At 38.8% G+C, this 57671-nt stretch carries 48 protein-coding genes and 1 pseudogene; 29 read left to right on the forward strand and 20 right to left on the reverse strand.

The genetic code is table 11. The features are described 5' to 3' along the window. Positions 1–263: 263 nt before the first annotated feature. Both H7O61_RS02795 and H7O61_RS02800 read right to left on the reverse strand, forming a co-directional pair. On the reverse strand, positions 264–1142 hold the full coding sequence (locus tag H7O61_RS02795) for a YihY/virulence factor BrkB family protein (RefSeq protein WP_187875077.1): 879 nt from the start codon (positions 1140–1142) through the stop codon (positions 264–266). Continuing rightward, positions 1142–1990, reverse strand: coding sequence for a biotin synthase (locus tag H7O61_RS02800; RefSeq protein WP_187875078.1), 849 nt, complete (start codon positions 1988–1990; stop codon positions 1142–1144). Before H7O61_RS02800 ends, H7O61_RS02795 begins: the two co-directional genes overlap by 1 nt. A 216-nt stretch (positions 1991–2206) precedes the next feature. Here H7O61_RS02800 and H7O61_RS02805 point away from each other — a divergent pair, with 216 nt between their 5' ends. From H7O61_RS02805 to H7O61_RS02815, 3 genes are all read left to right on the forward strand, one after another. After that, positions 2207–4738 carry a DEAD/DEAH box helicase family protein gene (locus H7O61_RS02805; protein ID WP_187875117.1) on the forward strand — a complete coding sequence of 844 codons (2532 nt, stop codon included), beginning with the start codon at positions 2207–2209 and terminating at the stop codon, positions 4736–4738. Next, positions 4732–6546: a site-specific DNA-methyltransferase gene (locus tag H7O61_RS02810; protein ID WP_187875079.1), complete on the forward strand. Its 1815-nt coding sequence runs from the start codon at positions 4732–4734 to the stop codon at positions 6544–6546. Before H7O61_RS02805 ends, H7O61_RS02810 begins: the two co-directional genes overlap by 7 nt. Before the next feature lie 124 nt (positions 6547–6670). Then, positions 6671–7519, forward strand: a complete 849-nt coding sequence (locus H7O61_RS02815) for a DNA/RNA non-specific endonuclease (protein WP_187875080.1) — start codon at positions 6671–6673, stop codon at positions 7517–7519. Positions 7520–7527: 8 nt separating this feature from the next. Here the strand turns inward: H7O61_RS02815 and H7O61_RS02820 are convergent, their stop codons facing one another. The 4 genes from H7O61_RS02820 to H7O61_RS02835 form a co-directional block, all read right to left on the reverse strand. Continuing rightward, positions 7528–7752: a hypothetical protein gene (locus H7O61_RS02820; protein WP_187875118.1), complete on the reverse strand. Its 225-nt coding sequence runs from the start codon at positions 7750–7752 to the stop codon at positions 7528–7530. 188 nt (positions 7753–7940) lie between these two features. Continuing rightward, positions 7941–8768: a prephenate dehydrogenase gene (locus tag H7O61_RS02825; protein ID WP_187875081.1), complete on the reverse strand. Its 828-nt coding sequence runs from the start codon at positions 8766–8768 to the stop codon at positions 7941–7943. A gap of 8 nt (positions 8769–8776) precedes the next feature. Next, entirely contained in the window at positions 8777–11260 is a 2484-nt protein-coding gene (lon, locus tag H7O61_RS02830; RefSeq protein ID WP_187875082.1) for an endopeptidase La, read from the reverse strand. A gap of 42 nt (positions 11261–11302) precedes the next feature. Continuing rightward, positions 11303–11965 (reverse strand): outer membrane protein assembly factor BamD, encoded by a 663-nt coding sequence (locus H7O61_RS02835; RefSeq protein ID WP_001237300.1) that lies wholly within the window; start codon positions 11963–11965, stop codon positions 11303–11305. A gap of 407 nt (positions 11966–12372) precedes the next feature. On the opposite strand from H7O61_RS02835, the gene fliW reads away from it, so the two are divergent. Continuing rightward, on the forward strand, positions 12373–12762 hold the full coding sequence (gene fliW / locus H7O61_RS02840) for a flagellar assembly protein FliW (protein ID WP_001861714.1): 390 nt from the start codon (positions 12373–12375) through the stop codon (positions 12760–12762). Here fliW and H7O61_RS08045 read toward each other — a convergent pair. After that, positions 12720–12917 (reverse strand): annotated as a pseudogene (locus tag H7O61_RS08045) (flavoprotein oxidoreductase). The gene fliW and the pseudogene H7O61_RS08045 sit on opposite strands and share 43 nt — an antisense overlap. Positions 12918–12934: 17 nt before the next feature. On the opposite strand from H7O61_RS08045, the gene fabZ reads away from it, so the two are divergent. From fabZ to mreC, 5 genes are read left to right on the forward strand one after another with little or no spacing between them, the layout of a single operon-like run. After that, a complete protein-coding gene (gene fabZ, locus H7O61_RS02845) occupies positions 12935–13414 on the forward strand; it encodes a 3-hydroxyacyl-ACP dehydratase FabZ (protein ID WP_187875083.1) in 480 nt (159 codons plus the stop codon). Between the two features lie 3 nt (positions 13415–13417). Next, positions 13418–14230 carry an acyl-ACP--UDP-N-acetylglucosamine O-acyltransferase gene (gene lpxA, locus H7O61_RS02850; protein ID WP_187875084.1) on the forward strand — a complete coding sequence of 271 codons (813 nt, stop codon included), beginning with the start codon at positions 13418–13420 and terminating at the stop codon, positions 14228–14230. A gap of 1 nt (position 14231) precedes the next feature. Next, on the forward strand, positions 14232–15578 hold the full coding sequence (gene clpX / locus H7O61_RS02855; protein WP_187875085.1) for an ATP-dependent protease ATP-binding subunit ClpX: 1347 nt from the start codon (positions 14232–14234) through the stop codon (positions 15576–15578). 52 nt (positions 15579–15630) lie between these two features. Continuing rightward, on the forward strand, positions 15631–16674 hold the full coding sequence (locus H7O61_RS02860) for a rod shape-determining protein (protein WP_000577756.1): 1044 nt from the start codon (positions 15631–15633) through the stop codon (positions 16672–16674). Between the two features lie 3 nt (positions 16675–16677). After that, positions 16678–17424, forward strand: coding sequence for a rod shape-determining protein MreC (gene mreC, locus H7O61_RS02865; protein ID WP_187875086.1), 747 nt, complete (start codon positions 16678–16680; stop codon positions 17422–17424). A gap of 54 nt (positions 17425–17478) precedes the next feature. Here the strand turns inward: mreC and H7O61_RS02870 are convergent, their stop codons facing one another. Beyond that, positions 17479–20394 carry a DEAD/DEAH box helicase family protein gene (locus tag H7O61_RS02870; protein ID WP_187875087.1) on the reverse strand — a complete coding sequence of 972 codons (2916 nt, stop codon included), beginning with the start codon at positions 20392–20394 and terminating at the stop codon, positions 17479–17481. Positions 20395–20403: 9 nt separating this feature from the next. Beyond that, positions 20404–22863: a site-specific DNA-methyltransferase gene (locus H7O61_RS02875; RefSeq protein ID WP_187875088.1), complete on the reverse strand. Its 2460-nt coding sequence runs from the start codon at positions 22861–22863 to the stop codon at positions 20404–20406. Between the two features lie 247 nt (positions 22864–23110). Between H7O61_RS02875 and H7O61_RS02880 the strand changes: the two genes are divergently transcribed. After that, a complete protein-coding gene (locus tag H7O61_RS02880) occupies positions 23111–24388 on the forward strand; it encodes a DNA methyltransferase (RefSeq protein WP_187875089.1) in 1278 nt (425 codons plus the stop codon). 525 nt (positions 24389–24913) lie between these two features. On the opposite strand, the gene tsf is transcribed toward H7O61_RS02880, so the two are convergent. Further along, positions 24914–25981, reverse strand: coding sequence for a translation elongation factor Ts (gene tsf, locus H7O61_RS02890; RefSeq protein WP_165558509.1), 1068 nt, complete (start codon positions 25979–25981; stop codon positions 24914–24916). After that, the gene (gene rpsB / locus H7O61_RS02895) at positions 25981–26775 is read right to left on the reverse strand and encodes a 30S ribosomal protein S2 (RefSeq protein WP_000258276.1); all 795 of its coding nucleotides are present in this window, start codon (positions 26773–26775) and stop codon (positions 25981–25983) included. The genes tsf and rpsB overlap by 1 nt, the downstream gene beginning before the upstream one ends. A 251-nt stretch (positions 26776–27026) precedes the next feature. Here rpsB and H7O61_RS02900 point away from each other — a divergent pair, with 251 nt between their 5' ends. The 16 genes from H7O61_RS02900 (at position 27027) to H7O61_RS02975 (ending at position 46526) form a co-directional block, all read left to right on the forward strand. After that, on the forward strand, positions 27027–29867 hold the full coding sequence (locus tag H7O61_RS02900) for a RecB-like helicase (RefSeq protein WP_187875090.1): 2841 nt from the start codon (positions 27027–27029) through the stop codon (positions 29865–29867). A gap of 23 nt (positions 29868–29890) precedes the next feature. Beyond that, a complete protein-coding gene (nhaA, locus tag H7O61_RS02905) occupies positions 29891–31207 on the forward strand; it encodes a sodium/proton antiporter NhaA (protein WP_187875091.1) in 1317 nt (438 codons plus the stop codon). 47 nt (positions 31208–31254) lie between these two features. Next, positions 31255–31572 (forward strand): preprotein translocase subunit YajC, encoded by a 318-nt coding sequence (gene yajC, locus H7O61_RS02910; protein ID WP_187875092.1) that lies wholly within the window; start codon positions 31255–31257, stop codon positions 31570–31572. Beyond that, positions 31569–33146, forward strand: coding sequence for a protein translocase subunit SecD (secD, locus tag H7O61_RS02915; RefSeq protein ID WP_187875093.1), 1578 nt, complete (start codon positions 31569–31571; stop codon positions 33144–33146). The genes yajC and secD overlap by 4 nt, the downstream gene beginning before the upstream one ends. Before the next feature lie 8 nt (positions 33147–33154). Beyond that, entirely contained in the window at positions 33155–34126 is a 972-nt protein-coding gene (secF, locus tag H7O61_RS02920) for a protein translocase subunit SecF (RefSeq protein WP_187875094.1), read from the forward strand. Between the two features lie 9 nt (positions 34127–34135). After that, positions 34136–34474 carry a DUF6394 family protein gene (locus tag H7O61_RS02925; RefSeq protein ID WP_000383761.1) on the forward strand — a complete coding sequence of 113 codons (339 nt, stop codon included), beginning with the start codon at positions 34136–34138 and terminating at the stop codon, positions 34472–34474. 9 nt (positions 34475–34483) lie between these two features. Further along, a complete protein-coding gene (leuS, locus tag H7O61_RS02930) occupies positions 34484–36904 on the forward strand; it encodes a leucine--tRNA ligase (RefSeq protein WP_187875119.1) in 2421 nt (806 codons plus the stop codon). Next, on the forward strand, positions 36901–37413 hold the full coding sequence (gene lptE, locus H7O61_RS02935; protein ID WP_187875095.1) for an LPS assembly lipoprotein LptE: 513 nt from the start codon (positions 36901–36903) through the stop codon (positions 37411–37413). The genes leuS and lptE overlap by 4 nt, the downstream gene beginning before the upstream one ends. Continuing rightward, entirely contained in the window at positions 37403–38581 is a 1179-nt protein-coding gene (locus tag H7O61_RS02940) for a bifunctional folylpolyglutamate synthase/dihydrofolate synthase (protein WP_187875096.1), read from the forward strand. The genes lptE and H7O61_RS02940 overlap by 11 nt, the downstream gene beginning before the upstream one ends. Beyond that, the gene (csd2, locus tag H7O61_RS02945) at positions 38581–39507 is read left to right on the forward strand and encodes a M23B family cell shape-determining DD-metalloendopeptidase Csd2 (RefSeq protein WP_079340283.1); all 927 of its coding nucleotides are present in this window, start codon (positions 38581–38583) and stop codon (positions 39505–39507) included. The genes H7O61_RS02940 and csd2 overlap by 1 nt, the downstream gene beginning before the upstream one ends. 9 nt (positions 39508–39516) lie before the next feature. Beyond that, positions 39517–40455 carry a peptidoglycan DD-metalloendopeptidase Csd1 gene (gene csd1 / locus H7O61_RS02950; protein WP_079340285.1) on the forward strand — a complete coding sequence of 313 codons (939 nt, stop codon included), beginning with the start codon at positions 39517–39519 and terminating at the stop codon, positions 40453–40455. Next, positions 40374–40784: a bactofilin family protein gene (locus H7O61_RS02955; RefSeq protein ID WP_000963936.1), complete on the forward strand. Its 411-nt coding sequence runs from the start codon at positions 40374–40376 to the stop codon at positions 40782–40784. The genes csd1 and H7O61_RS02955 overlap by 82 nt, the downstream gene beginning before the upstream one ends. A gap of 3 nt (positions 40785–40787) precedes the next feature. Next, positions 40788–43793, forward strand: coding sequence for a transcription-repair coupling factor (gene mfd / locus H7O61_RS02960; protein ID WP_187875097.1), 3006 nt, complete (start codon positions 40788–40790; stop codon positions 43791–43793). A 126-nt stretch (positions 43794–43919) separates the two neighbouring features. Beyond that, positions 43920–44423, forward strand: coding sequence for a ubiquinol-cytochrome c reductase iron-sulfur subunit (locus H7O61_RS02965; RefSeq protein WP_000763650.1), 504 nt, complete (start codon positions 43920–43922; stop codon positions 44421–44423). A 10-nt stretch (positions 44424–44433) separates the two neighbouring features. Next, positions 44434–45672, forward strand: coding sequence for a cytochrome b (locus H7O61_RS02970; RefSeq protein ID WP_000807887.1), 1239 nt, complete (start codon positions 44434–44436; stop codon positions 45670–45672). Further along, the gene (locus H7O61_RS02975) at positions 45669–46526 is read left to right on the forward strand and encodes a cytochrome c1 (RefSeq protein ID WP_120900279.1); all 858 of its coding nucleotides are present in this window, start codon (positions 45669–45671) and stop codon (positions 46524–46526) included. Before H7O61_RS02970 ends, H7O61_RS02975 begins: the two co-directional genes overlap by 4 nt. A gap of 170 nt (positions 46527–46696) precedes the next feature. On the opposite strand, the gene H7O61_RS02980 is transcribed toward H7O61_RS02975, so the two are convergent. The 7 genes from H7O61_RS02980 to flgB form a co-directional block, all read right to left on the reverse strand. Beyond that, entirely contained in the window at positions 46697–47380 is a 684-nt protein-coding gene (locus tag H7O61_RS02980) for a DUF3226 domain-containing protein (RefSeq protein ID WP_165558501.1), read from the reverse strand. Beyond that, positions 47380–48483, reverse strand: a complete 1104-nt coding sequence (locus H7O61_RS02985; protein WP_000597360.1) for an AAA family ATPase — start codon at positions 48481–48483, stop codon at positions 47380–47382. The genes H7O61_RS02980 and H7O61_RS02985 overlap by 1 nt, the downstream gene beginning before the upstream one ends. 328 nt (positions 48484–48811) lie before the next feature. Next, entirely contained in the window at positions 48812–50659 is a 1848-nt protein-coding gene (locus H7O61_RS02990) for a peptidoglycan D,D-transpeptidase FtsI family protein (RefSeq protein ID WP_187875098.1), read from the reverse strand. A gap of 6 nt (positions 50660–50665) precedes the next feature. Beyond that, positions 50666–50791, reverse strand: coding sequence for a hypothetical protein (locus H7O61_RS02995; RefSeq protein ID WP_001881465.1), 126 nt, complete (start codon positions 50789–50791; stop codon positions 50666–50668). Between the two features lie 23 nt (positions 50792–50814). Beyond that, entirely contained in the window at positions 50815–51144 is a 330-nt protein-coding gene (gene fliE, locus H7O61_RS03000) for a flagellar hook-basal body complex protein FliE (RefSeq protein WP_001147916.1), read from the reverse strand. Between the two features lie 127 nt (positions 51145–51271). Continuing rightward, positions 51272–51757: a flagellar basal body rod protein FlgC gene (gene flgC / locus H7O61_RS03005; protein WP_000480110.1), complete on the reverse strand. Its 486-nt coding sequence runs from the start codon at positions 51755–51757 to the stop codon at positions 51272–51274. 12 nt (positions 51758–51769) lie between these two features. Then, positions 51770–52192 carry a flagellar basal body rod protein FlgB gene (gene flgB / locus H7O61_RS03010; RefSeq protein ID WP_000347760.1) on the reverse strand — a complete coding sequence of 141 codons (423 nt, stop codon included), beginning with the start codon at positions 52190–52192 and terminating at the stop codon, positions 51770–51772. A gap of 205 nt (positions 52193–52397) precedes the next feature. Here flgB and H7O61_RS03015 point away from each other — a divergent pair, with 205 nt between their 5' ends. After that, positions 52398–53564, forward strand: a complete 1167-nt coding sequence (locus tag H7O61_RS03015) for an FtsW/RodA/SpoVE family cell cycle protein (protein WP_187875099.1) — start codon at positions 52398–52400, stop codon at positions 53562–53564. 19 nt (positions 53565–53583) lie between these two features. On the opposite strand, the gene H7O61_RS03020 is transcribed toward H7O61_RS03015, so the two are convergent. After that, entirely contained in the window at positions 53584–54591 is a 1008-nt protein-coding gene (locus tag H7O61_RS03020; protein WP_187875100.1) for an ABC transporter substrate-binding protein, read from the reverse strand. A 206-nt stretch (positions 54592–54797) separates the two neighbouring features. After that, complete coding sequence (locus H7O61_RS03025; RefSeq protein WP_187875101.1) at positions 54798–55799, reverse strand: ABC transporter substrate-binding protein; 1002 nt, start codon at positions 55797–55799, stop codon at positions 54798–54800. A gap of 240 nt (positions 55800–56039) precedes the next feature. On the opposite strand from H7O61_RS03025, the gene H7O61_RS03030 reads away from it, so the two are divergent. Next, complete coding sequence (locus H7O61_RS03030; protein WP_000961638.1) at positions 56040–56636, forward strand: peroxiredoxin; 597 nt, start codon at positions 56040–56042, stop codon at positions 56634–56636. Between the two features lie 146 nt (positions 56637–56782). Further along, on the forward strand, positions 56783–57598 hold the full coding sequence (locus H7O61_RS03035) for a MetQ/NlpA family ABC transporter substrate-binding protein (RefSeq protein WP_001020076.1): 816 nt from the start codon (positions 56783–56785) through the stop codon (positions 57596–57598). The last annotated feature ends 73 nt before the right edge of the window (positions 57599–57671 follow it).

Raw genomic sequence — 57671 nt, forward strand, 5'->3', positions numbered from 1 at the left:
AATCTTGTTTTTATCTGATTTCATTAATTGATCGCTTGTTTTTGTTTGTTTAAGGGGTTTATTCTTTTATTCTTTTATTCTTTATTCTTTTATTCTTTTATTCTTTTATTCTTTTATTCTTTTATTCTTTTATTCTTTTATTCCGCTGGTGTTGTTTTTTTTATTTCTTTTGTTTTTAACTTTTTTGGGTTGGGTTGTTTGGGGGGTTTTATGGTTTTTGTGTTTTAGATTTTTAGAACCGATCTAAAAGAAAACTTTTTTCATCAAGTTTCTTTTTTAAAAAAGCCTAAAAATTTCTTAAACACTCCTTTAGGATCGAACGTGTCGCACATTTTACACCCATACATGCCAATTAAAATCACAAGCCAGCTCACATACACCCAGCTCATCAAAAACCACAAAATAGAAACGCTCCCATAAAGCTCATGGTAAGTGCGATTATACAACACATAATAAGTGAAAGCCCATTTTAACACATGCCAAGAAACGCTCGTAAAAAACACCCATAAAAACACCCAAAAATAATGTTTAAACACCTTATTCGTGGGAATGGTAAAAAGGATCAAAAAAAACGCGTAAGTGCCTATCCATCTTAAAACATGCAACAAATTTGAATCTTTATCTTCAAAAAACACTTGGATCTTAATATCAAAAAACACCACCAAAGGCAGAGCGAATAAAAACACTAAAGTCGTGCCAAAACCCCAAAATAAAAAGATTTCTTTACCCTTAAAATGCGCATAATCTCTGGGCTTTGCTTGAAAAATTTTTGACGCGATGGAGCGGTAGTTTTCACAAAAAAGCACCAACGCCACCACAATAGACACCTCTTCAAGCGTGCCTAAAGTCATGTCTGTTTTTTTAAAATTTTCTAAAAAATCCTTAATCGCGCCAATGAGTTTAGGGGCGTTAGGGAAGATCAAGGCTTCCATTTCACCGCTGTGCGCTTGCAAATAATGAGACACAAAAAGACTAAACACAAACAACAAAATAGGCGATAAAGACAAAATCGTATAAAAACTCAAGCTAGAAGCGTAGTAAAACAATTCGCTCAAGCCCAAAAAGGCGTTTTTCAGACGCTCGGGGAAAATCATTCTAAGAAGGCGTAAAAACCCTCTAACGCTTTTAAAAAGTTCTCTCATTAATGACAGCTTGTCGCCATTGTCAAACCATAAGAGAGCAGTTTTTCTATATCTTTTTTAGGGGCTTTGCCTTTGGTGGTTAAATAATCCCCTAACACCACCGCATTGATGCCGTATTCAAAAAGCTTGGCTTCCTTTTTATCGTTATCTTTAAACACCACTTCACGCCCCCCAGCCACCATAAGCCTAGCGTTAGGCAAAAACTCTTTAGCCAAAAGCACGCATTCTAGGGCTTCATCCGCGCTTAAAGTCTCTGCATCAATGGGCAATACCGGGTTTTTAATGAAAAAATTAATCGGCGTGGTGTGTGGGGAGAGCGAAGCTAGCGCCCTAAGCATTTCAATCCGATCTTCCCAGCTCTCATTAAGCCCAAAAATCCCCCCACTGCACAAGCCTAACCCCGCCCTTAAAGCGTTTTCGCATGTGATAAACCTTTCTTCCCATGTGTGCGTGGAACAAATCTTAGGGAAGAAATTTTGCGAAGTCTCTAAATTATGGTTATAGCTGTGAATGCCCGCATCTCTTAAAAACTCTAGTTGCTCCAAATCCGCGCGCCCGCAGCATGCGATTAGATGCAAGCCCAATTCTTCTTTGTTGATGGCTTTAGCTAATTTAGCGATGTATTCGCATTTTTCATCGTTTAATTCGCGCCCTGAAGTAACCAGACAAAACCCTAAAGCCCCCAACTCCCTTAAAGCCCTAGCCTCTTGTAAAACCACTTTTTCATCTTTAAATTTATAGCGCTTGATCGCTCCTTGGTGGTGCGAGCTTTGCGTGCAATAAGCGCAATCTTCCTTGCAATCCCCACTGCGCACATTAGAAATAGAGCATAAAAAAATCTCTTGCATCGTAATCCTTTGTTTGGTTAAAAATATTGGTTTTTTTAGGTTGATTATAGCAAAGAAAAAGAAGCGCTTTTGATTTTAAGGGCTTTATTCCATTAAATATTAAAACTAAAACTTTATTTAATTTTAAATTCAAGTTATTGACCCTAAAAAACCAATCTCAAAACTTTACGCTATAATTCCCCTAACTTTTCACTTAAGGGATTTCATGCAAGATTCATTCGCATCTGTTACCCCCCCCCCCAATCAGCGATAAAAGATCGCACGCCTAATAGCACGCCAAATAATGAAGAAATAGATCTACCCACCCACATCACCAGTAATTTAAAAAAAGAGCTTAGAGATTACCAAAAACAAGCGATATATAGTTATTTAGAAAAACGCCAATCTAACCCAGATCAAAAGCATTTCATGTTTGAAATGGCGACCGGTAGCGGCAAAACCTTAGTGATGGCGGGTTTGATTTTAGAATGCTACAAGCAAGGCTATCAAAACTTCATCTTTTTTGTGAATAGCGCTAGCATTTTAGAAAAAACGAAATTGAATTTTACAGACAGCGCTTCATCAAAATACCTTTTTAGTGAAAATATCAATATCAATGACGAAAACACAGAAATTAAAAGCATCAATAATTTAAACGAGAGCCATAACAACGCTATCAACATTTATTTTAGCACCATTCAAGGCTTGTTTTCACTATTCACTAGAGCTAAAGAAAACGCTATCACCCTAGAGGATTTAAAAGATCAGAAATTAGTTTTTTTAGCGGATGAAGCGCACCATTTAAACACAGAGACTAAAAAGAAATTAAATGATAGTGAGGCTAGTGAAAAACGCAACTGGGAAAGCGTGGTGAAATTGGCCCTAAAACAAAATAAAGACAATTTATTGTTGGAATTTAGCGCCACTATCCCTAAAGAAAAAAGCGTTGAAGAAAAATATAAAAACTTAAAAGTGGTAACTTACACCTTAAAAGAATTTAGCGAAGATAAATTTTGCAAAAACATCTACTCCCTTTCTTATGAAAATAAAGAATTAGAAACGCGCTTTTTAGGGGCATGCGTTTCCAGTTTGTATAAAGAATTATTAGCCCAACACCATAATATTGAAAACTTTAAACCATGCATTTTGTTTAAAAGCGAAAGGATTGAAGAGAGTAAAAAAAATCAAGAGCGCTTCAATACCTTTTTAGAAAATTTAAGCCCTTTAGATTTGGAAAATTTTTTCCATTACAGCTGCAACGCTTTTTTTAAAGACGCTAAAAACTTTTTTGATGAGAAAAATTACACCCCCAACCTTGTGGCATTCTTGCAAACGAAATTCAAAAAAAGCACCCAGATTAACACCAACAACGAAAAAGAATTAGAAAAAGGCATGCTTTTATTGAACTCCCTAGAAGACAGAGACAACCCTAAAAGAGTGATTTTTAGCGTGGATAAGCTCAATGAAGGCTGGGATGTGTTAAATTTGTTTGACATTGTCAGGCTTAAAAATAAAGCGAGCCAAAAAGATACCATTAAAGACGCCCAGCTCATAGGGCGAGGAGCGAGATATTACCCCTTTAGCTATAACGATTTCAAGCCAAGCCGCATAGAATTTTACCAACGCAAGTTTGATTTTTCCAACCCCTTAAGCGCGCTAGAAAGGTTAGACTACCATGCCGTTTATGACAGCGAGTTTATCGCTAAATTAAACAACGAGTTACAAGATTTAGGATTAGGATTTGTAAATGAAAAACAGACTATCCCTTTAACGCCCACCAAGCGTTTCAAATGCTATTATGCGAGCAACACAAAAGACAAAAAGAAAAACTTATTTAATATGGACTATTCAGACCCTGTTGAAGCCACACTCAAAAGCTTGCATGTCCCTTTATTTGGCTTTATTGTGCGTGAAAAGAAAGTGGATTTTAAAGAAGAAAATAAAGGCGATAGAACTTATTATATACCCCACACCTTGGATAAAATCCCCCTAAACTATTTTTTAAAAGCCCTTAATTTAAAAAACCTGGATTTCAAAACGCTTAAAAAAGCTTTTAAAAAACATGCCTTTAACAATAAAGTGGAATTTATAGAGCGGTATGTTTCTTCATTAAAAACAAACTTCCATAAAAACCAAAAGTTTGATAACAACGAAATCCTTTTAAAACTCGCTGTTTATATCATTGAAAACTTAAAAGACACGCTTTTAAAAGAGCAAGATAAATACGAGGTGAGCGCGTTAGAACTAAAAGAATTTGAAACGCACAATAAAAGCCTTAGCGCTAGCGAATGGGAAAAAGACATTCCCTTTTACGAATGGCTGCTTTTTAAGGACATGAGAAAACTAGACAGCGATTTAGAAAGGGAGTTTTTAGGTTTTATCAACGACCATAAAGAGGTTTTAGACAAGAAATTCAAAGAATGGTGCGTTTTAAGAAATGATCATTTTGCTGAATTAAAAGTTTTTTGCGATATAGAAAACAGCCCCTTTTACGCGCAAGGTTTTGAGCCGGATTTTATCCTTTTTGCCCAAACGCATGAAGATGAATTTTTAGGCTTCACTTGCTATATGGAAGCTAAAGGCGAGCATTTAGAGCGTTCTAACGCTTGGAAAAAAGAATTTTTAGAAATGCTAGAAAACGCCACGCTTAAAAGCCATAACAAAAAACTCCATTTAAAAGGCCTGCCGTTTTTCACGCTCCATAATAGCGTAGTCAATGGCGATTTTAAAACCGCTTTCCATCAAACTTTTAAGGACAAAGAATGTTAAAAACCCCACTCAAAACCCTACTAGATATTTTAATCAATCATTTCACTAAAGAGCGCTTAGAAACTTTAATTATAGAGCATGATGAAAAGCTTTTAACTTTCATGCTTGAGCATGAAAACGCTAACGACTATAAAAACGCTTTTTTTAAAACGATCGCTAACTCGCTTGTATTCAATGAAAAAGCGTTATTGGAATGTTTAGAAATAAAAGAATTAGACCGCTCTTTCACGCGATTTAAAAATAAAATAGGCTTATTTTCACAAGGGGGTTTTATCAAATCCAGCGAGCTAGTCGTTTTGCATTTCCCTTTTAAAGACAATGTTTTACTCGGTAACGCTAAAGATAACAGCACCAAATCTGACGAGCTTTTTTACCATGAAATATTGCATAAAAACGAAATTGACACGCTTTTACACCCAAAAGCGTTGTGTAATTTTGAAATGCATGGACAAGGCGATCTAAAAAACGCTTTAAAAGATGGAAACACGAACTACCTTATCAAAGGCAATAACTTGATCGCTCTCCATTCTTTAAAAAAGAAATTCGCTAAAAAAGTGAAATGCATCTACATTGACCCTCCTTATAATACGGGTAATGACAGCTTTAATTACAACGATAATTTTAACCACAGCTCTTGGCTAGTGTTTATGAAAAACAGGCTTGAAGCGGCTAGGGAACTTTTAAGCGATGATGGCGTGATTTTTGTGCAATGCGACGATAACGAACAGGCTTATTTAAAGGTTTTAATGGATGAGATTTTTGGGAGAGAGAATTTTGTGAATTGTATAGTATGGAAACGAAAATTTGGAAATGCAAATGAAACAAAAAGGTTAGGGACGGCGTATGATAGTATTTTGCTTTATGCTAATACAGAGAATTATAAAATAAAAATTATTAAAGAAAAACAATCAAAACATACTCAAGAATATATTAAAAAGAGATTTACCAGAATAGATGAGATAGGCAAACATAAGGGAAAGTTATGGATGCCTTATCCATTAGCAAACCCCGGATTGCCAACCGCTAATTTAATATATGAATACAAAGGATACACAGCACCACCGAAAGGATGGAGAATGGTTAAAGAGAAATTAGCCGAACTTGATAATGATGAAAGGCTTTATTTTCCAAAAGATAAAAGTCAAAGAATACAAGAAAAGAAATTCTTAGATGAATATGAAGGACAGCCTATAGATGCATTATGGATAGATATTTTTGTTATAAACTCACAATCAAATGAAGCAGTAGATTTTGTAGGACAAAAACCTGAAGATTTAATCCAAAGGATTTTAGAGGTTTCTACCAACGAAAACGATCTCGTGTTAGACTTTTTTGCCGGGAGCGGGACGACTTGCGCGGTGGCGCACAAAATGAAACACCGCTACATTGGCATCGAGCAAATGGACTATATAGAAACGATCACTAAAGAAAGGTTAAAAAAAGTCATAGAGGGCGAGCAAGGGGGCATTTCTAAAAAATGCGATTTTAAAGGGGGCGGGAGTTTTGTCTATGCTGAATTGAAAGAAGTGAATTTAGAAGTTAAAAAACAAATCCTTAACGCTAAAAGCAAGAGCGAATGCCTAAAAATCTTTAACGATCTTAATGAGCGCTTTTTAAAACGCGCCGATTGTAAGATTGATGAAATCCATAGCGAAGAGTTCCAAAATTTAGATTTAAACGAGCAAAAAAGGATTTATTGCACACTTTTAGACTCTAACGAAGACTATTTAAACTTGGGCGATATTGACGAAGACGCATGGGGGATAGATAAGATCACTAAAAAATACAATGAAATTTTTTATTCTTAAGTTTGATCATTCAATGCGCGCCGTTTAACGCATCAAAACGCTAGGCGCTAGGCTATTTAGTGGGTAAAAACAAACGATTAAAAATATTGTTGTAGCATTCAAGCCAATCAAAAAGGAGCAAAACATGAAAATCTTTAAAAACCTGCTCTGTTTTAGCCTGATTGCTATGGGTTGGCTCCAAGCGGACATGCTGGATAATTTCACTAAGGCTATTAACAGCTACACCACTAAAAAGCTTAATGAAATCAAGGATCAAGTAAATAGCGCTAACCCCACTAAGACCTATATTAATGGCATTCTCACTAACATTGATTGTAAAGTCTTAAAAAATAACTTTTATTCGGTGTGTTATTCTAGCGAGTTAAAAAACCCTATTTATGGCGTGAGCGTGTTGTTTGGGGATTTAGTGGATAAAAATAATATTGAAAAACGCTATGAGTTTAAAACGGACACACGATTAGCCAAATACCAACAAGCCACGACACAAGATTACACAAGAAGCGGTTTTGATAGGGGGCATTTTGTGGCGAATGACGCTTCTTTTGATTTTGCGTCTAACCCTTTAAGAGAAACTTACAGAATGACTAATATCACCCCTGAAGCCAAAAACACCAACAGGCATTCTGTTTTATTAATAGAAAAAGAGGGCCGTAATTTGGCCAGGAAATACCATCAAGTTTTAGTAGAAGAACTCACCATCATCAAACAGGGTTATAGGACTTTTAGCTCTAAAAATATCGCTATCCCTAGCGGATTTTGGTACCACTATGATATAAGCCTAACCGATAGCTATGAAAACGCTAAAAGCGAATGTTTTTACATCCCTAATGACAACCAAAAATATCCCTTACAAAAAATGAGAAGAGAATGTAAAGAATATGAGCAAGTTGAAAAGCAAGTGGTTTTTAAGAACAATAAAAACGCTGAGTTGAATGAATTGCCTAAGTATTTTAACAACGCTAAGAAGTATTAAAACCGCTCTTAAAATGCCCGTAAAACACCGGTATTGTGGATAAAAGGTTTAAGAAAACAAATTTCTAAACGGCTTAAAACTGGTTTTTTATTAGAAGCGATAAAAGTTTTATGGGCGTTGGAGGAATGAGATGAAATTATTATTACAATTATGGCAAACACAACAATAGATCCGGGTTTAAGATAATCTCTTATGGTTGTTTGCTGGTTGCTGGGTAAATCCATGCTATCCATATGAAACAGCCTATAATTGAAACAGCCTATAATCCATAAAAACAATCCAAATACCCCATTTCGCTTCTCGCACCCCTAAAAACAACAATATGCAAAATTTTAAATTATTAATCCATAAAAACAATCCAAATACCCCATTTCGCTTCTCGCACCCCTAAAAACAACAATATGCAAAATTTTAAATTATTTTACATGAACTCCTGGAGTTTGTTCGCTTGCGCCATCCATTCTGCAAGGCTTTCATAATCGTTATTTTCTATCCAAGCCTTAGCTTTTGCGATTTCTTTTTCGCATTTTTCAATCGCTTCTAAGACATTGTCTCGGTTTTGTTTGAAAATATCTTTCCACATTAAAGGCGAGCTTTTAGACAAACGGCTCATATCCCTAAACCCCCCACCCGCTAAGGATAAAATCATCTCTGGGTCATTTTGCTTTAAAACGCTATTAGCTAGAGCGTAGCTCAAAACATGGGGTAAATGGCTGATATAAGCCACATGGGTGTCATGCTCATTGGATTTCATTTTAATCAAGCGCGCTTTAATGCCTAAAAAGATTTCTTTAGCGATCTCTACCTGCTCAGTCCCTGAATCTTCTAAATCGCACAATATCACAAGAGCGTTTTCATACAGCCCCTTAACGCTCGCTTTAGGGCCATAAAACTCTGTCCCGCACATGGGGTGCGCGGCGATGAAATTCTTACGAATGCTTTTAGGGATATTGTGAATGATTTGCACTTTAGCGCCCCCTAAATCAATAATCGCTGCGCTTTTTTTAACGGGAGTCATTTTTTTCAAACATGCAATGATGCCCTCAACCGGAATGGCCAAAAAAATCACATCGCATTCTAAAATCTTTTCAAATTCCACGCATTCATCTACAAGTCCTAAAGTCAAGGCTAATTTAGCATGCAAAGCGTTATGATCATAGCCTATAACGCTTTTAAAACGCCCCCATTCTTGCAAAGCCAACCCTAAACTCCCCCCCATAAGCCCTAAACCAATAATGCCTGCTTTCATGCCAAATTTTAAAGCAAAGTTTTTTCTAACACTTCAGCGATGTTTTTCACCGCAACGATGTTTAAATTCTCTCGCACTTCAGCAGGGATTTCATCTAAATCCCTTTCGTAATTTTTGACAGGAATGAGAGCGGTTTTAATGCCGGCTTTAAAAGCAGCGATCAATTTTTCCTTCAACCCCCCTATGGGTAAAACTTCCCCGCTCAAAGTCAATTCGCCCGTCATTGCCACTTCGCTTCTTGTAGCCCTATCGCACAAAATGCTCGCCATCACGCTCGCCATAGCGATCCCAGCGCTCGGGCCGTCTTTAGGCGTAGCCCCCTCAGGGACATGCAAATGCAAATCATAAGCGTTATAAACTTTCAGCGCTTTTTTCTTTTTCTTACCCTCTGCGTCTTTAGGGGTTTCGCTAGGGATTTTAGGCGCTTTTAAGGTTTCGTTATCCAATAAGGCTTTGACAACAGAAAAAGCGATAATGGCGGATTCTTTCATCACATCGCCTAAGCTTCCGGTGAGTTTCAATTCCCCCTTGCCTCTAATCTTAAGCGCTTCAATTTTAAGCACATCACCGCCTACTGGAGTCCATGCCAAACCATTGACGATACCGATTCTATTTTCTTCATCTATGGGGTCAATTTCAAACACCATGCGTTCTAAATACTCTTTAAGGTTGCTGGGCGTGACAGAAACGCAGAAATCTTTGTTTTCGCTTTTTTTATTTTTATCTTCTTTGTCTTCGCCTCTTTTGGTTCGCCCTTTTTTGTGCGGGCTATCTTCTAGGTATTTTAAAGCCACTTTACGCATAATCGTTGCGATCTGTCTTCGTAAATCCCTAACGCCCGCTTCTCTGGTGTATTTTTCAATAATGAGTTTCAAACACTCATGGCTAATTTCAACTTCGCTAGGCTTTAAGGCATGCTTTTCTAATTCTTGGGGGATGAGATAGTTTTTAGCAATTTCTTCTTTTTCATTAGGCGTATAGCTAGACACGCTGATAAATTCCATTCTATCCCTTAAAGGGGCTGGAATCCTGTCAATATTATTAGCGGTAGCGATAAAAATCACTTGCGACAAATCAATGCTAAAATTCGCATAATGATCCCTAAAAGCGATATTTTGCTCAGGGTCTAAGATCTCTAATAAAGCGCTCGCTGGATCACCCCTAACGCTCCTATCCACCTTATCAATTTCATCTAAAACCATGACCGGATTCATCTTTTTGGCTTCAATAAGCCCTTGGACAATGCGCCCGGGCATTGAGCCTATATAAGTGCGTCTGTGCCCTCTTAATTCATTCACATCTTCTAATCCCCCCAAAGCGATCCGAACTAAAGGGCGCTCTATCGCTTTAGCAATGGAATTAGCCAAACTCGTTTTACCCACGCCAGGAGGCCCATAAAAGCATAAAATCGTGCCTTTAGTTTTGTCTTTTTTTTCCGGTTTTTTCTTGTGGCGCATTTCTAAAAGCTGCATGGTGGCAAAGTATTCCACAATGCGCTCTTTAGGCCTTTTTAAGGAATAATGATCGTTATCCAATTGCTCTTTGACATGCTTAATGTCTAGCGCTTTTTTTTCATATTGCCCAAAAGGCACATCCAGCATGGTTTCAACATAATTTTGCAAAGTCGCGCTATCTGAGCTGTCCGCATGGGTTCGGCTCAGTCGGTCAATTTGCTTTTTGATTTCCTTAAACGCTTCTTCTTTTAAGAAAGGCTTGATGCTTTCTAGTTTTTGGTAGTATTGGTTTAAATCTTCATCTCGCTGTTTGTCTGTGCCAAGCTCTTTTTGGATTTGCTTGAGCTGCTCTTTTAAGAAATATTCCTTATTGGTTTGCTCCATTTTTTGATGGACTTTGGATTTGATTTCTTTTTGGAGTTTTTGGGTTTTAGTCTCTTCTATCACAATATCAATCAAATCCAACAAGCGCTGCTCGGTGTTGTTGTTGGCAAAAAGAAAATACGCTTGATCTTTTTTCAAATGCAAGGCCGCTGCGATTAAATCAGCGATGCGGTTAGGATCGTCATTGTCTTCTAAAGCCTTGATCAAATCTGGGGGGAAGAGCGAGCTGACATTCGCTAGAGTGATCACCTTTTCTTTTAACACTTCCACGATAGCCTGAATGTTTTCTTTATCGTATTCTAAATATTCAATAGGGCTTATTTGAGCTTCCAAAAAGCCTTGCTCGTTTTCTTTAGCAGGCTCTAAAATACGCCCCTTAGCGATGCCATTAAAGAGCAATTTCACGCGCCCATTAGGCATGTTGGCTTCACGCATGACAGAGCCTATCACCCCCACATCATAATAAGGGGCTTCATTGTCGTTCAATTTGTCTTTTTGGCATGCAATAAAGACTAACGATTTATTGTTTTTAGCGTAAGCTGCTGCCTTGATGCTCGCGTTATTTTGTAAGAAAATAGGGGCTATCATAAAGGGGTATAAAAAGGTGTCTTCTTCTACCAATAAAGGCAGAATTTTAGGAAAATCTTCAGTCATTTTTCATCTCTCTGTTATAAATTTGTATGGTTTTGAAATATCCTACCAATCAAAAATTAACACATACCAAGGCATGTGCGATGGTTTGGGTTTAGTCTCTTTTTCTAAAGTCTCATCTATCCTTTCTAAATAGCGTTTCACGCCCTCAGGCTTGTGGCGTTTTTTATAGACATTCGCAATCGCGCGATTGAGCTCGTTTTGCCCTAAAATGAATTTGATTTGCATGTATTCTACATAGGGGCGGTAACGGCTGTTAGGGTATTTTTCTATAAATTCGCCTAAACTCACAATAGAATTAGAGATAAATTCCTGGTCTTTAGAATGGTTTTTGAAAGCGTAATAATGCGATTGCAATTTTAAAAAAGTCAAATAATCCACATTGTCTTTCGTCCCAAAGCGCTTGATGTATTCATCAAAGTAAAAAGACGCTAAAACATACTCTTTCTTTTTCATGTGCGCTTGCCCTAAAGCTAGCATGGCTTCTGGGACAAGGGGGGAATTGATGTGTTCGCTTTGTAAGGAAGAATAGTAATTGTCCGCTGTTTCTAAATTAGCAAAAAGGATTTCTCTTAAAATCCCTTGATACCAAAAAATCGCCGGTTTGTTGTATTCATCTTTTTTCTTCTTTTTGTTCGCGCAACCGGTGCCTATCACAATGATTGCCATTGCGATAAAAAGGAAAGTTTTAAAATGTTTTAAACGCATGCCACCTGTCTTATAAAATTAAATTTTTGAATAACTCATGGTTATTTTTTCTTATCTTTCTTATTCCCACCGAATAATGTCAGCACCATTTCTCCAAATCAAGCCCAGCCGCACCAAAAAGGTGCCACCCATCGCTAAAATGAGATTTGCTGAGATTATTTTTCTTGATTTGTGGTTTTATTTTGCTCATCTCTCACTCCTTAGTTATATTTTATAATTATTCAGTTAAACTTCCATCGTTATTCAGTCATTGAATTATACCCAAAACTAGCAAAAATTGATTTTACCAAAATTGTTTGATATAATACAGATTTTTAGTTTAGAAATCATTGAGCGCTGGTTTTAAGGCGGTCTTTTATTCTTTAAGGAGAAGATTTTGTGCTTTTTTAAAGGGAATGCAATCGCCTATGATTTTTGATGTGAAAGCGCCTATATTAGGGTTTGAAACCATTCATAAAATGCACTTGCAAAAGGTTGATGAAATCTTTTTGCGTTTGAATAGCGCAGAAGACAATTCCGTGGTGTCTTTCACGCTGGTCAATCCCTTTGCTTTAAGAAAATACGAATTTGAAGTGCCTACCCCCTTAAAAATCCTTTTAGAATTAGAGGGAGCCAAGAGCGTTCTAGTCGCTAATATCATGGTCGTTCAAACCCCCATTGAGCTTTCTACGGTGAATTATTTAGCCCCTTTAATTTTCAATTTGGACAAACAGCTCATGGGGCAAGTGGTTTTGGATTCTAACAAATACCCGCACTACCATTTAAGAGAGAATATTCTAAGCCACACGCATGAATGACGCATGAGCGGTGTCTGTGTAAAGCGTTTCTTTAAGCTTATGGCGCAATGCGTTGGCGTTTTTTGCAAATACAAGCGAGCGGTTTTCTTATGGTATAATAGCGGTTATTTTTATAGGATAACCAACGCTAAAAATGGCGCTTTAATTGAATCCAAAACAAGGAGTTTATTTTATGGAACAAAACCATCAAAACTTACAATCTCAATTTTTTATAGAGCATATCTTACAGATTTTACCTCACCGTTATCCCATGCTCTTAGTGGATAGAATCATAGAATTACAAGCCAATCAAAAAATTGTCGCTTATAAGAATATCACTTTTAATGAAGACGTGTTTAACGGGCATTTCCCTGACAAACCCATTTTCCCGGGCGTTTTGATCGTAGAGGGCATGGCACAAACGGGAGGGTTTTTGGCTTTCACTAGCATGTGGGGGTTTGACCCTGAAATAGCCAAAACAAAAATCGTGTATTTCATGACGATTGACAAGGTTAAATTCCGCATTCCTGTAACCCCAGGCGACAGATTAGAATACCATTTAGAAGTCTTAAAGCATAAGGGCATGATCTGGCAAGTGGGCGGCACGGCTCAAGTGGATGGCAAAGTGGTCGCTGAAGCCGAATTGAAAGCCATGATCGCAGAGAGAGATTAAAAAATGAGTAAAATTGCAAAAACAGCTATTATTTCTCCTAAAGCAGAGATTGGCAAGGGTGTAGAGATTGGGGAATTTTGCGTTATTGGGGATCATATCAAGCTCAATGATGGCGTGAAACTCCATAACAATGTAACCTTACAAGGGCATACTTTCATTGGGAAAAACACCGAAATTTTTCCTTTTGCCGTGCTAGGCACACAGCCTCAAGATTTAAAATATAAGGGCGAATACAGCGAACTGATTATTGGAGAAGACAACCTTATTCGGGAATTTTGCATGATAAATCCCGGCACTGAAGGGGGGATTAAAAAAACCATTATTGGGGATAAAAACCTGCTCATGGCTTATGTGCATGTCGCCCATGATTGCGTGATTGGCAGTCATTGCATTTTTGCTAATGGCGTAACTTTAGCAGGGCATATTGAAATAGGCGATTATGTCAATATTGGCGGTCTTACAGCGATCCATCAGTTTGTGCGTATCGCTAAAGGGTGCATGATAGCCGGTAAGAGCGCTTTAGGCAAAGATGTGCCGCCTTATTGCACCGTAGAGGGCAATCGCGCTTTTATTAGGGGGTTAAACCGCCACAGGATGCGCCAATTACTAGAGAGTAAGGATATTGATTTCATCCATGCACTTTATAAGAGGTTGTTCCGCCCTATCCCCTCTTTAAGAGAGAGCGCTAAATTAGAGTTAGAAGAGCATGCCAATAACCCTTTTGTGAAAGAGATTTGCTCTTTTATTTTAGAGAGTTCTAGGGGCGTGGCGTATAAGTCAAGCGAATATTCTAGCGAAGAAAAACAAGAGGAATAACATGAACGAAACGCTTTATTGCAGTTTTTGCAAAAAACCAGAATCAAGAGATCCCAAAAAACGCCGCATTATTTTTGCGAGCAACCTGAATAAAGATGTGTGCGTGTGCGAATATTGTATAGATGTGATGCATGAGGGATTGCACAAATACGACAGAGTGGATTCTTTATTAACACTCAAAAGAGAGCGATTAAGGAGAATGGAATCAAGCGTTCATGAAGAAGAGTTTTTGCTCTCTCACATTCCAGCCCCTAAAGATCTTAAGGCGGTTTTAGATAATTATGTGATAGGGCAAGAGCAGGCCAAAAAGGTTTTTTCCGTGGCCGTGTATAACCATTACAAACGCTTGTCTTTTAAAGAAAAACTCAAAAAACAAGACAACCAAGACAGCGATTTAGAGTTGGAGCATTTAGAAGAAGTGGAGTTGAGCAAGTCTAATATCTTACTGATCGGTCCTACAGGTTCAGGCAAGACTTTAATGGCGCAAACTCTAGCCAAGCATTTGGATATTCCTATCGCCATTAGCGATGCGACTAGCCTAACTGAAGCGGGTTATGTGGGCGAAGATGTGGAAAATATCCTCACAAGATTGTTGCAAGCGAGCGATTGGAACGTCCAAAAAGCCCAAAAAGGCATTGTGTTTATTGATGAGATTGATAAAATCAGCCGTTTGTCAGAAAACCGCTCCATCACTAGAGACGTTTCTGGCGAGGGCGTTCAGCAAGCGTTGTTGAAAATCGTTGAAGGCTCTTTAGTGAATATCCCCCCTAAAGGTGGCAGAAAGCACCCTGAGGGCAATTTCATTCAAATTGACACGAGCGATATTTTATTCATTTGCGCCGGAGCGTTTGACGGACTAGCTGAAATCATTAAAAAACGCACCACGCAAAATGTGTTGGGTTTCACTCAAGAAAAGATGAGCAAAAAAGAGCAAGAAGCGATCTTGCATTTAGTCCAAACCCATGATTTGGTTACTTACGGGCTTATCCCTGAGCTTATTGGCCGCTTGCCGGTTTTAAGCACGCTAGATAGCATCAGCTTAGAAGCGATGGTGGATATTTTACAAAAACCTAAAAACGCCCTCATCAAGCAATACCAGCAACTTTTCAAAATGGATGAAGTGGATTTGATTTTTGAAGAAGAAGCCATTAAAGAAATCGCTCAACTCGCTTTAGAGCGAAAAACGGGGGCCAGGGGCTTAAGGGCGATCATTGAAGATTTTTGTTTGGATATCATGTTTGATTTACCCAAGCTTAAGGGATCAGAAGTGCGTATCACTAAAGATTGCGTTTTGAAACAAGCTGAACCTTTGATCATCGCTAAAACGCATTCTAAAATCTTTCCTTAAGGAATACGCTTATCAATTCAATTCAATTTAATAACAAAGGATCACAAAGGGCATGATTTTTAGCAAATTAATCGGTTTGTTTTCGCATGATATTGCCATAGATTTAGGCACGGCTAACACGATCGTGTTGGTCAAAGGGCAGGGCATTATTATCAATGAGCCTTCTATTGTGGCGGTACGCATGGGGTTGTTTGATTCTAAAGCTTATGACATTTTGGCAGTGGGGAGCGAGGCTAAGGAAATGCTGGGCAAAACCCCTAACAGCATCAGAGCGATTCGCCCCATGAAAGATGGCGTGATCGCCGATTATGACATTACCGCTAAAATGATCCGCTACTTTATTGAAAAAGCGCACAAACGAAAGACATGGATCCGACCGCGTATCATGGTGTGTGTGCCTTATGGATTGACAAGCGTGGAAAGGAATGCGGTTAAAGAGAGCGCTTTAAGCGCGGGAGCTAGAGAAGTTTTTTTGATTGAAGAGCCTATGGCAGCCGCGATTGGAGCAGGCTTACCGGTGAAAGAACCGCAAGGGAGTTTGATCGTAGATATTGGCGGTGGCACGACTGAAATTGGCGTGATCAGTTTGGGGGGGTTGGTGCTGTCTAAAAGCATTAGAGTGGCCGGGGATAAATTGGATCAAAGCATCGTGGAATACATCCGCAAGAAATTCAATTTATTGATAGGGGAGCGCACCGGCGAAGAGATTAAGATTGAAATCGGTTGTGCGATCAAACTGGATCCGCCTCTCACGATGGAAGTGTCAGGGAGGGATCAAGTGAGCGGGCTGTTGCACACGATTGAATTGAGCTCTGATGATGTGTTTGAAGCCATTAAAGATCAGGTGAGGGAGATTTCTAGCGCTTTAAGGAGCGTGCTTGAAGAGGTGAAACCGGATTTAGCGAGAGACATTGTGCAAAATGGCGTGGTGCTTACCGGCGGTGGGGCTTTGATTAAGGGATTAGACAAGTATTTAAGCGATATGGTTAAACTCCCTGTGTATGTGGGCGATGAGCCTTTATTGGCGGTAGCCAAAGGCACAGGGGAAGCCATACAAGATTTGGATTTACTCAGCCGTGTGGGTTTTAGTGAATAATGCATGCGCTTTTATTTCAAATTCCTTTGGCTTTTAGGGATTTTTCTTATTTTTTATTTTTTAGACATTAAAGGCAGTTCTTCTTATATCAGCGACCGGATTAAAAACGCCTTGATGAGCACTAAAAACAGCTTACTAGACAACGTTCAAGCGTATTTTTTTCAAGCCCAAAACATTAAGGAATTTCAAAAAGAACGCTTGATTTTAGAAGCTTTAAAACTAGAAAACACCGATTTGAAAGAGCGTTTGAATAGCGTTTATCCTTTAGAAAATCCAAAAATGACTTATACCCCTACTTTTATGACTTCATTCATCAGTTTAGAAGACACGCGCAGCGTTTCTCTCAAACCTATTGTAAATTTAGAAGAAAACAAGATTTATGGCCTTGTTTCTCACAACCAAGCCATAGGCATTGCGGTGTTAGAAAAAGGGCGCTTGAATGGGTTTTTGAACGCTCACAAGCGGTGCGCTTATAGCGTGATGATAGGCCAAAATCAAGTGCTAGGCTTTATAGGGACTAATTTCAAGCAAGAACTAGTCGTGGATTTCATTGTCCCTAGCGCTGAAATTAATATAGGCGATCAGGTGCTAACGAGCGGGCTAGATGGGATTTTTGGAGCGGGGGTGTTTGTGGGCGAAGTTTCAAGCGTTGAAGATCATTACACTTATAAAAGCGCGGTGTTGAAAAACGCTTTTTTAAGCGAAGCCAAACTTTTAAGGCATGTGTTTTTAAGCGATGTGAAAAACTAGCGCTCTATTCAAGGCTATTCAAGCGCCTTTTTAACCCCTTTCAATCAAATCAGGCTAATCCTTTAAATCCAGAAAAAAATATTCTAGTTTCCCTTTTTCAATCCAAAGATCCCTATAACGCTCCCCCACATCATCCTTATCCCCATAAAATTTTAAAACCACTTTGATTTTGAGATTGGGATTGTTTTTAGGGTTAAAAATTTTATCTTCAAAAAGTTGATACGCATCTGCCTTACGTTCGTAATCAGTGTGTTTGCTCCCTTTAGGATCAATGAAGCAAATGATCTGCGTGCCGCCTTTTTGCAGCCAAAAGATAAAATCAGGGAAAAATTTCCTTTCTCCAGTGCTGTTGTCTATATAAGGGATAAACAAATTGTCTAAATGCTCATCAATCTTGCTGAACGCCCAAAAATCATAGTTTTCTTGCAGCGTTTCGGTAATCTTTAACAATTCTTCTAAAAAATCGCTCTCGCTCTTTACTTTAACCACATGCTTAAGCCAATCGCAGTTTTTGGCTTTAATGAGCGGAGTGTAGTAATGCTCTTTAAGTTTTAACAGCTCTGCTTCATCAACTTTGAACGTTCTGTCTTGTTTGTGTTTTTCTGTATCATAAGGATCGATCTCGCCTTGCGCGATTTTCATTCTTAAAGTTTCTTTATCCAAAGGCGTATACTCTTTCACTTCTTGGATGGTTTTCATTAATGCTTCTTTTTTACCCGCCTTAACTTGAATCCTTTTAAAATGCACGATTTTCTCATTATCTAGGGCGTTAAACTCGTCTTTAGGCACTTTTTGATTGAGATATAGCCTCTTTTTAAGGATAGAAATCAAGTCATCTAAATCTTTATAATGCCAGGTTGATACCTTTTTAAAATGCTCTTTTTGTATCATGTCTTTTAACAGCGCGTAATCGTTAGGGTTATAAATTTCATGCTTTAAAATAAAATGCTTTTCACTCATTAAATGAAAATACTCTTTTAAATCCTTAAAATTTTTTTCGCTCATTTTAAACGAAGTGCTTGGAGGAATTTTAAGAGCGTTGGTTTGTTCTTTTCGGTAGCAAGGCACGAATAAGGCGTGTTTTATGGGCGTTTTTTCTAATTTGATTTCATGCCATGAGCCTCTATTTTCGCCCCCATTCTCGCTCTCTTTTTGGAACTTTAAAATCGCTTCAAGGCTTGCATGGTTAGTGGGTATCACAAAAAGCGTTTCTAACATTGCAGCGTTTGGTTTCAACTTTTCTTTAACGGCTTCATCTATGTCTAAATACGCTAACCTTTGGCGTTGGTTTTTGACGCTTTCAATCCTTACGCCCCTGCCAAAAGATTGTTTCACCAGCTTTTTAGCGTCATCATCAAGCCCTATATTTAAAAATAAAATCACGCTAGGCCTTGTGCTATCCCACCCAGTATCAAAAGCGCGAGACCCCACTAAAATATTGATACTGCTCTTATCAATCTGGCTGAAATAGCTCTCTTCTTTAAAGCTCAAATTCTTACTCACCACCTTCACGCTCTTTAATTTTTCACGGATCCATTCTGTAATATCACCTATTCTAATCAAGCAAAAGACTTTATCGCTCGTGTTGAGCTTGAAAGCGATTTCTTGGTTGTTTTTAGGGTTAATGATCACTTCAATATGCCCATTACTGGCATAAAAAACTTCTTCTTTTAAGCCTTTAAAATCAATCTCGTTTAAACTCTCTTTAAAAACCTCAATTTTATATTCTTTTTCTTTATCTTTGCCATCGCTAAAAAGGAATTCCGGCTCCTTTAATTCCTCTAATAAATCGTCTTTAGCCTTTAAAAAATCGCTCTCATCGTCATTTTCAATCACGCGCGCTAAAGTTTTAAAAAAGATTTCCGCATCGCTGTTTTCCACGTTCACAGAATGCGTGAACACGAGCATTAAAGGGTCATGAAAATAGCCTTCTGTTTTATAGCGTTTTTGCATGCCTAAAAGCAATAACGCTTTTAAAAGAGCGATTTCTTTTTCCCTATCGTTTAAATCTTTCAATTCCTTAAAAGCGTTTAAATTGTTTTTCTTCAATAAAACAGACTCTTTACCATAGCCAAGTTTCACCCACTCGCCCACGCTTAAATTATACACCGCAGTGATGAGATCGCTCTCTTCGGTGAAAGTGGCGCTGAAATTGAATAAAAACCCTTTTTGAGATAACAGACTAAAAATCGCTTGCCTTTTGCTTTCAGACTTGTTCCCCTTATGCGCTTCATCTAAAATCACATAATTTTCCCCATTATCCCAACAATCCTTATAATTTAAAAGGTTTTCCTTGCTTTCTTCATCGCTCATTAAATCCGCGCGGTAATAAAAAAGAGCGATTTTTTCTATGAAAAAATCTTTTGGAGCGCGGTAAAAATCCTTATTAGTAACGCTTTTAAGGCTTTTGAAATCAATTTGCTTGGAAAAGTCCTTATTGCGGTTGTATTTTTCAATTTCTTTTTTAAATTGCTTGATTAAATGCTCGTTCGCGCTAAAAAACATGATATTTTTCTTAGGGATCAAACCCATTCTTATAGCCACGCTTAAAAGCTCTACCAGTTTGATAATGACAATCGTTTTACCGCTCCCTGTGGCCATGTAAAAGGCTAAGCGGTTGATAAAATTTTCAAAACGCACGCAATGATTTTCTACCTTAAAATGGCTCTTTAACAAAGGATTGAGTTTCTTTTTAGCGAAATCGCAATTAGCGAATGAATAATGTTTTTGATAAAACGCGAAAAATTCTTTTTTATTTTCTTTGAAATCCCTAAAATAAGCGACAAGCACTCTAAAAGCGTTGATCAAAGCTTGCTGTTGGTAATCTAAAAGCTCCTTATTATTATCAAAGCTTTTAAAGTCTAACATTTCTAACGGATCGTTAATCTCGTTAATATTCAATTCCTCTTCAGCGAGTTTTTGAGCGACAAAAATTTCGTTATCGGTGGTTAAATCTTTTTTCTTTGCCATGATTTCTCCTTACCAAATGAGCGCTTCTTTTAAGGCTTTTAAAATTTCTATTTCTTTATCATTCCCTTTAAACTTCACCACCTTTTCATTGAAAAACTCCACTCCAACGCCGTGTAAATTTTCTAAAGTTTCTTTAATATCCACCCCCATTTTTTCTAGCGCTTCTATATTGAGCGTGTAAGACTCGTTTTTACGCTCCACTAAATCGCTGTATTGTTCATCATAAGCTAGGGGCTTGTCGTTGTCTTCATACTTGATTTTTCTTAAAATCTCTTCATAGCTTTCTAATTCATAAACTTTGATTACCCCACCTTTATTAAATTCTTTAGCCACGCCGCTTTTAAAACCGCCTATGACCTTTTTAAGGCGAGGCAAAATCACGCTCTCAAAATGCTCCCCCATTTCAATACCGATATACTTTCTCTTCAACTTGTGCGCCACCGCACAAGTCGTCCCGCTCCCAGCGAAAAAATCGCACACGAGATCGTTTTCTTGGGTAGAGATTTCTAAAATGCGTTGGAGTAGGGCTTCGGGTTTGGGGGTGTCAAAAAGGGCTTGCCCTTCAAAAAGCTTTTTGATTTCTCTTTTAGCGTCTTGAGTGTGTCCCACTTCTTGATAAGTCCATAAGCTCATGGGGGTTACGCCTTGCTTGACTTCACTTAAAAAGCGTTTATAGCATGGCACACCCCTACCGCTTTTGGGGAAAAAGATACGATTATCAGCGATCAATTCTTGTAATTTTTCTTGTGAAAAAAGCCATGAATAACCATGCGGGGGGTATATTTCTTGCTTGGTGTAGGGGTTAAAAATGGGGTAAATATTACGCTCAATAGCCGGTCCAACTGACAAATCGGAGGATTTCCACACGCCCCTTTCATCGTTATCTAAATTTTTATAGCGTGCATTCATCTCGCTTGTGCGTTCAAGGGTAAAATCATGCAAGTTTTCAATGTTTTTTGCATAAGTTAAAATATAGTCATGGTTATTGGAAAAATGTTTTTTTAAATTAATAGGCGAATAGGAGCGTTGCCAAACCACATTCGCTACAAAGTTATCCCCCCCCCCCCCATTAAACACTTCGTCCATGAGCGCTTTACAATAAGCCTGTTCGTTGTCATCAATGCTCACAAACATCGCGCCTTTATCACTCAATAGAGCATGCGCAAGCTCCAGGCGGTTTTCCATCATAGAAAGCCAGCTGGAGCGTTTGAAATTATCCGCATAAACAAATTCATTGTTTTGCGTGTTGTAAGGCGGATCAATATAAATGCAATCAATGGCTTCTTTATAGCGGTTTTTAAGGGAGTTTAGGGCTTGGTAGTTTTCGCTTTTAATGAGCGTGCCGTTGATTTCATCTTCGCTGAATAAGCTTTTAACCTCTTCTTCTAAATCTTTAAAATAAAGAGTGTCTAGGGGCAAAAACTCGTTTTCTAAAAGATTGTCTGCGATCTCTAAATTCAAGTCTTGCCATTCTTTAACTTGTTTGGGGTAGTTTGGGTGGCTTGTGATCTTGTTCAAATCGTAGTTTTTGGCTTTTAATTTGTCTAGGCTCACAATGAAATGCGAGTTTAACACCAAGCGGGGTTTGTTCCAAATCTTACAAAGTTCGTTTTCAAATTCGCTCACTAATACAATCACTTGCAACGCCACTTCCTTAATGGTGTTGATCTCATTAAGGCGTTTAGCATCAAATGCAGTCATTTCTTTAAAAAGGTATTCAAACAGATACAAATCCAATTGCTCTTTTAAAAACCCTAGCGCGTTTTTATGGATGAAATAATCCATGCTGCCTTGTTTTTTGAATTTCACAAACGCTTTTTTTAACACTTCTTCATCAAGTTTGACGCCTTGATTGGAGCATTCTTTTAGGATTTCATTCGTTTTGGTTTGGCTATTATTGCTCTTAAGAGTAACGCTAAAATTTAAGGTGTTAGTTTTTGTGTCTATATCTTTTAAATCAAAGACTAACTCCACTTTTTCATTATACTTTTTGCTTTCTAGTAAAGAAGCGTCAAAATTAAAAAGAATACCCTCTAATTCAAAGCAAAAATCCTTATAATTCGTTTCGCTTTTTACATAATAAAGATCTTTGGTTTTATAAAATAAAGCGGTGTCTTTTTTAAGGGAGCATTTTTCATAATCGCTTTTGGTATAAAGATCATCGTAAAGGGGCGTGTCGTTGAAATAAATCCCTCCATTAGCGCTGAAATAACGCTTGAAAAAGCTATAGAGTTTGTCAAACAATTCTTCTTTGAGATCGTTGTTGTTTTGGCATTTTGAATCAATGAGTTTTTTTAATTCTTGTTTTTTATGGTGGTAATACTGGCTTTTAGCCTTCATGAGGTTGATCATGCCGTTTTTCATGGCTCTAGGGCTAGAATCTAAAAGGCTTTCTTGCTGGTCTTCAATCTTAACGCCTATGAAAAGGTTTTCTAAAACTTCATAAAATTGCGCTTCGTTCGTTTTCATTATCACGCTCTTTAAAAACATGAAAGGGTATTATAACAAAGCCCTTTAATTAAGCGCTACAATACTTTCATGCAAAAAAAGATTTTTTTACTAGAAGACGATTACCTTTTAAGCGAGAGCGTTAGGGAGTTTGGCTTATTGAAAATTTAGATTGCCTTGACTGACTCATTTTTTTAAAATACCCCCATTTCATTGTAAAATTATCTCTGTGAAACCCATTGAAGTTGAATAAAAGGTAAAAATAAGATTGAATATCAATAAAGTGTTTTATCATAGCAGTGCCAACATGAATGAAGTGCCAGATAATAGCGTGGATTTGATCATCACAAGCCCGCCTTATTTCAACATCAAAGATTACACGAAAAATGGCACACAAGACTTACAGCATTCAACTCAACATGTTGAAGATTTAGGGGCGTTAGAAAAATATGAAGATTATCTTTTAGGTCTTTTAAAAGTTTGGCTTGAGTGCTACAGAGCGTTAAAACCCAATGGTAAGCTATGCATTAATGCGCCTTTAATGCCCATGCTTAAAAAGGTTTTAAACACGCACTATAACCGCCATATTTTTGATTTGCATGCTGATATTCAGCACTCCATTTTGCATGATTTAAACAACACGCTAGAAAACAAGCCTAAAATGTTCTTGCTAGATGTCTATATTTGGAAACGCGCCAATCCTACTAAAAGATTGATGTTTGGGAGCTACCCTTATCCTAGAAATTTTTATGCGCAAAATACTATAGAATTTATCGGCGTGTTTGTCAAAGACGGCAAGCCCAAACAACCCACAGAAGAGCAAAAAGAACAAAGCCAATTGACTCAAGAGGAATGGGTGGAATTTACTAAACAAATTTGGGAAATCCCAATCCCTAATAAAAACGATATTGCTTTTGGCAAGCATGCGGCTTTAAGCAATTTATTGTATGAACATCGTTCAAGAATTATTCCACTCTATCAAAGAATTAATAATAGTTATTCTAAAGACAAAACGATAAAAATCTGCGACAATAACCTTAAATTGCTTTACAAAGACCATCAAGTTTGCGTGAATATAGACGGAAAGGAAATGAAGCTTAAATATTCAGAAAATGAAGATGATTTTAGAAAATACATTATAGGGGGTTGGTTTGAAGAATATATTTATTTTGAATTACTAGATTTGCTAGATAAACAAGTGATTTATGATTTACGCTTGAATATGCGTTTGAGCGTTGAAAGCATGACTGATACTCAAAGGAATGAGCACCCTATTTACGCTGAGCTTGACATGGCTTTTAGCGATGGTAAAAATCTCTATATTATAGAGTGCAAGAGTGGGGGATTAAAAGATAAAGGGGTTTTAGCCAATTTATCTACTAACGCTCAAATTTTTGGTGGAGCTAATGCGAAATGCATTTTAATATCAAGCGATGATCATTTGGGACAAAACATTCAAGAAAAAATTAAAATTTTGAACATTAAATTTATTTTCAAAGATTTTAAAGAAAATATTGAGAATTATGTAAATGACTCTAGGCATTGATGAAGCGGGTAGGGGGTGTTTAGCCGGTTCGCTTTCTGTCTCACTTTGGGCCGCATTCGCATCAGATAAAATCATTTTGTCATATTGGGGGAATAAACTAAGGAGAAGGTATTTGACTAGAGTTATTCTAGAATAGCGATTAACCCATGCGCTATCTGTGATATAGTGGGCAAAGAATCAAGGGCGGTGCTAATGTATTAGTATTTTAAGGTGGAAAAATGTTTGAAAGGCTTGATAGTCTCTTGGAGTTTGTTTAAATCATCTTCTTTTAAACTGCAACACACAGATACCAATGATTTCATTACCTATAATATTTTTTCAAATTCTCAAATCCCTACTGATACAATTTTAAGTTCCCTTTAAATCTTTTAACTATATTAGACTTGGCTTAAGAGCACTTAAATTTTGGGGTTTTAGGGGTTGTTGGAAAAACTATAGCGTTTAGAATTTAACTAAAAACAAGATTAAATAAAGAAAATTAAAAAATTAAAAGAAAACAACCTTTAAAGGTCGTTTCCTAAAATCTCACTTCATTTGCAAAGCCACTTCTTCAGCGAAATTCTCTGCCTTTTTCTCAATGCCTTCGCCCAATTCAAAACGTGCATATTCAGTGATTTTTAAATCATCATTCCATTCTTTGGAACAATCAGCGATGACTTGAGCGATAGTTTTTTTATCGTCCATGACATAGAATTGCCCTAAAAGGGTTAGGCGTTGATCAATAAGGGTGTTATCAGCGATGAATCTTTCCATTTTTCCTGGAACGATTTTATCCCAGATTTTTTCAGGCTTGCCCTGCTCTTTTAATTCGTCTTCAAAAGCCTTTTTTTGACGGGCTAAAACTTCATCGCTCAATTCAATGCGGCTCCCAAAAGTGGGGATGTTTTTCAAAGGTTTGCCCAAGCGTTTAGCCTCTTCGTTGTCTTTTTCAATTTCAGCGATCAAGGCTAAGGTTTCTTTTTTGACAAAATCAAGGCTAAAGTCTTTGCAATCTAGCACTTGAGGTTTCATCGCTGCGGCATGCATAGCGATGTTTCGGGCCAGTTCAACCACTTTTGGAGCGTTTTTCTCATTATCGTATTTTATACCAATTAACACGCCCACTCTGGCGTTAGAATGCACATAACCATTGACAATATGAGAGCTAGGGGCTTTTAAATGAGCGATTTTTCTCACTAAAATGTTTTCACCAATCACAGCGATTTGAGAGTGCAAATATTCTTCAAAAGGCTTGTTGTCTAACGGGCTTTTAAGCAGTTCTTCTGGTGTATGGATGTTATGGGCTTTGATCGTTTCTAAAGTTTTTTTAACCAATTCCTTAAAGCCCTCATTTTTAGCCACAAAATCCGTTTCGCTATTGATTTCTACCATCATCGCGCTTTTAAAATCAGGCGCGACTTCTAAAGCGACCACGCCTTCAGCAGCGATCCTATCAGCCTTTTTAGCGGCTTTACTCAAGCCTTTTTCGCGCAAGAAATCAATGGCCTTTTGCAAATCCCCAGCCACTTCCACAAGGGCTTTTTTGCAATCCATCATGCCCGCATCGGTTAAATCCCTTAATTTTTTGACTAATTGAGCGCTAATTCCTGACATTATTCGGCTCCTTGAGTGATTTCTTTTTGGATTTCAGCGAGCATTTCTTCTTTTTCTTCATTGCTCACGAACTCTATCTCTTCGCTATTTTCATCCGCATGGACGATTTCTTCTTGCATGAGTTCTCGCCCTTCTAAAATCGCTTCGCTCATTTCTTTACAAAACAGCCTAATAGAGCGGATCGCATCGTCATTTCCAGGAATGGGGTAATCCACTAAATCAGGGTCGCAGTTAGTGTCTAAGGGGGCCACGATAGGGATATGGAGTTTCCTCGCTTCAGCGACAGCGATTTTTTCTTTAGCCACATCAATCACAAAAATCATATCAGGGATTTTTTTCATGTGGCGCACCCCGCCAAGATACTTATCCAGCTTTTCTTTTTTCCTTAAAATCATGAGCTTTTCTTTTTTAGTCAATAGATCAATTTGACCGCTATTTTCCATTTCTTCAATGATTTCTAATTTCCTAACCGACTTTCTAATGGTGCTAAAATTAGTCAGCATGCCACCAAGCCAGCGGTAATTGACATAAGGGACTTGAATGCTTTCAGCGAATTCTTTCAAAGTCTCATTGGCTTGTTTTTTAGTGCCTACAAACATGATGCTCTTGCCTTGAGCGCTCGCATCGCGTACGATATTATAAGTGTATCTAAAATAGCGCAAAGTTTTTTGCAAATCAATAATATGGATATTTTTCCTAACGCCAAAAATGAATTTTTTGGTTTTAGGGTTCCAACGCCTTGTTTGGTGTCCAAAATGCACACCGCATTCTAATAAATCTTTCATGGTTACCATGAGAATTCTCCTTAAAGTTATTTTGGTTCTCTTCCTCCATGCTCATTTGATTCTTAAATTTCTTAAGAACACCTAAATACAAGGATTAGCATGTGTGAATTTGACGCTGTCTTTGCCCTTTAATCCCTATAAATCACATAGAGAAAATGACAAAACCCCACGATTATAGCAAAAGATTAAGGTTTTTTAGCTTAAGTAAAAAAGGCTTTTAGGTTATAATAAAGGCAAAACAGAATTTTAGGATAGCTATCATGGATACAAAAAGACAATGCATGGCTTTAAAGGCTTCAGCAGGGAGCGGGAAGACTTTCGCTTTGAGCGTGCGGTTTTTGGCCTTATTGTTTAAAGGGGCTAATCCTAGCGAGATTTTAACGCTCACTTTCACTAAAAAAGCCACCGCCGAAATGAAAGAGCGCATTTTAGACTATTTAAAAATTTTGCAAAAAGAAAACCTTGAGAGCGGAAAAGAAAAATCCCAAAATATCCTAAAAGAATTAGAAGAAAAATACCATTTAGACCCTAGCTTGGTGCGAAATAGCGCTCAAAAAATCTACCAACGCTTTTTAAACGCTGAAGTTAGGATTAGCACTATTGACGCGTTTTTCCAAAGCATTTTAAGGAAATTTTGCTGGTTTGTGGGGTTGAGCGCAAATTTTGAAGTCAATGAAGACACAGAAGCGCACCAACGACAGCTTAATGAGGGTTTTTTAAACGCTTTAAACAGCGAACAGCTTGAAGAATTGAGCGCTTTTATCGTCCAATGCTTAAGTTATGAGAGTTACACAAGCGATTCTATTTTAAAACGGCTGCGTTTTTTAAAAAACAAGCTTTATTTATTTGATCCTAATAAGAAAGAGCCTGCATTTGATGAAGAGGGTTTTTTAGAAAAACTAAGGAGCTTAAACAACCAAATTCAAAACATAGAAACAGCATCAAATGAGGCTAAAAAAGCCATTAAATGCGATAGTTTTAGGGGATTTTTAAACAGCTCTTTAACCTGGCTTAAAAAAAAGAGCGAATATCAATCTTTCAAAAAACTCAAAAGTGAAATCCCTACCTTAGAGAGGGAGTGCGAAGAGATTGAAAACGATTTAAAACGCTATTATGAAGCCAAAGAAACCGCAATATTTAAAAAATTCCCTAAATTCATCCAGCTTTATGATAAAGCCACTTCTAAAATCCAAGCCCTGGATTTTGATGCGATTAAAGATAAGGTCCATGTTTTATTGAATGGTTATGAAGAAATGCCGGCGGAGTTTTTTTATTTCAGGTTGGACAGCAAGATCGCGCACATTTTGATTGATGAATTTCAAGACACGAGCTTGAACGATTATGAGATTTTAGCCCCTTTTATTGATGAGATTAAAGCGGGGATAGGGCAAGCGAAATGGCACAGGAGCGTGTTTTTTGTGGGCGATGTCAAGCAGAGCATTTATGCCTTTAGGGGGAGTTTTAGCTCCTTATTTGAAAGCGTTTCTAGGGATTTTCACCACGATAATTTGGAATTCAACCACCGCAGTGCGCCTTTAATCATTAATTATGTGAACACCATTTTTAAAAAGGCTTATCAAAATTCCCCCACCGCTTACTTGGAGCAAAAATACCCTAAAGCTTCCAACAATAAACATGTTACAGAGGGCTATGTTAAAGTTTCTTTAGTGGCTGATGAAAAAGAATTGTTATTAAATCAGGTCTTACAAGAAGCTAAAAACCTTTTAGATCATCGTATTGATCCTAAAGACATTACCATTTTATGCGCCACCAATAAGGACGCTTTAGAAATCAAAAATTATTTGCAAGAGTATTTGAGCACAATTTGCCCAAGCACGGAATCTAGTGCGAGATTGTCTCAATTGGTAGAATCTAAGATCATTAAGAACGCTTTAGAATACGCTTTAGCGGAAGAACCTTACAAGCCCTTTTATAAGCACAGCGTTTTAAAACTCGCTGGATACTTGCATGATGATGCGATCGCTTTACCTGGTTTTAACCCTAAAAAAGAGAGCGTGGCAAGCTTTGTGTGGAAAATTATGGAGCAGTTTAAACTTTATGGAGAGCCTGCACAAAGCTGTTTGGAATTGGCCATTGGGTGCGAAGACGCCGATGGATTTTTAGAAAAATTAGAGGCTAAAGAGATCGCTTCTTTCAATCCAAAAGGCGCACAGATCATGACCATTCATAAATCTAAAGGCATGCAATTCCCTTATGTGATCGTGTGCGAACGCTTGGGCAATCCTAAATCAAGCCATTCCAATCAACTCCTTGAAGAATATGACGGCGCAGAGCTTACGCGCCTTTATTACAGGATGAAAAATCGTGAGGTGGTGGATAAAGATTACGCTAGGGCTTTAGACAAAGAAGAAGCAGCCAAAGATCATGAAGAAATTAATGTGTATTATGTCGCATTCACTAGGGCTGAGTTAGGGCTGATTGTCGTGGCCAAAGACAAGAAAGAAAGCAAAAAAGAAAGCAAAAACAAAAAAATGCGCGAACAATTGGATCTTACGCCTTTAGAAGAGGGAGAAATCGCACCGGTTATTTCTCCTCAAAAAGAGCCTTTAATCGCAAGCGTTGTCATCAAGCCCCATGCCTATGGCGAGCAAGTCCAAGAAATAGAAGAAGAGCCAGATAGCGATTATGAAAAGAATAACGACCAGGAAGCGATCAACTTTGGTATCGCCTTGCATAAGGGATTAGAATACCAATACGCTTATAACATCCCTAAAAAAAGCGTTTTAGAATATTTAAACTACCACTATGGTTTTTATGGTTTGGATTATCAGGCGTTAGAAGAAAGTTTAGAGCTTTTTGAAAACGATGCAGAGATACAAGCCCTTTTTAAAAATCATGCCTTAAAGGGCGAAGCGGCTTTTTTATTCCAAGGGGTTGTGTCTAGGATAGATGTTTTATTGTGGGATAGGGGGCAAAATTTGTATGTTTTAGATTACAAAAGCTCTCAAAATTACCAGCAAAGCCATAAAGCGCAAGTGTTTCATTACGCTGAGTTTTTGCGAACTCAAGCCCCCCATTTTAAGATACAAGCGGGCATTATTTACGCTCATAAAAGACTGCTTGAAAAATTATGGGTTTGAAAATAAAAATTTTAAGGTTGTCTATGAATCTCAAAAAAACAGAAAACGCGCTCAGTTTGACGCTTAAAAACTTCATTAAAAGCGAGTCTTTTGGAGGGATTTTCCTCTTTTTGAACGCCGTTTTAGCGATGGTGGTGGCTAATTCGTTTTTAAAAGAAGGTTATTTTGCGCTATGGCACACCCCTTTTGGGTTTCAAGTAGGGGATTTTTTTATCGGCTTTAGTTTGCATAATTGGATTGATGATGTCTTAATGGCGTTATTCTTTTTAATGATAGGCTTAGAGATCAAGCGAGAATTGTTGTTTGGGGAATTATCCAGTTTCAAAAAAGCTTCTTTCCCTGTGATCGCAGCCATAGGAGGCATGATAGCTCCAGGATTGATTTATTTTTTTCTTAACGCTAACACGCCCTCTCAGCATGGTTTTGGGATCCCTATGGCGACGGATATTGCGTTCGCTTTAGGCGTGATCATGCTTTTAGGCAAGAGGGTGCCAACCGCTTTGAAGGTTTTTTTAATCACTCTAGCGGTGGCTGATGATTTGGGGGCTATTGTGGTGATCGCGCTCTTTTATACCACGAATTTAAAATTCGCATGGCTTTTAGGGGCTTTAGGGGTGGTTATTATCTTAGCTGTATTAAACCGCTTGAATGTCCGATCGCTCATCCCTTACTTGCTTTTAGGGGTGTTGCTTTGGTTTTGCGTGCATCAAAGCGGTATCCATGCGACAATCGCTGCAGTGGTTCTAGCTTTTATGATACCGGTGAAAATCCCTAAAGATTCTAAAAATGTAGAGCTTTTGGAATTAGGCAAACGATACGCAGAGACGAGTTCAGGAGCGCTTTTAACCAAAGAGCAGCAAGAAATCTTGCATTCTATTGAAGAAAAAGCGAGCGCTTTACAAAGCCCCTTAGAAAGATTGGAACATTTTTTAGCCCCCATTAGCGGGTATTTCATCATGCCCTTATTCGCGTTTGCAAACGCTGGGGTGAGCGTTGATTCTAGCATCAATTTAGAAGTGGATAAGGTGCTTTTAGGGGTTATTTTAGGGCTTTGTTTGGGCAAGCCTTTAGGGATTTTCCTCATCACTTTCATAGGCGAAAAGCTTAAAATCACCGCGCGCCCTAAAGGCATCAGCTGGTGGCATATTTTAGGGGCTGGGCTTTTAGCAGGGATTGGCTTTACCATGTCTATGTTTATTTCTAATTTGGCTTTCACGAGCGAGCATAAGGACGCTATGGAAGTGGCAAAAATTGCGATTTTACTAGGATCTTTGATTTCTGGGATCATAGGGGCTTTGTATTTATTTTTATTAAACCAAAGAGCGGCTTTAAAGAAATAGCTAAAAATGCTATAATTTGAGATTAAAACATCTTTTAAGGGAATTAAATGGGACAAACTAAAGACATTCTAACGACGCTTTTACCCCTTGTGGTGCTGTTTCTTATTTTTTATTTTTTGATTGTTCGCCCGCAACGCCAGCAACAAAAAAAGCACAAAGAAATGATAGAGAGCTTGACTAAGGGCGATAAAATTGTTACTCAAGGCGGGTTGATTGTTGAGGTGCTTAAAGCGGAAGCGAATTTTTTTAGCGTGAAACTCAATGATGACACCACCGCTAAACTTTCTAAAAACTATATAGCGTTCAAATTAGATGAAGAAGTGGTGCAAAATAACAACTATAGACTATTACCAAGTTACGAATGAAACTTTTTAACCCTCGTTTAATCGTTTTTATCTTTGCGCTTCTTTTAGGGGTAGGGTTTTCTGTGCCTTCCTTGCTAGAGACTAAAGGCCCTAAAATCACTTTAGGCTTGGATTTAAGGGGGGGGTTAAACATGCTTTTAGGGGTGCAAACCGATGAGGCTTTAAAAAACAAGTATTTAAGCTTGGCGTCCGCTTTAGAATACAACGCTAAAAAGCAAAATATCTTGCTTAAAGACATTAAATCCAGCCTAGAAGGGATCAGTTTTGAGCTTTTAGATGAAGATGAAGCGAAAAAATTAGACGCGCTTTTAGTGGAATTGCAAGGTCATAGCCAGTTTGAAATCAAAAAAGAAGCGGAATTTTATAGCGTGAAGCTCACCCCTTTAGAGCAAGAGGAATTGCGTAAAAACACGATTTTGCAAGTGATAGGGATCATTCGTAACCGCTTGGATCAATTTGGTTTGGCAGAGCCTGTAGTCATTCAGCAAGGTAAAGAAGAAATTTCGGTGCAATTGCCCGGTATTAAGACTTTAGAAGAAGAACGGCGCGCTAAAGAATTGATTTCTCGATCCGCTCATTTGCAGATGATGGCAGTGGATGAAGAACACAATAAAGATGCGATGAAAATGACGGATTTAGAGGCTCAAAAATTAGGCAGCGTGTTGTTATCGGATGTGGAAATGGGGGGTAAAATCTTGCTCAAAGCGATCCCCATTTTAGATGGCGAAATGCTTACGGATGCGAAAGTGGTGTATGATCAAAACAACCAGCCGGTGGTGAGCTTCACGCTAGATGCGCAAGGGGCTAAGATTTTTGGGGATTTCTCAGGCGCGAATGTGGGCAAACGCATGGCGATCGTTTTAGACAATAAGGTCTATTCAGCCCCAGTGATCAGAGAACGCATTGGCGGGGGGAGCGGGCAGATTAGCGGGAATTTTAGCGTGGCTCAAGCGAGCGATTTAGCGATCGCTTTAAGGAGTGGGGCGATGAACGCGCCCATTCAGGTTTTAGAAAAAAGGATTGTAGGCCCGAGTTTAGGGAAAGACAGCATTAAAACCTCCATTATCGCCCTTATTGGGGGTTTTATTTTGGTGATGGGCTTTATGGCGCTTTATTACTCCATGGCTGGAGTGATCGCTTGCATGGCGTTAGTGGTCAATCTTTTTTTGATCGTGGCGGTCATGGCGATTTTTGGAGCGACGCTGACTTTACCGGGAATGGCAGGGATTGTTTTAACCGTGGGGATTGCCGTGGATGCTAATATCATTATCAACGAACGCATTAGAGAAGTGTTAAGAGAAGGAGAGGGTGTTGTTAAGGCGATCCATTTAGGCTATATCAATGCGAGTCGGGCGATTTTTGATTCCAATATCACTTCCTTGATCGCTTCGGTGTTATTATACGCTTATGGCACAGGAGCGATTAAAGGCTTTGCCCTAACCACAGGCATTGGGATTTTAGCCTCTATCATCACCGCTATTATAGGCACGCAAGGGATTTATCAAGCCCTTCTACCTAAATTAGCCCAAACGAAAAGCCTTTACTTTTGGTTTGGCGTGAATAAAAGAGCTTAGGAGGTTTTATGGAATTATTCAAACAAACTAGAATCTTAAGCTTCATGCGTTATTCCAATTATGGGGTGATCGTTTCAGCTATTTTAGTGCTTCTGGCGTTAGGGCTTTTGTTTTTCAAAGGGTTTTCTTTAGGGATTGATTTTGCGGGGGGGAGTTTGGTGCAGGTGCGTTACGCTCAAAACGCTCCCATTAAAGAAGTGCGCGATCTTTTTGAAAAAGAAGCTCGTTTTAAGGGCGTTCAAGTGAGCGAGTTTGGCTCTAAAGAAGAAATTTTAATCAAATTCCCTTTTGTGGAAACGGCCGAAAATGAAGACTTGAACGCTATCGTGGCTAACATTTTAAAACCCAGCGGCGATTTTGAAATCCGTAAATTTGACACTGTTGGCCCTAGAGTGGGGAGCGAATTGAAAGAAAAGGGCATTTTATCGCTGATTTTAGCATTAATAGCAATCATGGTTTATGTGAGTTTCCGCTATGAATGGCGTTTCGCTTTAGCGAGCGTTATTGCGCTTGTGCATGATGTGATTTTGGTGGCAAGTTCGGTGATCGTTTTTAAGATTGATATGAATCTGGAAGTGATTGCGGCTTTGCTCACATTGATTGGGTATTCCATTAACGATACGATCATTATCTTTGATCGAATCAGAGAAGAAATGCTCTCTCAAAAAACCAAAAACGCCACTCAAGCCATTGATGAAGCCATTTCCAGCACGCTCACGCGCACGCTTTTAACTTCTTTAACCGTGTTTTTTGTGGTGTTGATTTTGTGCGTGTTTGGGAGTAAGATCATCATTGGCTTTTCATTGCCCATGCTAATAGGCACGATTGTAGGGACTTATAGCTCTATTTTCATCGCCCCTAAAGTAGCGTTATTGTTAGGCTTTGATATGGGTAAATATTATGAGAATGAGGCTAGAAAAATCAAAAAAGCTCAAGAGAAAGAAAAAATGCGCCGTTTGTATGAGGGCGGTCAAGTTTAAGGAGTTTCTATGGATTGGGGTCGGGTCATTCATGTGCTGTTCAGCCTTATTTCTTTAACGACCATTGCAGGGTTTTTGTATGAGCCTAACACGGTGGTGTTATTTGTAGCGTTAGCTTTAAACCTTATTTCCGTTACGCTCAAAATTGGGGTGTGCAAGCGTTTCGCTTCAGAGCTATTGGCCAGCTCTTTAGCCACCGTGTTGCACCTCATACCGGCGTTTGTGTTTTTACAGATTTTAAACAATTTGGTTACAGCTTACATGCTCATGATTGGGGCTTTGATTAGCAACGCTTTTAGCCTCATTTTTTTATTGATTGAAAGCGTTGTAACGAGCGAAACAGACTAAGGGGTAATGATGGATTTTATCAATATAGAAAAAAAATGGCAAGAATTTTGGTGGAAAAATAAGAGTTTTGAGCCTAAAGACGATTTTAATCTCCCTAAAAAATACATTCTAAGCATGCTGCCTTATCCTAGTGGGGAAATCCACATGGGGCATGTACGCAATTACACCATTGGCGACGCGTTGGCGCGTTATTATCGTTTGCACCATTACAATGTGTTACACCCTATGGGGTTTGATTCTTTTGGGATGCCTGCGGAAAATGCGGCCATTAAGCATGGTATCCACCCTAAAACCTGGACTTATGAAAACATTGAAGCCATGCAAAAAGAGTTTGAAGCTTTAGGGTTTTCTTTTTCTAAAAACAGGGAATTCGCCACTTCAGATCCGGATTACACGAAATTTGAACAGCAATTTTTCATTGATTTGTGGGAAAAGGGGCTGATCTATCGCAAGAAAGCCATGCTCAATTGGTGCCCTAACGACAAAACCGTTTTAGCTAATGAGCAAGTCATTGATGGGCGGTGTTGGCGTTGCGACACAGAAGTCATTCAAAAAGAACTCTATCAATATTATTTGAAGATCACAAACTACGCTGAAGAATTACTAAAAGACTTAGAAACTTTAGAGAATCATTGGCCTTCTCAAGTCCTAACCATGCAAAAAAACTGGATAGGGAAATCTAGCGGGTTGCAATTTGGCTTTAAGATCGCTGATGAGTGCTTGAAAGCTTGCAACGGCATTCAAGAAATTGAAGTTTTTACCACAAGGGCGGACACCATTTATGGTGTTACTTACATTGCGATCGCTCCAGAACACCCTTTAGTAGAGCATGCCATTAAGCAAGTGAGCCAAGAAGATTCAAAGGTTATTAAAGCGATTTTAAACACGACTCAAAGAGAAAGAGCCTTAGAGAAAAAAGGGGTGTTTTTAGGAATTTATGCTATCCACCCTTTAACGAAGCAAAAAATCCCTGTTTGGGTGGCTAATTTCGCCCTAGCCAATTATGGTTCTGGGGCGTTAATGGGCGTGCCAGCCTGCGATGAAAGAGATTTTGAATTCGCCAATCTTTATCATATCCCTATTAAAGTGATCACGCAAAGCTCTCAAAGTTTGCCCCACACCAAAGAAGAGGTTTTAAAAAATAGCGGGGAGTGGAGCGATCTTTCTAGCTCAGTGGCCAGAGAGCAAATCATCGCTTATTTTGAAAAAGAAAACCTCGGTAAAAGGGTCATCAACTACCGCTTGCAAGATTGGGGGGTGAGCCGTCAAAGGTATTGGGGGGCGCCCATTCCTATGATTCATTGCAAACATTGCGGGATCGTGCCTGAAACCCAACTGCCGGTAACTTTACCTGAAGACATTGTGATTGATGGGGAGGGCAATCCGTTAGAAAAGCATGCGAGTTGGAAATTCGCTCAATGCCCTAAATGCCACAAAGACGCTTTAAGAGAAACAGACACTATGGATACTTTCATCCAATCCAGCTGGTATTTCTTGCGTTATACCACCCCCAAAGATGAGCGTGAAAATCAAGCGTTTGATCAAAATTACTTGAAGTATTTCATGCCAGTGGACACTTATATTGGCGGCATTGAACATGCGATTTTGCACTTGTTATACGCGCGCTTTTTCACTAAGGCTTTAAGGGATTTGGGCTATCTTAATTTAGATGAGCCTTTCAAACAGCTCATCACTCAAGGCATGGTCTTAAAAGATGGCGCTAAAATGAGCAAGTCTAAAGGTAATGTTGTCAGCCCTAAAGAGATACTTAAAAAATACGGGGCTGATGCGGCGAGGCTCTTTATCCTTTTTGCTGCCCCGCCGGCTAAAGAATTGGAATGGAATGACAACGCTTTAGAAGGCGCACACCGGTTCATCAAGCGCTTATACGATAAAGCGAACGCCATTACCCCTACCACTTCTAAGCCTGAATTTAAAGAAATTGGCCTGAATGAAGTGCAAAAATTAGCCCGCAAAAAAGTCTATGAGGCGTTGAAAAAATCGCATGAAATTTTCAACAAGGCTGAAAGCGCTTACGCGTTTAACACTTTGATCGCAAGTTGCATGGAGGCTTTAAACGCTTTGAGTGCGCAAAGTGATGAGCAAATTTTATGCGAGGGTTATTTTGTGTTGTTGCAAATCTTAGAGCCTATGATCCCGCACACGGCATGGGAATTGAGCGAGAGGCTTTTTAAAAGAGAGAATTTCAAGCCTATAGAAGTAGATGAAAGTGCTTTGATAGAAGACTTTATGACTTTAGGGCTTACCATTAATGGCAAAAGGCGCGCGGAATTGAAAGTCAATATTAACGCCAGCAAAGAAGAGATTATTATTTTGGCTAAAAAAGAATTAGAGAAATATTTAGAAAAGGCGAGCGTTAAAAAAGAAATTTATGTGCCTAATAAACTTGTTAATTTTGTTACCGCATGAGGGCTTTACTTTTTTTTATTGTGTTGCTTTTGTTCAAGGGTTGTGGGTATAAACCCATCGCCGCTTACGCTCAAAACGCGCTTGGCGATAGCGTGTATGTAAAACTCATTGTGAATTTGCCTAATCCTGAAAACTCTGTGGAGTTTAAGGATTTGATGAATCGTTTAGTCGTGCAACGCTTCCAAAACCGCCTGGCGAGTGAAAAGGATGCGGATTCTATCATTATCATAGAAATCACGAATGTAACCGATACGAGCATCACGCAAAATAAAGAAGGTTTTACGACTTTCTATCGCGCGACCGTGTCTGTGAATTACACCTACGATAATAAAAGAGGCACACAAAAGACTTTCCAAAATAGCGGATACTACAATTACGCCGTGAATTTACAAGACCCCCTTAACACTTTCCAGAACCGCTATTACGCTATCAATCAGGCTGTGGAGCAAACTTTGACCAAATTTGTGGCTCAAATCGCTTATGAGGGGAAATTCAATAATGAAAAATAGCCCTTTGATGAATGGATTAAAGGCGTTTTTAGAAACAAAGCCTAAAGAATACCACAAGTTTGACCCTAGCCGTTTCATTCAAATTTATAAAGATTTTAAAAACGCTTTTTTTGAGATTCAAGCGAAAGTCATTCATGTGGTAGGGACTAATGGTAAGGGTAGCACAGGGCGGTTTTTAACCCTTTTATTAGCCGATCAAAATTTTAAGGTGTTGCATTTCACCTCGCCTCATGTTTTTGAATTCAGGGAGCGCTTTTATTTGAATGGTTCTGTTGTTAAAGAAAGCGTTTTAGAAAACGCCCACCAGCAATTGCAATCGCACGCTTTCAGCAACGCTTGCTCGTATTTTGAATACGCTACCTTACTAGCCGTCATGCTCGCTAAAGATTGCGATTATTTGGTTTTAGAAGCGGGGCTTGGGGGGGAGTTTGACAGCACGAACGCTTTGGAAAAAACCCTAAGCGTTTTCACCCCCATTGATTATGATCATAAGGAATTTTTAGGGGATAGTTTAGAAAGCATTGCGACTACTAAATTAAAAGCGATGGGTTCTCTTAATATCATCGCTCCCCAACAAGAACTGGTTTTAAATGTGGCTCAAAAAATCGCTAAAGACAAACACGCGCAATTGATTGTGGTTCAAAATGAAATTTCAAAAGGAGTCAGGGATTATATTGAACGCCACCATTTAGCCCATTTTTTAGCGATGAATTTAGAAGTGGCCCTAAAGGTGTTTGAGACGCTTATGCCATGCAATAAACAAGAAGTTTTAAAAAACCTAAAGCCCCTAGATTTAATCGGCCGTTGCGAGCTTTTAAGCCCTAATATTTTAATAGATGTGGGGCATAACCCCCATAGCGCTAAAGCCTTAAAAGAAGAAATCAAACGCATCTTTAACGCTCCAATCGTTTTGATTTATAATTGCTATCAAGATAAAGACGCTTTTTTGGTGCTAGAAATTTTAAAGCCTGTGGTTAAAAAGGTTTTGATTTTAGAATTGCATCAAGAAAGGGTTATCAAGTTAGAAAAGCTTAAAGGGATTTTAGAAACTTTAGGGTTAGAACACGCTTTGTTTGAAGATGTGAAAGAAAATGAAAATTATTTGGTGTATGGCTCATTTCTGGTAGCCAACGCTTTTTATGAACGCTATCCAAAGAAGAGGGATTGATGCCGCAAAACCAGCTTGTGATCACCATCATTGATGAATCAGGTTCTAAACAGCTCAAATTTTCTAAAAATTTAAAACGAAACCTCATCATTTCTGTTATCATTCTTTTATTGATCGTGGGGCTTGGCGTGGGGTTTTTAAAATTTTTAATCGCTAAAATGGATACGATGACAAGCGAGAGGAATGCGGTTTTAAGGGATTTTAGGGATTTGTATCAAAGAAATTACGCCCTAGCGAAAGAGATTAAAAACAAGCGAGAAGAGCTCTTTATTGTGGGGCAAAAGATCCGTGGGCTAGAATCCTTGATTGAAATCAAAAAGGGGGCTAATGGGGGAGGGCATCTTTATGATGAAGTGGATTTAGAAAATTTGAGCTTAAATCAAAAACATTTAGCGCTCATGCTCATTCCTAATGGCATGCCCCTAAAAACTTATAGCGCTATCAAACCCACCAAAGAAAGGAACCACCCCATTAAAAAGATTAAGGGCGTTGAATCCGGGATTGATTTTATCGCGCCATTAAACACGCCTGTGTATGCGAGCGCTGATGGGATTGTGGATTTTGTGAAGACTCGTTCTAATGTGGGGTATGGGAACTTGGTGCGCATTGAGCATGCGTTTGGTTTCAGCTCCATTTACACGCATTTAGATCATGTCAATGTACAGCCTAAAAGCTTCATTCAAAAAGGGCAGTTGATTGGCTATAGCGGGAAGAGCGGTAATAGCGGCGGCGAAAAATTGCATTATGAAGTGCGCTTTTTGGGTAAAATTTTAGACGCAGAAAAATTCCTGGCATGGGATTTGGATCATTTCCAAAGGGCTTTAGAAGAAAATAAATTTATTGAATGGAAGAATCTGTTTTGGGTTTTAGAAGACATCGTCCAGCTCCAAGAGCATGTGGATAAAGACACCTTAAAAGGTCAGTAGGGGTTTTTGGTGTTTTTAGACAGGCGTTTGATTGTGATGGTTACGGACTCTAAAGGGAGCCGTTACGTTAATGTTCATATTTTATTCCGTCAAATTGGCTTGTATGCGCTGTTGAGCGTTATAGGCTCTCTATTGTTTTTAGGCGTTTCATTACTGGTTTTAAATAAAGAAATTAAAAACATTGAAAAACAGCATGCTTTAATCACTAAGGAATTTGAGAAAAAAAGAGAGACTAATGAAAAGCTTTCCTTGCAAATGGATGAGTTTTTAGACGATTTGCAACTTTCAGGGGAGCGCATCAACGATTTAGAAGAAGTGGTGGGGGTGAATAGGCCTGAAGAAGAAAAAGAAGAGGGTAATTTTTCCAGCCGCTTGGATGTCGCTGGGATCACTGGGCTTCAAAAAAGCTTTATCATGCGCCTTATCCCCAATGACTACCCGCTAGAATCCTATCGGCGCGTTTCAGCCGCCTTTAATAAAAGAATGCACCCTATTTTGCATGTGTTGCACAACCATACCGGGCTTGATTTAAGCACCGCTATTAACACCCCTGTGTATGCGAGCGCGAGCGGGGTAGTGGGGTTAGCGAGTAAGGGGTGGAATGGGGGGTATGGGAATTTGATTAAGGTTTTCCACCCTTTTGGTTTTAAAACCTACTACGCCCATTTGAATAAAATCGTCGTAAAAACGGGCGAATTTGTCAAAAAAGGGCAGTTGATTGGGTATAGTGGCAATACAGGAATGAGCACAGGACCGCATTTGCATTATGAAGTGCGTTTCTTAGATCAACCCATAAACCCCATGAGTTTCACCAAATGGAACATGAAAGATTTTGAAGAAGTTTTTAATAAAGAAAGGAGCATCAGATGGCAATCTTTGATAACAATAATAAATCGGCTAATGCAAAAACAGGACCAGCGACTATCATCGCTCAAGGCACCAAAATAAAGGGGGAGCTTCATTTGGATTACCATTTGCACATAGATGGCGAATTAGAAGGGGTGGTGCATTCTAAAAGCACGGTGGTGATCGGGCAAACCGGCTCGGTAGTGGGTGAGATTTTCGCTAATAAATTAGTAGTGAATGGCAAGTTTACTGGCACGGTGGAAGCGGAAGTGGTAGAAATCATGCCTTTAGGGCGCCTTGATGGTAAGATCTCTAGCCAAGAGCTTGTGGTGGAAAGGAAGGGGATTTTGATTGGGGAGACTCGCCCTAAGAATATTCAAGGGGGGGCGTTGTTGATCAATGAGCAAGAAAAGAAAATTGAAAATAAATAAGGAATGATCCAATCTAGCCTTTATAAAGCCTTAAATGAAGACTTTGATTATCAAATACTCGCTTGTAAGGATTTTAAAGAATCTAGGCTCGCTAAAGAAGTCATAAGCTATGTTAAGCCAAATACCAAAGCCGTTCTTTTCCCAGAGTTTAGGGCTAAAAGAAACGACGATTTGCGTTCGTTTTTTGAAGAATTTTTACAGCTTTTAGGGGCTTTGAGGGAGTTTTATCAGGCCTTAGAAAACAAGCAAGAAACCATCATCATTGCCCCTATTAGCGCGTTATTACACCCTTTGCCTAAAAAAGAACTTTTAAAAAGCTTTAAAATCACTCTTTTAGAAAAGTATAACCTTAAGGAGTTAAAAGACAAACTTTTTTATTATGGCTATGAAATTTTAGACTTAGTGGAAGTGGAGGGCGAAGCGAGCTTCAGGGGGGATATTGTGGATATTTATATACCTAATTCCAAGGCGTATCGCTTGAGTTTTTTTGACGCAGAGTGTGAGAGCATTAAGGAATTGGATCCCGCCACTCAAATGAGTCTCAAAGAAGATTTGTTAGAAATTGAAATCCCCCCCACGCTTTTTAGTTTAAACGAACAATCTTATAAGGATTTGAAAACCAAAGTGGAGCAAAGCCCCTTGAATAGCTTTTCTAAAGATTTAACCAGTTTTGGTTTGTGGTTTTTAGGAGAAAAAGCAAACGATTTATTGGGCGTTTATCAAAGCATCATAAGCCCTAAAGCTTTAGAAGAAATTCAAGAATTAGCGAGCTTAAACGAATTGGATTGTGAGCGTTTCAAATTTTTAAAGGTTTTAGAAAACGCGCAAGGCTATGAAGATTTAGAAATCCATGCGCATGCCCTAGAAGGCTTTATCGCTTTGCATTCAAATCATAAAATCACGCTCCTAGCCCCCAATAAAACGATTTTAGATAATGCGGTAAGCGCACTTGATACAAGCAACATGGAATGCGTCATCGCCCCCTTTGTGTTAAATTTTAAAACCCCTGATAGGATTTTTATCTCGCTCAATTCCTTTGAAAGGAAGAAAAAACGCCAAAAATCCAAGCTCGCTTTGAATGAATTGAATGCGGGCGAATGGGTGGTGCATGATGATTATGGGGTGGGCGTGTTTTCTCAATTAATCCAGCACAGCGTTTTAGGGAGCAAGAGGGATTTTTTAGAAATCGCTTATTTGGGCGAAGACAAACTGCTATTACCGGTAGAAAACTTGCATCTCATCGCTCGCTATGTGGTGCAAAGCGATAGCGTGCCGGTTAAAGACCGGCTAGGGAAAGGGAGCTTTCTCAAATTAAAAGCTAAAGTCAGGGCTAAGCTTTTAGAAATTGCGGGCAAGATCATTGAATTAGCGGCTGAACGCAATTTGATCTTGGGTAAAAAGATGGACACGCATTTAGCGGAGTTGGAAGTCTTTAAATCGCATGCGGGTTTTGAATACACCAGCGATCAAGAAAAAGCCATCGCTGAAATTTCAAGGGATCTAAGCTCTCACAGGGTGATGGACAGACTTTTGAGTGGGGATGTGGGTTTTGGGAAAACGGAAGTGGCGATGCATGCGATTTTTTGCGCGTTTTTGAACGGCTTTCAAAGCGCGCTAGTCGTGCCTACCACTTTATTAGCGCACCAGCATTTTGAGACTTTAAGGACGCGTTTTGAAAATTTTGGCGTTAAAGTGGCTCGTTTGGACAGGTATATTAAAACCAGCGAAAAAAACAAGCTTTTAAAGGCGGTGGAATTAGGGCAAGTTGATGCGCTAATAGGCACGCATGCGATTTTAGGCGCGAAATTTAAAAACTTGGGCTTAATGGTCGTAGATGAAGAGCATAAATTTGGCGTGAAACAAAAAGAAGCTTTAAAAGAATTGAGCAAAAGCGTGCATTTTTTAAGCATGTCCGCCACGCCTATCCCGCGCACTCTAAACATGGCGCTTTCTCAAATCAAAGGCATTAGCTCTTTAAAAACCCCGCCCACAGACAGAAAACCCAGCCGCACTTTTTTGAAAGAAAAGAATGACGAGCTTTTAAAAGAGATTATTTACAGAGAATTACGCCGTAACGGGCAAATTTTTTACATCCATAACCATATCGCTAGCATTTCAAAAGTCAAAACCAAGCTAGAAGAGCTCATCCCTAAACTCAAAATCGCTATTTTGCATTCCCAGATTAACGCTAATAAGAGCGAAGAAATCATGCTAGAGTTTGCTAAGGGGAACTATCAGGTTTTATTATGCACTTCTATTGTGGAATCAGGGATTCATTTGCCTAACGCTAACACGATTATTATAGATAATGTGCAAAATTTCGGGCTGGCTGATTTGCACCAATTAAGAGGGCGTGTGGGGAGAGGTAAAAAAGAAGGCTTTTGCTATTTCCTCATAGAAGATCAAAAAAGTTTGAATGAACAGGCTTTAAAACGCTTGCTCGCTCTAGAAAAAAATTCGTATTTGGGCAGTGGGGAGAGTATCGCCTATCATGATTTAGAAATCAGAGGGGGTGGGAATTTGCTCGGACAAGATCAGAGTGGGCATATTAAAAACATCGGTTATGCGCTCTATACGCGCATGCTTGAAGACGCGATTTATGAATTGAGTGGGGGGAAGAAAAGGCTTGAAAAAAGCGTAGAAATCCAACTTGGTGTGAGCGCTTTTTTAAACCCTGAACTCATCGCAAGCGATAGTTTGAGATTGGATCTATACCGCCGTTTGAGTTTGTGTGAAAACGTAGATGAGGTGGGGCAAATCCATGAAGAAATAGAAGACAGGTTTGGCAAAATGGACGATTTGAGCGCTCAATTTTTGCAAATCATTACGCTTAAAATCTTAGCCAACCAGCTTGGCATCATTAAACTTTCTAATTTCAATCAAAACATCACCCTTACTTATAGCGATGAACATAAAGAAAGCCTGAAAGCCCCAAGCAAAGACGATAACGATATTTTAGAAACCCTTTTGAAACATTTGCGCGCTCAAATTTCTTTAAAACGGCGTTAAAAAGCGTTTGATTTTAGCCTCAATTTTGTTATTTTAAAAAAATTATTAAGAGAGTTTGTTGTAAAATAGGGATTTGCTATGCCTTTAGTCGTTAAAAGGTAATTATCATTAAGGAGTTTTTTAATCATGGCAGATATTCAAAGGCGTGATTTTTTAGGAATGAGCCTTGCTAGCGTTACAGCTATAGGGGCTATAGCGAGTCTGGTAGCGATGAAAAAGACTTGGGATCCGCTTCCAAGCGTTGTTTCAGCCGGTTTTACGACCATAGATGTGGCGAACATGCAAGAAGGGCAGTTTTCCACGGTGGAGTGGCGTGGGAAACCGGTCTATATCCTCAAGCGTTCTAAAAAAGAGGGCTTTAATGAAAAACGCGATTTTAAAATTGGCGGGAGCGTTTTTACCACAGCCATTCAAATTTGCACGCATTTAGGGTGTATCCCCACTTATCAAGATGAAGAAAAAGGCTTTTTATGCCCATGCCATGGGGGGCGTTTCACTTCTGATGGCGTGAATATTGCCGGCACTCCCCCTCCACGCCCTTTTGATATTCCGCCTTTTAAAATTGAAGGCACTAAAATCACTTTTGGTGAAGCCGGGGCTGAATACAAGAAAATGATGGCTAAAGCGTAAGGAGAGTTCCATGGCAGAGATAAAAAAAGCGAAGAATTTAGGCGAATGGCTAGACATGCGTCTTGGCACTAACAAGCTTGTTAAAGTGTTAATGACAGAATATTGGATCCCTAAAAACATCAATTTTTTATGGGCGATGGGGGTGATTTTATTAACCCTTTTTGGCGTGCTTGTAGTCTCAGGGATTTTCTTGCTCATGTATTACAAGCCTGATGCGAAAATGGCGTTTGATAGCGTGAATTTCACGATCATGCAAGAAGTGGCTTATGGCTGGCTTTGGCGCCACATGCATGCCACGGCAGCGAGCATGATTTTTGTCATCATTTATATCCACATGTTTGTTGGCATCTATTATGGCTCTTACAAAAAGGGTCGTGAGATGATTTGGATTAGCGGGATGATTTTGTTTGTGGTCTTTAGCGCGGAAGCCTTTAGCGGGTATATGCTGCCTTGGGGGCAGATGAGCTATTGGGCCGCAGCGGTTATCACTAATCTGTTTGGAGGCATTCCTTTCATTGGGGCTGATGTGGTGGAGTGGATTAGGGGCAATTATGTCGTGGCGGATTCCACTTTAACGCGCTTTTTCATGCTCCATGTGTTTTTACTGCCCATTGCGATCATTCTACTTGTTGGGGTGCATTTTTATTCTTTACGCATCCCGCATGTCAATAACCAAGAAGGCGAAGAAATTGACTTTGAATTGGAAGAAAAGAAATTCATTGAAGGCAAGAAAAAAGAATCCAAAGTCATTCCTTTTTGGCCGGTGTTCTTGTCTAAAGATATTTTTGTGGTTTGCGCGTTCATGGTCTTTTTCTTTTACTTGGTGTGCTACCACTATGATTTTGCGATGGATCCTATTAACTTTGAAAGGGCTAACAGCCTTAAAACGCCGCCTCACATTTACCCTGAATGGTATTTCTTATGGAGCTATGAAGTCTTAAGGGGCTTTTTCTTTAGCGCTGATTTAGGGTTAATGGCCTTTGGCGTGGCGCAAGTGATCTTCTTCTTACTGCCCTTTTTGGACAGAAGCCCAGTCGTCGCTCCCGCGCACAAACGGCCGGCGTTCATGGTGTGGTTTTGGCTTTTAATCATTGACATGATTGTTTTAACGATCTATGGTAAATTGCCTCCGCTTGGGATCGGTAAATACATCGGCTTATTTGGATCGATCACTTTCTTAGCCCTTTTCTTTGTGGTATTGCCCATTATCACTATCGCTGAGAGCAAGAAACAAGGGGGTGCTAGATGAAAGAATTTAAGATTCTAATCATCCTTATTGTGGTGATAGGCGTGATTTATTATGGGGTTGAGCCTTATGCGCATTCGGTGATGCACCCTAAAGTCGCTCCGGCGGATTTTGCTTTCAAGGATTTAGAGCCGATTGATTTAAAAAATGGCGACGTTAATAAGGGCAAACAGCTTGTAGCCGAAAATTGCACCGCTTGCCATGGCATTAAATCCCAAAACATTCCAGCCCCTATGGACAGCCTTAGTGCGAGCAACTCTTTTGGGGTTGTGCCACCGGATTTAAGCCATGTGGCGGGGGTTTTGAACGCGAATTTCTTAGCCCACTTCATCAAAGACCCCGTGAAAACGGCGAAATTGAGCCATAAATTCAACGATGAAAGGCCCTATCCTATGCCGGCGTTTTCTCAATTTAGCGATAAAGATTTGAGCGACATTGTGGCGTATCTCACTTCTATTTTGCCTAAAAATTTGAGCGATAAGGAAGTGTTTGCGCAAAGTTGTCAAAGATGCCATAGCTTGGATTACGCTAAAGACAAGGCCTTTAGCGATCCTAAAGATTTAGCCAATTATTTAGGCTCTCATGCGCCTGATTTGTCCATGATGATTAGGGCTAAGGGCGAACATGGCTTGAACGTTTTCATCAACGATCCGCAAAAGCTTTTGCCTGGCACGGCTATGCCTAGAGTGGGATTGAATGAAAAAGCTCAAAAACAAGTCATTTCTTATTTGGAAAAAGCGGGCGATAGGAAAAAGCATGAAAGGAATACTTTAGGGATTAAGATCATGATTTTCTTTGCGGTGCTATCGTTCTTGGCTTACGCGTGGAAAAGAAAAGTTTGGAGCGAAGTGCATTGAATTGAAAAAGGGGGGACATGGTTTTATGATTTTTAATTTATGGTGGGTTGTTTGAATGGCTTTTTCAAAACAACCTTTATTTAGGATTTTATGGCTACAAAGCTTTTTGAGTGGTTTAAACTCAATTTGAGAAAGTTAATACTTGTAAAAATCAAGGGTTTTTATTGGGTTTATTTTAAAAAATCAATCAATGCTTGAAGTTCCTTTAAATCAAAATCAAAAAATTTTTCAAGAATTTCTGTATTTTTTGGCTTATCTATCATTTTAGCGGTTGCAGTAATAGGATCTAGATCGTTTAACCCACAAGGAATAAAACCTCTCTCTAAACAAACAGAAAGCGTGATATAGGGTTGTAGCCAACATTTAGTGCGTTTTTTTTGTTCTGATTGGATAGGTTTGATTTGTTTGACTTCATTAAAAAGCGTATTGTAATGTTGGCGGAAGCTTGTGTAAAACGCTTTATTTTCACTTTCTTTCGCCATTTTTTCTAGTAAAGGCTCTAATTCGCAATAATTGGGGTGGTGTTTAGTCTCATCATTTTCTGGCAATAAAAAAATCTTAATCTGGTTAAACTCTTCATCATTTAAGCGGTGTTCTTGTTTTGTGTTTTCTTGGAGTTGTTTCTTTATTTCTTGAATTTTAGTCTCTTTTGTTTGGTTGTCTGAATCAAAAACGATGTAAATATCCTTAGCTTTTAGGTTTCCTTTAATACTCTCGGCTTCTTCAGAAAGCTTATCCTTGCTCCCACAATTGATAATATTAGAATCTTTAAGGCCTAAATTTTTAACCTCATTTAAAATCGTTAAAAAGATTTTGTCTGATTCGCCCTCCACATAAACGAACTTTTCTCGCATCAGCCTCTAACCTCCATACCCCTATAAAGTGCTTTTTCTAGCATAGAATAGCTGTGTCTGATAAAGCCAGAAGCACTTTCTTTTTCAAGCTCAAACAAGGCTATGTCTTTAAAAACTCCCGTTTCATTATCGGATATCGTGTTGATGGCGTTTAATAAAAATTCCTTATTGTGCGTGGTGGCAAAAATTTGAATCTGTAATTTTTGAGCTAACTTAAACAGAGCTTTTAAAAACTCTTGCATTTTTGTATGGTGCAAACCGCTTTCTATTTCATCAATAAAAAGATACTTGACACGATTGTCTATAAGAATGCTCACCATGATAAAGAATTTGATAAAACCCCAACCAAACAAATTTAAAAGCCTTTTGGGACTTTCTTCTAGCGGTGTGTTTTCATCTTTGATTTGGATATAGACAGACTTTCTTATTGTATTAGCATTTAAAATATTAGGGTTGAAACATTGTAGGATTTCAATCAATTCTTTTTCTTTGCTTGCTAATTGTAAATTTTCCAATGCTTTAAGAGAATTAACAATAGATAATTCTATAGGAATAAACATCGCATTTTCTTTATAGGTTTGAGCGATTTTATCTAAATTAGAATGGATTAAACCTAGGTTTTGCCTTTCAAATTCATAAGTCATTGTCATGGGGGAAAGGGATGGATTGTAGGAAAATTGGAGCTGTGGCTTCGTTATTGTTGTGTTTATAAGGTTTGTCATATGAGCATCATCGCTATTCAAATTGATGTCTTTGCTGTAACTGGTTTGTGTGGGGTATTGGATAGTAAGAGGGATAGTAGCGTGTTCAAATTCAGTGCGGATACTAATGGGATTAGCGGTGTTTCCTTGATAAAAAAAGGTTTTTAGGTTGTCGGCATTGAGTTTGATTTTTCTGAATTCACTAATATTCACGGCATGTTCAGGAGGAAGACTGACTTGATTGGCAGTAGGATCACAAAGACCTGTGTTGGTATAAAGAGCTTCTAAAAGATTGGTTTTGCCCGTATCGTTTTGACCGGTAAAAAAGTTGATGAGTTTAAAATTTTCCATTTTAAGGTGTTTGAAATTTTTGTAATTTTCAATCTCTATGCTTTTAATCATTTGAATTTCGCCTTTTAGTTATCTTGAATTGATACCACTAGACATCGGTATAATCGCTCTAATTTTACATTATTTTGATTAAATTTTGAACGCTCACCTATTGCAAACCTTGCGTTTAAATTATGGTAGCAAAGTTAATTCGCATTCTTTTTTAATTCAAGGGTTAGTTTTGATTATCTTTTTAGGGATTATGCAAGTCTCATTTTATTTAATTGGGATCAATCTAACTCAAACAGATTTTTCTAATCTGTCCTCTAAATTTGGCCTTAATGCCACAGAGCCGGCAACTTAAGACTCCTTTTTTGGAGTTGGGGTTAAAAAGAGCCTTTTATTTTATTTTAAAGCGATTTTTTTCCAAAGCGTTTTGAATCGCAATAGAGGGCGATAGGTAATTGTAACGCACTAAAATTTCGGTGATTTCTTTAAAAATAGGGGCTGCAATCTTGCTAGCGTAATATTCTTCCTTGCCGTGCGAGCCTAAGATAACCACGCCGATAGTAAAAACCTGCCTTTCATCTTCAGCGAACCCAAAAAAAGAGCTGTTGTAGGACTGCACGCTGTAACTCCCATTTTTAGCAACCCTAGCCGTGCCTGTTTTGCCCCCTATGTATAGCCCTTCAAATTGAGCGTTTTTGCCTGTGCCATAACGCACCACTTTGATTAAGGTTTCTTTCATTTTCCTGGCGCTTTTGGGGCTAATGACTTGAAAGGTGGGTTTGGGGCTAGGGATGTAAATATCGCCATTAGGGGCGGTTTCTCGTTGCACTAAATAGGGGGTAGTCAATTTGCCTTCATTAGAAAACACCGCATAAGCCCTTAAAAGCTGCAAAAAAGTCGCGTTCAACCCATAGCCATAAGAGACGCTCCCCTTTAACACTTCACGCTTGAAAGCGGACAAAGGAGGGATTTTTCCTGTGGCTTCTAAGGATAAATCAATGCCGGTTTTTTGAGAAAATCCATAGCCTAAAAGCCCGTTATAGAAATCCTCTGGGTTGAGGCTTTTACTGATTTTTATCATGCCCACATTGCTAGATTGGATCAAAACGTCTTCCACAACGGCTTTTTTACTGGGGATAAAGTCGTCTTTAATGGTGTATTTTCCTAATTGGTAATAACCATGGTTTAAATCAATGCGCTCTTTAGGGTTAATCAAATTTTTATCTAGTAGCAAGGAATAGACAATAGGCTTAATCGTGCTGCCTGGCTCAAAAACCTTTTCGGCAACGCTCAAATTCAAGCTTTCATAATCGCTGGTTTTAATCGCATTAGGATCAAAGCGGTTGCTTGAAGCTAAGGATAAAATTTCCCCGCTTTTAGGGTTGATAATGCCCACCAGGATTTCTTTAGCCCTGAGTTTGTCTTTAGTTTTATCCAGTAGGGTTTCAATTTCTCTTTGGAGTTTTAAAGGAATGCTCAAATACACCTCATAGCCATCAAGCCGTTCGATCTCTGTATAAGAGTGGTTTTGAATGAAATTAAAACTCACGTCTCTTTTGCCTGATCTTATGCCATTTTGTTGGGCTTTAAGCAAATGATTTTGAGATTTTTCAACGCCTTTTTTACCGGTAGTTAAAGTGAGCTTGTCTTCTTCTTGTTTTTGCACATAGCCAATGATAGGCTCTAGGCTATTTTGATAAGGGTAATGCCTGGAAACGCCGCTCACTTCAATGTTTAACCCTTGCTTTTGCCACACTTTATCGTGCGCGTCTTTGAAATTTTGAAAAACCCCAAAGGCTAAAAATTTCTTATTCAAGTCTCTAATATTAGCGGCCATATTGGGCGTGAGATTGTAAGCTAAAATCGTGTAGCCTTTCGTATTGAGCGCGTCTTTTAGGGACTCTTTAGGGATATTGCTATAAATAGAAAGGAAATCAATAAAAAAATCTTCTTTATTTTGGTTTAAAAACCTTGTGTCAAAGCCCAGTTTGAAAAGGGTTTGTGAAGTGGCTAGGCTGTAGTTGTCTTGACTATAAATAGTCCCCCTAGTAGCGGTGTCTTGTTTAATCATCACCAAAGTGGGCATGTTGGCTTGCGCAAAAAAAGCTTTTTTAAAAGCGACCATCAAAAAAATGAAAAAAAGCAACAAAAAGATTAACGCCGTAACCACACCCTTGTCTCTTTGGATTTTTAGAAATTGCTCTGGGTTGAAGTAAGGATCAATATTCTTATTATCCATAAGCGCTTACTTGAAAATGGCGTGGCGTTGGACTTTCACAACGCATGAGAGCATGAATTTTTGATGGCAAAATCCGTTAAAATGGGGTGTAGCAACAACAAACCCTCTCTTTAAAAAGGACCAAGCGATCATTTAAAGAGAAGCCACTTAAGAGATTAGATCTGCGTTCTCAAAAGCTCTTTATAAGCGCTGATCGCTTTGTTACGCACTTCAAGCATGAGTTTCATGCTCGTTTCAGCCTTCCCTATGGCGATAGCCGCTTGGTGCAAGTCCTTGATCTGCCCTGTCGCCATGTCGGCTAAGGCTTTATCAGACTGCTCTTGAGTGTTGTTAAGCTCGTTGATAGATTGTTTCAAGAGTTTAGAAAACTCCCCACCTTTTTGTTCTTTAAAGGCGTTACCCGATTCTTCTCTTTTAGTCCTGTTGTCCGTGTTAAGCTCAGAGAAAGGACTCAATAAGCTTTTATCATTGTGTATGGCTTGCATAGAACCTCCTTAAGCTCTTTTTTAAAAATTTAACTCTATTAAATATCTTATTCATTTCTGTATTCTACTGATCTTTGGCTAATACTACCTAAATTCCCTTATACTACCATAAATTGTTACAAATCGTTCATGTTTGTAACATGCCAATCGCGTTTTGCGCCATGTTTTTAGCGCTTTGAAAGGCTGCAACATTGGCCTGATAAGCTCTAGTCGCTTCCACTAAGTCCGCCATTTCAACCACCGCATTCACGTTGGGGTAAGCCACATAGCCTTGAGCGTTAGCGTCAGGGTGGCTCGGATCGTATTTCATCAACGGCTCGCTATCATCGCGCGCAATCTTATCCACCACCACGCTTGTAATGGGGATTAAGGGGTTATCATCGCCTTCATCTAAAGGGTCTTCATAGGGGGTGATTTGATTGTTTTGGGCGATTTTTTGGTTTAAAATCTCGTTGAAATCAAAAGCCCTAAACACCGCTTCTTGCCTCCTATAAGGGCCTCCTTCGCTCGTGCGCGTGGTGTTAGCGTTAGCGATATTAGAAGAAATCAAATTAGCCCTTAAGCGTTGGGCGGACAAGCCATAACCGCTAATATCAAAAGAAGATAAAAACATGCTTTCCCTTAACTATAAATTCTTACTAGAGTCAATGGCGTAATTGATCACGCCTCGATACTTTTTTAAGGCTGAACTCAAGGCTAAATACATGGTAGAGTTCTTGCCCATTTCGCTCGTTTCTATGTCTAAATCCACGCTGTTGCCATCATTTTTAGCCAAATGCCCGTCTCTAAAAAAAAGGCTCGCCCCATTTTTAGCACTATTTTCAAAGTCTAAATGCCTGGGGTTAGTGTGGGCTAAAGGCAAAACTTTACTGGTTTGGTTTTCAAAAATTTCTGCTTTTTTCTCCGCTAAAACGCTTTCAAAATCCAAATCCTTTGGCCTGTAAAAGGGGGTATCCACATTAGCGATGTTAGAAGCGATCATATCCTGCCTTAAAGCCCTATAATCTAACGCTTTATAAACCAATCCAAACGCTTTAGAAAAATCCATCAAAACCCCTTTTTAAACCCTTGCAAATTTTTAGCATGCAAAAAACATTCCAAAAATAGCTCATTCCCTCATCAAAGAATGCGATGAATTTCACAGCATGCTTAAAGTTGGAGCGATAAGCCAATTCAGAGCCATTATAGTGTAAAATACCCCTAAAATACCTTAAAATAACGCCTATTCAAAAAACCAAAATAAGGAAATCCTAATGACTACAGACAGAAACCTGTTTTTTTGTGCTTCGCTGTTGATTTTTTTAGGGGTATTGATGAGCTATTCGCTCTCAACTTACACCACAGTGGTGCTGTATCATTATGGGGAATTCCATTTTTTTATACGACAGCTTGTGAGCGCTATCATGGGCATTATTATCATGTGGGGGTTGTCTAGGGTTGATCCTAGCAAGTGGTTTAGCCGTTTGGGGTTTTTTCTCCTTTTTGTCCCATCACTACTCATTATTGGCATGTTTTTTTTGCCAGAAAGCCTTTCCAGCAGCGCAGGGGGGGCGAAGCGCTGGATCCGTTTGGGATTTTTCTCTCTAGCGCCTTTGGAGTTTTTAAAGATTGGTTTTACCTTTTTTCTTGCGTGGAGTTTGTCCCGCACCTTTGTGGCAAAAGAAAAGGCTAATGTCAAAGAAGAACTCATCACTTTTGTGCCTTATTCGTTTGTGTTTGTGGCCTTAGCGATTGGGGTGGGGATTTTGCAAAACGATTTGGGGCAGATTGTTCTTTTGGGGGCGGTTTTAGCGGTGTTATTGGTCTTTTCTGGGGGGAGCACGCATTTATTTGGCTTGATCGTTTCAGGGGCGTTTGCGATCAGCGTTTTAGCGATTGTTACAAGCGAACATAGGATTTTACGCCTAAAATTATGGTGGTCTAATTTACAAAATTCGCTTTTCACACTCTTGCCGGATAAATTAGCGAACGCTCTTAGAATAAGCGACTTGCCCGAATCCTATCAAGTCTTTCATGCAGGCAATGCCATGCATAATGGGGGGTTATTAGGGCAAGGGCTTGGGCTAGGGCAAATCAAGCTTGGGTTTTTGAGCGAAGTGCATACGGACATGGTTTTAGCTGGGATCGCCGAAGAATGGGGTTTTTTGGGGTTATGCGTTTGTTTTATTTTGTTTTCTGTCATGATTGTTTTGATTTTTAGGATCGCTAACCGCTTGAAAGAGCCAAAATATTCGCTATTTTGCGTGGGCGTGGTGCTACTAATAGGGTTTTCTTTGGTGATCAACGCCTTTGGGGTGGGTGGGATTTTTCCGGTTAAGGGTCTAGCGGTGCCGTTTTTGAGCTATGGAGGGAGTTCGCTTTTAGCGAATTGCATCGCTATAGGGCTTGTTCTAAGCCTAGCGAGATACATTAAGGGCTAAATTAGCCCTTTTTCAAAAATCAGTGCCATAAGAATGGCTCAATTTCCGCATCATTCAAATCGAAGACCACTTTATAATAATCTTTGACTATCGCATTAATATCCACGCCTTTAAAGGCTTCAGGGTGGGCTTTTAAGGCGATATACAAGCTAATGAGTGGGGCTCTAGGACCGCCAATATCCATTGTGGGGAGTTTATAAACTTGTTTGTTTTTGATAGCTTTGATAGTGGAAAATTTGGGGTTGTTTAACACGTCTTCAGGGCTAAGCGGGCTTATCCACCAAATAAAGATAATCTCAGGGTTTTCTTTAACGATTTTTTCCACGCTAATGTCAGCACGCCCAAATTTGACATATTTCAAGCCAAAATTGTCTATACCCCCTTTTTCTAAAATGTCTGAGCTAATGGCTTGATGGCCGCTGATCTTATTGGCTTTATGGAAAAGCTCCACCCCTTTTTTCTTTTTAACATTTTTCAAACGCTCAGCAATGAAGTCCAAAGTTTCTTGCATTTTGGCGAATTTTTTAGAAGCGTCAATTTCTAAGGCTTTAGCTTGAGCTTGCATGGCCTGCATGGCCTCTGCGATCGTTGTCTCTTGGAAAGAAAGGAATGATATACCAAATTTTTTCGCATGCTCTACCGCTTTAGGGTTGCCCACAAAGGTTACCACAAGATCAGGGCTAAGTTTTTTCAAAAGCTCTACATTTAGCGCAGCTGTATGATCAGTGCTCATGTGTTTGACTCGTTTAAGATCTTCGCCTTTGAGAGTGGCTTTAACAATGTCGTCTTTAAAAGCGTAATCCGAAACGCCTACAACCCTATTCCAAACATTAAGCATGGCAGGCACTTCTACATAACTCCCTATGTAGGCTATTTTGGAAACAGGAAGCTTTATGGTTTGCTCCCCAAAATAATCCTTGACTTTGACCTCTTGATTAGAAGCGTTAGCCACATTCAACCATAATGAAACAACAAGCACGCCTAAAGAATAAGAAATGAAGGCTTTTTTAAAACGAGTAACTAACATAACGATCCTTTTGTATGATTTATAAAGCGATTATAACACCATTAAGAAAATAACAATAGTAAAAATGAAACTTTTTTTCATAAAATCTTAAAAGATTAAATATAAATATTAAAGACTAAAGATTAAAATATGGAAGAGAATTTTAGCTACAAGACCTGTTTTAAGCGTGCGATACATTAAGGGCTAAATTAGCCCTTTTTCAAAAATCAGTGCCATAAAAAGGGTTCAACTTCCGCATCATTCAAATCAAAAACCACTTTATAATAGTCTTTGACTATCGCATTAATATCCACGCCTTTAAACGCTTCAGGGTGGGCTTTTAAAGCGATAAAAAGACTAATGAGCGGGGCTCTAGGACCGCCAATATCCATCGTGGGGAGCTTATAGACTTGCTTGTTTTTAATGGCTTTGATAGTGGAAAATTTAGGATTATTCAACATGTCTTCAGGGCTAAGCGGGCTTATCCACCAAATAAAGATAATCTCAGGGTTTTCTTTAACGATTTTTTCCACGCTAATGTCAGCACGCCCAAACTTAACGTATTTCAAGCCAAAATTATCTATGCCCCCTTTTTCTAAAATATCTGAATCAAGGGCTTGATGCCCACTGATTTTATTGGCTTTATGGAAAAGCTCCACCCCCTTTTTCTTTTTAACGCCCTTCAAACGCTCTTTGATAAAATCCAAAGTTTCTTGCATTTTAGCCAGTTTTTTAGAAGCGTCAACTTCTAAGGCCTTAGCTTGAGCGTCAATATCTTCCATGACTTCTGCAATGGTTTTTTCTTGGAAAGAAAGAAATGATATACCAAATTTTTTCGCATGCTCTACCGCTTTAGGGTTACCCACAAAGGTTACCACAAGATCAGGGCTAAGCTTTTTTAATAATTCCACATTCAACGCCGCCACATGATCACTGCTCATGGGTTTAATGCGTTCAGGGTCTTTAAGAGTGGCTTTAACAATATCAGATTTAAAAGCGTAATCCGAAATGCCTACAACCCTATCCCAAGTATTGAACATGGCAGGCACTTCTGCAAAGCTACCCAAGTAGATTATTTTAGAAACAGGAAGCTTTATGGTTTGCTCCCCGAAATAATCCTTAACTTGGATTTCTTGATTAGAAGCGTTAGCCACGCCTAATAACGATGAAACAAGAAGAACCCCTAAAGAATAAGAGATTAAAGCTTTTTTAAAGCGAGCGATTAGCATGACAATCCTTTCGTATGATTTATGAAGCGATTATAACACCATTAAGGAAATACAAGCAGTAAAAATGAAACTATTTTTCACAAAATCTTAAAATTTAAAAAAAAATATCTTTCCATTAACTTTTTAAGAATATACTCCACTATGTTTCCGCTGAGACTAAGTGGAAAGCATGATGAATTAAATCTAGTTTGGATTTAATTTTGATCCAACAAAATTTTAAAACACTTAAGGAGTTACGATATGTTAGTTACAAAACTTGCCCCCGATTTTAAAGCGCCTGCCGTTTTAGGAAACAATGAGGTTGATGAACACTTTGAGCTTTCTAAAAATTTAGGTAAGAATGGTGCGATTCTTTTCTTCTGGCCAAAAGATTTTACTTTTGTATGCCCTACAGAAATCATTGCGTTTGACAAAAGAGTGAAAGACTTCCACGAAAAAGGCTTTAATGTGGTTGGCGTGTCTATTGACAGCGAACAAGTGCATTTTGCATGGAAAAACACCCCTGTAGAAAAAGGCGGTATTGGTCAAGTAACTTTCCCTATGGTGGCTGATATTACCAAAAGCATTTCTAGAGACTATGATGTGTTGTTTGAAGAAGCGATCGCTTTGAGAGGAGCTTTTTTGATTGACAAAAACATGAAAGTAAGACACGCAGTGATCAATGACTTGCCATTAGGTAGGAATGCCGATGAAATGCTTCGCATGGTGGACGCTCTCTTGCACTTTGAAGAACATGGTGAAGTTTGCCCAGCAGGTTGGAGAAAAGGCGATAAAGGTATGAAAGCAACTCACCAAGGCGTTGCAGAGTATCTTAAAGAAAATTCCATTAAGCTTTAATTGGTTTAATTCGCTGTTTGATCAAGAGAAACTTCGTTTTTCTTGGTTGAATCCTTTTCTTTTTATCCTTTGCCAGTTTCTAAAATTTTTGTATCGTTTTATTTTTTTATAATTTTTAAATTAATTTTTTTAATAAAGGGTTTTTTATGAATATATTCAAGCGTGTTATTAGTGTAGGGGTAATTGTTTTAGGTTTGTTTAACCTTTTAGACGCCAAACACCACAAAGAAAAAAAAGAAGACCACAAAATCACTCGTGAGCTTAAAGTGGGCGCTAACCCTGTGCCGCATGCGCAAATCTTACAATCAGTCGTGGATGATTTGAAAGAGAAAGGGATCAAATTAGTGATCGTGTCTTTTACCGATTATGTGTTGCCTAATTTAGCGCTCAATGACGGCTCTTTAGATGCGAATTACTTCCAGCACCGCCCTTATTTGGATCGGTTTAATTTGGACAGAAAAATGCACCTTGTTGGTTTGGCCAATATCCATGTGGAGCCTTTAAGATTTTATTCTCAAAAAATCACAGACATTAAAAACCTTAAAAAAGGCTCAGTGATTGCTGTGCCAAATGATCCGGCCAATCAAGGCAGGGCGTTGATTTTACTCCATAAACAAGGCCTTATCGCTCTCAAAGACCCAAGCAATCTATACGCTACGGAGTTTGATATTGTTAAAAATCCTTACAACATCAAAATCAAGCCTTTAGAAGCCGCGTTATTGCCTAAGGTTTTAGGGGATGTGGATGGGGCTATCATAACAGGGAATTATGCCTTGCAAGCAAAACTCACCGGTGCGTTATTTTCAGAAGACAAGGACTCGCCTTACGCCAATCTTGTAGCCTCTCGTGAGGATAACGCGCAAGATGAAGCCATAAAAGCGTTGATTGAAGCCTTACAAAGTGAAAAGACTAGGAAATTCATTTTGGATACCTATAAGGGGGCGATTATCCCGGCTTTTTAAGCCATTTGGATAAAATCCATCTTTAAGATGAATGGGGGCTTTAGGCGCTAATCAAAAGCTTTGTTCTCATTGG

This window comes from Helicobacter pylori, assembly GCF_014496965.1.
GTDB classification, from domain to species: Bacteria; Campylobacterota; Campylobacteria; order Campylobacterales; family Helicobacteraceae; genus Helicobacter; species Helicobacter pylori_CZ.

Bases quoted from the DNA above. Each gene is read 5' to 3' on its own strand.
- flgB (WP_000347760.1), bottom strand. From the start codon at position 52,192: ATGGATTTTTCTAAAGCGTTTGGATTGGTTTATAAAGCGTTAGATTAT.
- H7O61_RS02810 (WP_187875079.1), top strand. From the start codon at position 4,732: ATGTTAAAAACCCCACTCAAAACCCTACTAGATATTTTAATCAATCAT.
- H7O61_RS02875 (WP_187875088.1), bottom strand. From the start codon at position 22,863: ATGAAAACGAACGAAGCGCAATTTTATGAAGTTTTAGAAAACCTTTTC.
- csd2 (WP_079340283.1), top strand. From the start codon at position 38,581: ATGCCGCAAAACCAGCTTGTGATCACCATCATTGATGAATCAGGTTCT.
- H7O61_RS02815 (WP_187875080.1), top strand. From the start codon at position 6,671: ATGAAAATCTTTAAAAACCTGCTCTGTTTTAGCCTGATTGCTATGGGT.
- H7O61_RS02955 (WP_000963936.1), top strand. From the start codon at position 40,374: ATGGCAATCTTTGATAACAATAATAAATCGGCTAATGCAAAAACAGGA.
- H7O61_RS03030 (WP_000961638.1), top strand. From the start codon at position 56,040: ATGTTAGTTACAAAACTTGCCCCCGATTTTAAAGCGCCTGCCGTTTTA.
- H7O61_RS02925 (WP_000383761.1), top strand. From the start codon at position 34,136: ATGGATTGGGGTCGGGTCATTCATGTGCTGTTCAGCCTTATTTCTTTA.
- mfd (WP_187875097.1), top strand. From the start codon at position 40,788: ATGATCCAATCTAGCCTTTATAAAGCCTTAAATGAAGACTTTGATTAT.
- lptE (WP_187875095.1), top strand. From the start codon at position 36,901: ATGAGGGCTTTACTTTTTTTTATTGTGTTGCTTTTGTTCAAGGGTTGT.
- H7O61_RS03020 (WP_187875100.1), bottom strand. From the start codon at position 54,591: ATGTTAGTTACTCGTTTTAAAAAAGCCTTCATTTCTTATTCTTTAGGC.
- H7O61_RS02860 (WP_000577756.1), top strand. From the start codon at position 15,631: ATGATTTTTAGCAAATTAATCGGTTTGTTTTCGCATGATATTGCCATA.
- H7O61_RS03025 (WP_187875101.1), bottom strand. From the start codon at position 55,799: ATGCTAATCGCTCGCTTTAAAAAAGCTTTAATCTCTTATTCTTTAGGG.
- secF (WP_187875094.1), top strand. From the start codon at position 33,155: ATGGAATTATTCAAACAAACTAGAATCTTAAGCTTCATGCGTTATTCC.
- clpX (WP_187875085.1), top strand. From the start codon at position 14,232: ATGAACGAAACGCTTTATTGCAGTTTTTGCAAAAAACCAGAATCAAGA.
- H7O61_RS02975 (WP_120900279.1), top strand. From the start codon at position 45,669: ATGAAAGAATTTAAGATTCTAATCATCCTTATTGTGGTGATAGGCGTG.
- H7O61_RS02900 (WP_187875090.1), top strand. From the start codon at position 27,027: ATGGATACAAAAAGACAATGCATGGCTTTAAAGGCTTCAGCAGGGAGC.
- H7O61_RS02970 (WP_000807887.1), top strand. From the start codon at position 44,434: ATGGCAGAGATAAAAAAAGCGAAGAATTTAGGCGAATGGCTAGACATG.
- nhaA (WP_187875091.1), top strand. From the start codon at position 29,891: ATGAATCTCAAAAAAACAGAAAACGCGCTCAGTTTGACGCTTAAAAAC.
- mreC (WP_187875086.1), top strand. From the start codon at position 16,678: ATGCGCTTTTATTTCAAATTCCTTTGGCTTTTAGGGATTTTTCTTATT.
- lon (WP_187875082.1), bottom strand. From the start codon at position 11,260: ATGACTGAAGATTTTCCTAAAATTCTGCCTTTATTGGTAGAAGAAGAC.
- fabZ (WP_187875083.1), top strand. From the start codon at position 12,935: ATGGAACAAAACCATCAAAACTTACAATCTCAATTTTTTATAGAGCAT.
- H7O61_RS02825 (WP_187875081.1), bottom strand. From the start codon at position 8,768: ATGAAAGCAGGCATTATTGGTTTAGGGCTTATGGGGGGGAGTTTAGGG.
- secD (WP_187875093.1), top strand. From the start codon at position 31,569: ATGAAACTTTTTAACCCTCGTTTAATCGTTTTTATCTTTGCGCTTCTT.
- H7O61_RS03035 (WP_001020076.1), top strand. From the start codon at position 56,783: ATGAATATATTCAAGCGTGTTATTAGTGTAGGGGTAATTGTTTTAGGT.
- lpxA (WP_187875084.1), top strand. From the start codon at position 13,418: ATGAGTAAAATTGCAAAAACAGCTATTATTTCTCCTAAAGCAGAGATT.
- rpsB (WP_000258276.1), bottom strand. From the start codon at position 26,775: ATGGTAACCATGAAAGATTTATTAGAATGCGGTGTGCATTTTGGACAC.
- yajC (WP_187875092.1), top strand. From the start codon at position 31,255: ATGGGACAAACTAAAGACATTCTAACGACGCTTTTACCCCTTGTGGTG.
- H7O61_RS02940 (WP_187875096.1), top strand. From the start codon at position 37,403: ATGAAAAATAGCCCTTTGATGAATGGATTAAAGGCGTTTTTAGAAACA.
- H7O61_RS02800 (WP_187875078.1), bottom strand. From the start codon at position 1,990: ATGCAAGAGATTTTTTTATGCTCTATTTCTAATGTGCGCAGTGGGGAT.
- flgC (WP_000480110.1), bottom strand. From the start codon at position 51,757: ATGTTTTTATCTTCTTTTGATATTAGCGGTTATGGCTTGTCCGCCCAA.
- H7O61_RS02795 (WP_187875077.1), bottom strand. From the start codon at position 1,142: ATGAGAGAACTTTTTAAAAGCGTTAGAGGGTTTTTACGCCTTCTTAGA.
- H7O61_RS02990 (WP_187875098.1), bottom strand. From the start codon at position 50,659: ATGGATAATAAGAATATTGATCCTTACTTCAACCCAGAGCAATTTCTA.
- tsf (WP_165558509.1), bottom strand. From the start codon at position 25,981: ATGTCAGGAATTAGCGCTCAATTAGTCAAAAAATTAAGGGATTTAACC.
- H7O61_RS02835 (WP_001237300.1), bottom strand. From the start codon at position 11,965: ATGCGTTTAAAACATTTTAAAACTTTCCTTTTTATCGCAATGGCAATC.
- H7O61_RS02995 (WP_001881465.1), bottom strand. From the start codon at position 50,791: ATGATCGCTTGGTCCTTTTTAAAGAGAGGGTTTGTTGTTGCTACACCC.
- H7O61_RS03015 (WP_187875099.1), top strand. From the start codon at position 52,398: ATGACTACAGACAGAAACCTGTTTTTTTGTGCTTCGCTGTTGATTTTT.
- fliE (WP_001147916.1), bottom strand. From the start codon at position 51,144: ATGCAAGCCATACACAATGATAAAAGCTTATTGAGTCCTTTCTCTGAG.
- leuS (WP_187875119.1), top strand. From the start codon at position 34,484: ATGGATTTTATCAATATAGAAAAAAAATGGCAAGAATTTTGGTGGAAA.
- H7O61_RS02870 (WP_187875087.1), bottom strand. From the start codon at position 20,394: ATGGCAAAGAAAAAAGATTTAACCACCGATAACGAAATTTTTGTCGCT.
- H7O61_RS02965 (WP_000763650.1), top strand. From the start codon at position 43,920: ATGGCAGATATTCAAAGGCGTGATTTTTTAGGAATGAGCCTTGCTAGC.
- H7O61_RS02820 (WP_187875118.1), bottom strand. From the start codon at position 7,752: ATGGATAGCATGGATTTACCCAGCAACCAGCAAACAACCATAAGAGAT.
- H7O61_RS02980 (WP_165558501.1), bottom strand. From the start codon at position 47,380: ATGCGAGAAAAGTTCGTTTATGTGGAGGGCGAATCAGACAAAATCTTT.
- fliW (WP_001861714.1), top strand. From the start codon at position 12,373: ATGATTTTTGATGTGAAAGCGCCTATATTAGGGTTTGAAACCATTCAT.
- H7O61_RS02985 (WP_000597360.1), bottom strand. From the start codon at position 48,483: ATGATTAAAAGCATAGAGATTGAAAATTACAAAAATTTCAAACACCTT.